Genomic DNA, 57,671 nt, shown 5'->3' with positions numbered 1-57,671 from the left:
TTATCGCCAGCCTGTCCGACTATGTGGAACAGATTAACTTCGGACAGATCACAGCTGCTGATGCCGCTGCCAAATTCCGCGCAGACGCGAACTCGATTCTGTCGAACAATCAGCCATAACGATGGCTGATCACATAGTTAGGTGATCTGTAAGCATGGTCGTTATAAGAAATGCGGAATAGAAAGGAACAAGGGGACGGACGCTGATTTTACAAAGGAATCTACGGAGGGGGAGCGCTAACACGGTAAGTGGTCGTTCCCTGTGTCTCCTTCCCTCCGTTCTATGCTGCTGCCCCACTTATCTGAGTTTGCGTACACGCCCTGGTAACATGACGTGCAGCGAAAAGAAATTTTGCCAGTAACATCTCTTATTTTTCAAGCAACAGGAATCTTTATCGTATATTCATTTTTAAAAGCTGCCCTGATCTACACTACATTCATTCCTTTATTTCGTGCCAACGTGGTGTCTGCTCCAGCACATCAGCTTACGAAGCAACGATAACGACAATACAACAACCATCAACAACCATCTTAACACGTCATCGACGCAGCCTTTTGTGCCAGCCGCCGCATAGTCTCGGATGTTGGAGCAGGCTGCGTTATTTTAAACTAAAACGATCTATTACGGGAGGTGCATGAACGTATGCGAAACCATTCGCTCAAAGCCAATTTGACCGGCTATACGTTTATTAGTCCGTTCATTATCGGATTTCTGGCGTTCACGCTGATTCCGATGTTCATTTCGTTATATTTATCGTTTACGAGCTACAACCTGTTTAGCCCGCCACGCTGGGTCGGCTGGTCGAACTTTGAGAAGATGTTTACGAATGATCCGAAATATTGGAATTCGGTCAAAGTGACGCTTTATTACGTGTTTATCGGTGTCCCATTACGGCTAACTTTTGCGCTATTTGTGGCGATGATTCTGAATACTGCTTCTCGTATGATCGGTACATATCGTACCATTTACTATTTGCCTTCGATCATCGGCGGTAGTGTGGCAGTCTCGATCATGTGGCGTAATATTTTTAGCGAGCAGGGTATCGTGAATGGGATGCTGACTGCACTCGGCGCTGCACCTGTGCAGTGGTTTGGCAATCCGAACGCTGCACTTGGGATGCTGATTACGCTGTCCGTATGGCAGTTTGGTTCATCGATGCTCATTTTCCTCGCAGGTTTGAAAAATATTTCTGGGGAAATGTACGAAGCATCCAGTGTAGACGGTGCGAATCCGATTCGTAAGTTTTTCAGCATTACGTTGCCACTGCTCAGTCCGATCATTTTGTTCAATTTGATCATGCAGACGATTAGTGCTTTTATGACTTTCGTGCCAGCTTACATCATTTCCAAAGGCGAAGGCGGCCCACTCGATGGAACGATGCTGTACTCGTTGTACCTGTTCCGTCAGGCGTTTATGTTCAACAATATGGGTTATGCGTCTGCGATGGCATGGGTGATGCTAATCTTTATCGGCGTACTCACTTTCATTTTGTTCAAATCTTCGAAATTCTGGGTGTTCTACGAATCGGAAGGAGGCCGTTAAGCGATGGATGGACCAAAAGCACAGCAATATAGCACCGTTGCAAGTACGCGTATGCAGCGTGGAGCATTCTGGCGACGCATCAAATGGCCTCTGTATCACATCCTTGTTGGCGCACTTGCGCTACTGATGTTGTACCCGATTATCTGGATGTTTTTCAGTTCATTCAAGGAAAGCCGCACGATCTTTACGACAGCGACCACATTGCTGCCAGCAGAGTGGATCTGGACGAATTATGTGACCGGCTGGAAAGGCATTGGCGGCTATTCGTTTGGACATTATATTTGGAACTCGCTTGTTATCGTTGTGCTGTCCACACTCGGTGTGGTCATCTCATCCGCACTGATTGCTTTTGGCTTTGCCCGTCTTAAATTTGTTGGTCGCACGTTCTGGTTTGGCGTGATGATGGTCACATTGATGCTGCCGCACGATGTAGTGCTGGTGCCGCAATATATCATTTTCACTAAGCTCGGCTGGCTGAACACGATCTGGCCGATCGTGGTACCGCAATTTTTCGGCGCACCGTTTTTCATTTTCCTAATGGTGCAATTCATTCGTACTATTCCCAAAGAACTCGACGAAGCTGCCACCATCGACGGCTGCGGCAAATTTAGATTATTCCTGCAAATCATTATGCCACTGATCAAAGCATCGCTCGCCACCGCAGCGATCTTCTCGTTCTATTGGAGATGGGAAGACCTGCTCGGCCCGGTATTGTACCTTAATTCACCGGATAAATATACTGTCTCGATGGGTTTGAAAATGTTCCTCGACAGCGAATCTGCATCCAACTGGGGCGGTATGTTCGCCATGTCGATGGTCAGCCTGCTGCCTGTTATTTTGGTATTCTTCCTGTTCCAAAAGCATATCGTTGAAGGGATTAGTAGCAGTGGGATTAAGGGCTGAACAAGTATAGTATTAAAATTCATTGTTATACTCTTATACTCATCAAGTCGTGTTAGGAATAGGTTTCATCGATGTCCATACCGCATATTTTAACCGTACTCATATCGTATATGGATATAAATGTGGGCTGTAGAGCATGCATCACTTCAGAAAGAAAATACGGGAAAGGAAGACTTATCTTATTCCTTGCCGGAGTAGAGCATGCTCCCCAAAGAAGTTTTGCACAAATTCTCCCAAACTAAGGAGGTTCACCGTCATGCCAGCATTGCATTTCGACGAGCAACATATCAAACAAATCATCGACCGCGTTGTAGAGCGCACATTTAATATGGATTTTAACTGGGATTGGCCCGGCGGTGTGGCTTTTTACGGCGTTTGTGAAGCGTATGAAGCGACAGGCAAGCGCGAATATTTGGACAAATTGCGCGAATGGGTGGATGAAAATATTGCGGATGGACTGCCGCCGTTGTCCGTCAATGGCGTGTCGATCGGACACGGTTTGCTCACGCTGTATGAAGCGACAGGTGAAGAGCAATATTTACAGATCGCTAAAGAGATGGCAGAGTTTCTCGATACGAAAGCAGAGCGCTTTGCCGAAGGCGTGTTCCAGCACACGGTGAACTCGGAGACCGATATTTTCCCAGAGCAGGCGTGGGTCGATACGATGTTTATGGCAGGATATTATTTACTGCGTATCGGGCATTTGCTCGGTAATGAGCGTTATTTTGAAGATGGATTGCGGCAGTATCATGGGCATGAACAGCTACTACAGGATGAGGATACAAATCTGTATTATCACGGCTGGGACAATGTGCAGGGCAATCATATGTCTTCGATCTACTGGGCACGTGGCAATTCGTGGGCAGCATTAACGATGTCGAAGGCATTGCAATATGTACCGGTACAGCATCCCTCTTATATGATGATCGATGGCTCGCTGCGTGATCAGCTGAGTACACTGGTGCGCCTGCAAGCACCGGAAGGGCTATGGCATACGGTGCTGGATGATGAGACGTCCTATCTGGAAACGTCTGGTTCAGCGGGTATTGCTACGGCGCTGCTCATGAGAGGACGACTGTACAACAAATATTCGCAAAAGGCGATTGATGGCATACTGGCACGGATCAAGGAAGATGGCACCGTAACCGGCGTATCGGCAGGCACTGCCGTAATGAACGATATTGATGGCTACCGTCAGGTACCGGAAAAACGTATTCAGGGCTGGGGGCAGGGCTTAACGCTCGCGTTTCTAGCGCAAATTCTGCGTACGCGTCAGGATGTATACGGGCAAATGACCAGCAAGACGCCAGAGGATATCGAAGCTTCGTCTCGTACGGAATCAGTTTCAAGTCATACGCCTGAGCGTCATGGCGTGTCGGAGTCTGAAGCCAGCGCTGCGGATGAAGCAGGCGTAGAGACACATTGAGTGTAGTGCTGGAATACGCTACTGAACGCTACTGTACATTCGAAAGACATTCGAAAGATTTGAAAGATTCGAAATAAGCGAAGGTATGTCTTTAACATGTTTTACTAGGAAGTTTGATGCCGTTTGTGTTGATTAGATGATTGCTGTACGTGCACGCTATTCACTTAAAACGGGATTCTTTGCACCGATCAAATGACGAGGTTGATAGTTTGAAGTGGAAGGTTTGAAGATACTGGTTATTGCAGCATCCATCCTGAAAGTATCTTTAGTGATCCTATGTTGTTTTGATAACGATATGGCATCGATCGCTACAGCAAATTTACCACATTCTACTACAAACTCATCGATAACATTCATGCATAAAGTTCATCCACAATGTTCATTCATAAAGCTTATCCGTCAAAGTATATTCATCAAAGTTCATCCATCAAAGCCGATCCGTCCATTATTAGGACGAATCGGCTTTGAGTTTTAATTAGGCAGGTAAGATGATCGACGTAAGCAGGTATAGCTATGACTTAGTATCCGATCATCTCATGGCGTTAGGCAGGAAAATTAGGCTGGGACGATCGTATAGCTATGACTTAGCATCCTATCATCTATATCAAGTTGTGTACCAGTTCGCAGGCGATACGTAACAGATTACATCCAAGCACAATAACAGAAGTTACAAGCTACCAAACACACACAACACACACATATTGCTACATGACATAGCAGTAGAAAAATGAACCAACCTAACAGACTCAGCCGTCAATAATAATGATACAACTACATAAAATGATAAAGCAGGAATAGAGTCCCTTTTTTGATTCCTAAAATAAGGACTTGTCATTTTGTGATATGGATGCTATAACCAATGCGAATGAACAAAATGCTTGTTGATGACAAGTGTTAACGCATTGAAATACGAACTCAGCGAAGGAGTGCAGGTCGTCCATCATGCGCAGTGACAGGGCATGTCGCCATATATACACAAGCCAGGCATTGAATAACCGATGCAGCAACAACAACTGCAACATGCTCATTATTCGCCTAACAAGCGATTTGCAATACGTAACGTTTTGTAATAGAAGGTGGATTTTTGTCCATTCGTAGGTCAAATTTGTACTCCAAAGTATAGCCATACTATTGGCTTCGCTTTTTATCCAACTTACGGGTTTACAGATGAGTTACAGATCATACAAAACATATACCAGTTGAGGAGGCATGACGTGATGGGGAATGATGTATATTTGCGCACGATAGTAAAGAAAGGATTGGCTCTATGCTGTACGTTGTTGTTACTGCTCGTGCAGTTACCGACTTTTGTGTATGCCGCTGATGATGGCACAAAGGATGCCGGATTATCTTTATCTGGCAGCCAGCTACAGGTGAAGATTGGGCAGTATGGAGAAATTTCATCGCTCAAGCTAACGAATGATCTGTTCCCGACCGAATATGTGATGAATAAAACGGTCACTCCCGAACAGGATACATATGATCACCAGTGGATGGGCGAGCTATTGTTCACCTATCGCCTGGACGGGGGGGAATGGCGTAAGGCGTCCACGAATCAATCTGATGATGTGCGCCGAATCGAACAGAGTGGGCAGCAGGTGACGGTCACCTATGAGCATTCGAGTCATGCCGAGGGCATCCGCGATTTTCGCCTGACCGAGACGTATGCGATAAAGCCAGACGGCTCGTTAGGCTGGACGATCGGCATTGATAATACGAGCGGCAAAAAGCTGGAGATCGGTGATTACGGGTTGCCGATGCCATTTAACGAGCAATGGAATTATGGGGATGAAATTTATGAGACACGGGTCGTGACGCATGCCTTTGTGGCGAATCATAGCTCGTATATTACAGCCAGTCGTCCCAGCGGATTAGGACCGTATTTGTTATTTATGCCGGATGCGGATACCGGAGCAGGATTAGAGTATCAGGATCGCTGGCGCATTGAAGAACATCCGGGCAGCAAGTGGGCATGGAATCCAGCTAATGAAGGCAAATGGATCAAAGGGCTGAACGTATTTTATCCGCATTCGGCAGTGATTCGCTCGACGAATCGAGGCTACTTGCCAAATACAAGTCTGACGCTGAATCCGCAGGCAAGCAGCCGGTATGGATTTACCTTTGCAGCGGTGAAGGATGAGCAGCAGATGAAACAGACGCTGTATGAGCACGGATTGATCGATATGACGGTCGTGCCAGGTATGATTGTACCGACGAATCAACCGATTCAGTTTGATCTGCGCACCAGTCAGCCGATTCGTAGCGTTACCGATGACCGTGGTCGACCGATTGCGCTGGATCGAACGAAGACCGGTGACCATCATATGTATCGCTGGTGTCTGGAACGGATTGGACCGCAAAATGTCACGATCCAGTATGGCAATGGCAAGCGAACGGTAATGCAATTTTACGGTATAGAGCCAGTCGATAAGGCGCTGTCCACACATGCGAACTTTATGGTCGATCAGATGCAGTGGAATGCGCCGGGTGATCTGCGTGATAAGGTGTATGACGACTGGATGATGCATACGAAGCAGAAGCGCAATGCCTTTAACGGCAATGTATTTGATACACCGGAGCCGTGGGGCTGGGGTTGGGGAGATGATTGGGGACTGACACATGGGTTATTCCTGGCTGAGCAAAATCGATTGCAGCCGGTAGCGCGTCAGGTGCAATCGCTGGATGATTATTTGGAAACGGTGATCTGGGATAAAGTGATGAAAGATCATCATGATGATGATTTGGTACGTAATTTCCTGACCGCGGATGAAGGGGCGACACTGACCGATCGCGGTTATGCGTATCCGCATGTATACAATACGTATTTTGATATGTATAGGATTGCGCGTGATTATCCGGGTCTGATCGCCTACAAGCATGATCCGAATACGTATCTGCTGCGTGCGTATCATATTTTGAAAACACTTTACGATGGGCCGGTCAATTACAGTCTGGCAACAGGCTTGATGGGTGGACAGACGACACCGGAGTTAATCGCTGCCCTGGATCGTGAAGGCTATGTAAAAGAAGCAGACGATGTACGAGACAAGATGGAGCGTAAATATGCTAATTTTAGAGGCAACAAATATCCGTATGGTTCCGAATATTCCTATGACAATACAGGCGAAGAAGAGGTGTATACACTTGCTCGTTCCAAATGGGAGTCCGGTCAGGATACCGATAAGGCGCTGAGTATGATGAGCGAGATCAATTCCAAGACGAGGGCTAGCCGTGGACAGATGCCAGTCTGGTACTATTACGCCGATCCAGTTACGAATACGGGGGATAACTGGTTTAATTTCCAATACACGACTTCACTGGCAGGCTATACGATGGATGATTGGATTCGTCATCATCTCGTATCTGATCAGCCAGCTGAAGCAGCAGAGCAGCTTCGTCTGGCGTATGCATCCAAGCTGGCGAATGTAGGGGCGATTAATAGTGGACAGATGAGTACCGATCCTGCCAATATCGGTGCTGCTTCATGGACGTATCAAGCGGAAAAGGGCAATCAAGGCACGAACGGTACAGGTGGCGGACGCGACATCCCACTGATGAACGGATGGCGTAGCATGACAGGTGAAGCCGATCTAGGACTATTCGGCGCATTGCGTATACTGAGTGCCGATGTGGCGGATGATCCGATCTTCGGTCTGATCGGTTACGGTGCGAATGTGAAAGATACGGGTACGACATATCAGATTACACCAACCGATGGTGTATACGGGAAGCTGCATATTTTGCCGCTTAACTTTAATATGGAGCTGCAACGTGATCAATATCGACAGGCAGAGATTAGCAAAGATAAGCGTGAAATACATCTGCATATGACGAATACATTCCCATCTCAAGCACATGCGACAGCGATTAATTTCAGTGGATTAGCGCGTTCTGCTTATGGGGTTAAAGTAAACGGTCAGCCTGCTGGAACGCTAAATGCATTTGCGGATCGAGTGACGTTAAATGTCTATGCACCGACACAAGCCGACTATACGATTGAGCTGTCAGCGATTCGCTCTGGTAGCAATGAAGCTCCACAAGTTAATGCTGGAGCGGATCAACGTGGAGTGGCAAGAGAACCCGTATCACTGGTCGGTACCGTAACAGATGATGGACTACCATCTGGCCCACCACGTGCGCATTGGAGCGTCGTGGCTGCACCGGCAGGTGGCAAGGCTGAATTTTACAATGCAGATGCGGCTCGGACCAGTGTGACAGCGAGCACATATGGGGATTATACATTCCGTCTGACGGCAACCGATGGTAGTTTGAGCAGCAGTGATACAGTGACGGTTCATGTGTATGCTGAGCCAACATTACCGAACTTGCTCGCATCGTATCCTTTTGATGAAGATAGCGGAACCGTTGCAAACAGTACGTATGGCAACAAACAGCCTGCCTTACTACAAAATGGAGCTGCATGGGCAACCGGTGTGAACGGCAGGGCTGTATCGCTCAATGGACAGGGCGCTTATGTACAATTACCGAATGATGTACTCGGCGGTAGTCATGATCTGACACTGGCGCTATGGACGAAGGCAGAATCGTTGCAAGATTATAGCTCACTATTCGATATCGGGCCGAATCAGTTCCTCTATCTGTACCTTGCTCCTCAGGTAGAAGGGCATATGCAGTTCGCCATCACGAACAATGGGTCCAATGGCGAGCAGACCGTCGAAGCACCGGTCATGCCAACAGGCGTATGGACTCATGTCGCGGTGACGCTATCGGGTTCCACAGCGATCCTGTACGTAAATGGTGTAGAAGTGGGACGTAATGATCATATTACCGTTGACCCTGCCACATTCGGTCATACGACCAAAGATTATATGGGCAAAACAAGGTACGATGATCCGCCATATCATGGTTTACTAGACGATTTCCGTATCTATAGTCGTGCTCTGAATGCCAGAAAAATCGCAGCTCTGGCTCATTCAGACAGCAAATCGCAGTGATTGTTGATCTACCAGCAAGCCACATGGTATATAGTTTCATGAAATAGATGCAAAAAGCAGCGAATGGATTCCCCTATTGGGGTTGCTTCCCATTCGCTGCCTGTATACGAACCGATTTACATGCGTAATATTACTGAAAATTCAAGGGGTAACTGTATGTGCATCATAGCTAAATGAGCCATAGTGTAGCATCGATATGTTCATTTTCGTTTTAATGTCTCTGTTTCAATGTCTCTAATGTATGCACAGAAGCAGAAATATATTAAATCGCGGTGCATAAAGTGCGAAAGATTCGATGTGAAAATAGAAGGGAAATAGAAGGATGTAGGAACTGAAATGATCAATGGCTACTACAGCTTGTATGTAAACTCGTGTGCTTGCAAGCAGCACAGAACGGAGGGAAGGAAATAAGGGGTAAGGGCGACTTTTGAGCACGGGAATCTACATTTTCTCCTACTCCATAGATTCCTGTGCGAGACGGGAGTCCGTCCCCTTATTCCTTACCGGAGTGGTTGATGCCCCAGCAAAAACAGTGTACCTACACGCCTAAATCAATCGCCCTACCCTACCAGCTAACACATCGATACGCCTGCTAAATTAAAGGCTGCTTAACCAGCTTGAATTGACGATCTTTCGTTTCGATCAGCACATACAGTAACTTGTTTTCATACTTGATCAGTCGCAGTCTGATTTCATCGGATAGTTGTGGCAATTGCCACAGTTCCTTGCCGTGCTTGTCATATAAATACATGCGCTTTTCCTGATCATCCATGAGCAGCAACTGACCGTTGCTGTAATCTGTGGTCCAGAGTGGTTGCTCAGCGGCAAAGACACGCGTTTTCTCGATCAACAGCTTCCCTGTCGCTACATCATAACGTCGATAGATGGGATACGAGGTTGCTCCACGGATACCTAGTGCAAATTCATTATCGTTGTAGCTGTAAATGACCGCCTGACCATTTTCCAGTTGAAAGTCGCTTTGCAGATTCCACGGCATTTCGATGGTCTGACCCTGGTACGTTTTGCTGCTCGTATTCAACAGCTCAAACACCTGATCGGTCTGCATTAGACTACCTGCCGCATATTGGATAACGAGTCGATCGGATTGATATTCCATATGGGTGCTGTGGATATTTTCAGAGGTATTGTTTTGCACGGCTTTGAGCTTGAATGTGCGGAGTGGCTTTTTCCACGGCGCTTCATAGATGCGTACCTCATCCTTTTGCTGAATCGCGACTCGTTCCTTTTCACCTTGTTGTAATGGCGCAGACCAGCTGATTTGGTACGACGATAGTTGTTTATCCGACAACGAGCCAAGTAGCGCCGCAGGATATACAAACGTAGATAGCGTTTCGCCTTTTGAGCCAAGCACTAGCTTTTGCAGCTGCTGTTGGTGCTGAATGATCAGCACCAGCTTACCGCTAGTAGGTAGCATCCGATAGCTGTAGATATGCTCGTATTGATGTGACCACAGATTACGACCGGTGTTGAGATCGTTCATGTACACATCACCGGTGAAGCGATCCACAAACAGTGAACGATCTTGAGACAGATTCACAATATCCTGTGTAATCGTAAAGTCTTTGGGAAAAGAGAGCTGTTGCTGTTCTGGTGTAAGCGGACTTGCATTTATAATCGGCGCAGCAGTCGTTTGCGTAGGTAAATTGCTGGTTGATGCGCCTGTAGTCGTTGCATTCGTTGTGTTAACCGTATTAGCTTTTATAGCCGTAGCCGTAGCCGTAGCCGTAGCCGTAGCTGTAGGCGCAATAGCCGTAGTACCCGTATTGGCAGTAGCTACCATGCTCAAAGCTAATTGCTGTGCATCTACATGCTGAACCGCTGCGAGCTGAGCTGCTGCCGATTGTGGCATATCGGATGCTGTAGCTGTTGCTGCATCTGCATTAACCCCTGCTGGCAACAGAGCACCTGACAGCAATAGTGGCACGATAAGCAGACGCGCAAGTGATAGGCTAGTAGGACCGCCTGAATGAAATGGCTTCATAATTTCTTCCTTTCCGAATCGGGAATCTATCGATTTATTTAGGTATGCAACATAAATCTATCTCTACTATACCTTATTCGGACGAAGGGAGAAAGGAAGGCGATGTCTGAGTCACTTGAGCTGACGACGTTGACGATTCCAATTGGTGCCAAGTACACCGATGATGATCAGAAGCGCACCGATCACATGGTAGTACATGAGCTGTTCATGCAAAATGACCGCTCCAGCAATCATGGACGTGATCGTCGCAAAATTGCTGAACACACTCATCTGTGTCGCTTTGAGCATCGATAGCGCATAGCTGGACAACAATGTGGTGCCCAGTGAAGACATCACACCTAGATAGAGCAGTGATAACCAGTAATCCGGCTGTGCCAGTGGTTTAATATAGCCGCTAATGTCACCCTGCCCGATATGCATGATGCCAGCAGCAATATTGAATAGCACCGCCGCGACAATCATTGTGACCCAGGTAAGTTCCAGCGGATTGTAGACACATGTCAACGGACGTGCAAGCACGCTATACCCTGCAAACGATAGCGCCGAGCCGATAAGCAGCAGCATTCCGCTCAGATGATCCGCCGACCATCCCGCACCACCCTGGAGTACGAAAATGAGGATGACGCCGGATACAGACAACAGCAGGGAAAGCTTCTGCACTAGCCGTGTCCGTTCTTTTAGAAAATAAGCGGCAAGCAGCATCGTGAAGATCGGTACGGTCGCTTGAATGATGCCAGCCTCTGCGGACGAAGCATGCAATAAGCCAAAGATTTGCAAGCTGAAAAACAGCACCGGCGATAACAATGCCAGCGGTAAAATTCGCTTGAGATCAGCGAACCGGATCGAGACGCGAATCCAGCCGAATGCTACCGGAATCGCCATCACCAGTACAGATAGCAGAAATCGATGCGCAAGCACATCCAGTGGTAATGCAACGACAACGGTAATTTTGACGAACAAAAAGGAAAAGCCAATAATTAGCGCGTAAGCTAGTGCAGCAGCGTATGCCCAACCGCGAGAACGACTGGATGATGTATCCGATGCAGGTAGCGTCTGCTTCAACGCAGACCGCCCTGTTGACGATTCGGTTGTCATTATGTGAAATCCCTCCATCATTACGGATGAGCATGGTGATGTGCGATCATCCGTTGTATCTATAATTTAGTTTGTGTAGGCAAAAGAACGACATGTGCACAATGTGATTGGTTTGCCGGATGTTGATTCTTTTTCAATATATGGCGAGATCAAGAGAGCAACAATAGCTTTATTTTGAAACTGTACCGGTACAGATTGTAAACTGTAACTAGCGACTAACGATAAGAAGGAATTATAATAGGCATCAATGGAACCGATTCGACAGCAAACTGTCCTTTCGTATAGACCGGAGGTACTACATGAATGGATAGCTATCCCACCGTAAAAAGCCCATTTCAAGGGAGGAACGAACTATGAGTAAGCATGAACAGCTAGCGGTAGTCTTACAACGCCAGATTGTATCGGGCATTCGCCCAGCAGGAGCACGGTTGCCATCGATTCGTAAAATGGCCGAGCAATATTCCTGTAGTGCAGCAACGGTAATTCGCGCCTATGAACAGCTGATCCGTGAGCATGTTGTGTATGTAGTGGATCGTAGCGGCTATTATGTAGCTGCTCAGCATCAGACATCGCCTGCGATCATCGAAGGCGAGCAGGTTGATATTGCTTCCGCAGCGCCAGCAGCAGAACTGTTCCCATTTGATGATTTTCAGGGCTGTCTGAATCAGGCGATGAAGTTATATCGGGATCAACTGTTCACATATGGTACAGCACAGGGTTTGCCTGCGCTACTGCATGAAGTACGAGAGCAGTTAGAGCGAGTGCAGGTGTTTGCGCGTCCGTCGAATCTGTATATTACTTCCGGTGTCCAACAGGCGTTATCGATTTTGACGATGATGCCTTTTCCGGGTGGACAGCAGCGTATTATGATTGAACAGCCGGGCTATCATTTACTAATTGAACTGTTAGAATCGTTACATGTACCTGTAGTGCAAATAGAACGGACGTCCTGCGGATTGGATATGGAGCAGATTGAGGAATGGTTTCAGACAGGGGAAATTAAGTTTTTCTATATTATGCCACGCTTTCATAATCCGCTTGGACATTCGTTGGCAGCGGTCGATAAGAAGAAGCTGGTCGTGCTGGCAGAACGATATGATGTATATCTGGTGGAAGATGATTATCTGGCAGATCTGGAGCAGCATACCGGCATCGATCCGTTGTACGCGTATGACCGTTCCGATCATGTGATCTATTTGAAAAGCTATTCCAAAATGCTGTTTCCCGGCCTGCGCATCGGTGCAGCCGTATTGCCCGATCGTCTGACTGCAAACTTCTCTCGTTACAAAAAGCTGCTCGATATCGATAGCTCGGTGCTATCTCAAGCCGCCCTGCAAATGTATATTAAAAATGGCATGTACGCGCGGTACCGCAGATTGATGCTGGAAGCCTATCGGAGACGTACCAAACGTCTGCATGCGACGATTTGTGAGCTGGCAGCTAGCGATTCATTGTTTACGCGGGTGTATCATATTGATGCGATGCATGCTGTACTGCCATTGCCGGATAATTTTCCGATGTCGGCACTGCTGCGGCGGTTGCAGGAACTGAATATCGTAGCGGATTCGCTGGATCGTTATTTTATGCAAGATAGTCCGTATCGTTGGAATGGGCTTCGTATTAATGTGTCCAATGTGCAGGAGGAACGTATTGCACCTACTTTACAGATCGTAGCTGCACAGGTAAGACGATTAATTGCAATACCAGCATCGCCACACGTAAGCGATGCGGCAAACACGGCAAATGTAAAGCCGATCAGCGATGCGGCAAATACGGTCAATCAGGGTAATGAATAGAATGCTCAGTGAACGATATGTATAATTTGACATCAACGTGCAAAAGGTGTATTTTAATTACGAAACTATTCGTTTTATAATTGTGAAGGAGACTTGCTATGGAAGGAACAAAGCGCAAACCAGGCAGACCACCAAGTCAAAAAGCCAGATCTGCCATTTTCAAGGCTACGATGGAGCTATTACTGGAACACGGTCTTCGTAAAATGACAATCGATAAAGTTGCCGAGCATGCTGGGGTGAGTAAAGCGACCATTTATCGCTGGTGGAGCGACAAGGTAGAGCTTTCGATGGAAGCTTTTGTCTATCACGTTCAAATTGAAGGCACGATTATGAACACAGGTAATGTGGTGGATGATTACATCGACTGGTTCAACAAGCTGCATCGCTTCTATAGTAGTCCCGAAGGACGTGTACTCGCCCAGATTATGGCGGAGAGTCAAAGTCGGCAGGAGATGCTGCTTCCGTTTCAAGAACGACTGCGCGCCATGTTGTACGACAAATGTATGATCATCTGGAATCGCGCGCTGGAGCGTAATGAGCTGGATGAGACGATTGATGCGCTGATGATGATTGAGCTGCTGCATTCACCGTCCAGCTACCGGATGTTGTCCAATCAGCCGCCGCTGGAAGATGATGCAACTGCGCAAATGATTCGCCTGCTATTTCAAGGTATCAAAAAGCGCTAAGCCCGCTTTTTAGATCATATAGACGATACATCAAAAGGGAACACTCTAGGCTTTGCCCATCAAGGAGGAATACCAGATGAAAATCACAACCATGATGCACAAAACAGGAATCGCCCTTGCACTAACCGGAGTCGCTACCACTGGTGCATTCGTTGCCAGCACGAGCCTGACCGCGCCGTCCGCCTATGCCGCAAGCTCAACTGCCAGCCAGCAGATGACTGGAGCCACGTTGCTCAATACATTTTACAAACCAGCATTAAAAGGCATGCTCCCGTCTGCAAATGGCAATCCAGTCAACACATTCATCGTCGGTAAGACGACTCGTGCGGAAGTGATGTCTATTTACGGCAAACCAACGACGCCGCGTAAAACAGCATCCGGTTATGATCTATATCACGCAGAAATGGGTACACCTGGCTATGCGATGTCCTATAACAGCGCCAATGTGCTGAAGGAGATTCGCTATCTGGGTACACAGGTTGAGCGTAAACAGACGATTGGCAGTATTACGATGAGCGTGCTCAAGCAAACATGGTACGCACCAAGCGCTACCTCTACGATTATGGCAGGTGGTCAAAAACAGACCAAGCTCACTTACAACCGTGGAGACTACAAGCTGGAGTTCATCTACAATAGCCCAACCGATCTGGATCATATTAATTTGCTGAAAAAATAAGAGGTGTGATCATTTCGCCTCTATACAGAGCCGTGCCGTATCTAAATTGATGCGGTGCGGCTTTTTATCGTGATCAGACGACTAATAAAACGGCTGTCCATACGAGCAAAGCCGCCATCGTCCAGTTAAATAACCGCCGGTGCTGTTGAAGCCATGTCTGAAACAAGGCGCCACCGAGACTCCAGCTAAACGAACTGCATATACCAACGATACCGAGCAGAAGGGCAAACCCTATATAGCTAACGAGCGTAGAGTGATACGGTAAAATAAAGGTCGATACCGTCGATAGACTGAACAAGATACCTTTAGGGTTCAAAAATTGAATGAGCATCCCTGTAAAAAATAGCTTCGGTTGCTGATCCGGTTCAGACGGGGAACTGTTACCAGAGTCGGAGATCATTTTGTAAGCGAGGTATAGCATGTAAACAACACCGAGCAGCGTAAGGGGCAAGCGTAGTAGCGGCAGCCATTCAACTAATAGCAAATTAGCAACACTACAGAGGAACAGTAACAGAGCAAAGCCTGCTCCTACACCCAAACAAAAAGGTAATGTCCTGCGTAACCCATAACGATGAGCATAAGCCATCGCCATCATATTGTTAGGTCCGGGTGTAAAGCTGGCAATTAAAATAAATAGCCAAAATGAAAATACAGGCATGATCACGTTCCTCCAATCAGACAACAGAATAATAAAATAATTTTGTTCGCTATAACAGAATTAAATTCAATATAATGTATATGGATCGAATTGTAAAGTTGTTCAATCTAAAGATACAGACGCACCAGCATCGCATCGTCTCCAATGCAAACAACGCTGACACGCGCTACAGTGGGAGTTTACAAGCTCCACACTGCATCACATGCCAGCGTTATCATATCGGATGGATACCGATGATTACATTATTTTCCCTGTGATACTAGCTTCATCGCTTCATCTGCTGCTTCCAGTGTCAGGTCAATATCCCCATCCGTATGGGCAGTCGTTAGAAACCATGCTTCATACTTGGATGCTGCCAGACAGATGCCGCGATCCAGCATATGACGGAAGAAGGCAGCGAATTGCTCGCCATCCGTATCCTGTGCTTCGTTATAATTCGTTACTGGATGATCGCAGAAATGCGTCGAGAACGCACCACGAATACGGTTAATCGTCAGCGGAACGCCATATCGCTCTGCCGAAGACTGGATACCGTCAGTTAAACGAATCGCCAGACGCTCCATCTCTTCATATACCCCCTGACCTTGCAGCACTTCCAGACAGGCGATACCGGATGCGATCGATGCTGGATTGCCTGCCATCGTGCCTGCCTGATACGCAGGGCCGAGTGGAGCGACCTGATCCATAATATGCTTGCGACCACCGTAGGCACCGATCGGCAGACCGCCACCGATAATTTTGCCAAGCGCGGTCAGATCGGGTGTGATTGCGTCATGGTTATCGAGTCCAGCATACGTTTGGGCGGAACCGTAATGGAAACGATACGCGGTAATGACTTCATCGTAGATGACAAGCGCGCCATGTTCATGCGCCATGCGGCACAGTCCTTCGAGGAAGCCCTTCTCTGGCATGACCATACCGAAGTTGCCGACAATCGGCTCCACCATAACGGCTGCCACTTCTTCGCCCCAGCGCTCCAACGCTTCTTTCAATCCATCCAGATTGTTAAAAGGAACCGTGATCACTTCATTGGCGATGCTGGCTGGTACGCCTGCGCTATCCGGTGTACCGAGTGTGGATGGACCAGAACCAGCCGCCACGAGCACCAGATCCGAATGACCGTGATAACAACCGGCAAATTTAATGATTTTCGTGCGTCCGGTATAGGCACGGGCGACGCGGATCGTGGACATGACTGCTTCTGTACCAGAGTTTACGAAGCGTACTTTGTCGAGCGATGGAATGCTGTCTTTCAGCATTTGCGCCATCTGGATTTCCAGCTCGGTCGGTGTACCGTACAAAATACCATTTTCCGCTGCACGTGTAATCGCTGCGGTAATATGCGGATGGGCATGTCCGGTAATGATCGGACCGAAGGCTGCCAGATAGTCGATATATTTATTGCCATCCACATCGAAGAAATGAGCACCACGAGCAGAGGACATAAATACCGGTGCACCGCCGCCAACCGCTTTAAACGAACGCGATGGGCTATTCACCCCACCAACGATATGCTGGAGTGCCTGTTCATATAATTGTTCCGAACGTTTTCGGTTCATGTGTATAATCTCCTTTGTATTGGGAGGGTGTTGGGGTTTATGAGGTTTTGAGGGGGGCCACTCCGGGAAGGAATAAGGGGACGGACTCCGGTCTCGCACAGGAATCTACGGAGTAGGAGTACAATGTAGATTCCCGTGCTCAAAAGTCGTCCTTTCCCCTTATTTCCTTCCCTCCGTTCCGCCATGCTCGCACCTGTATTTAAAATCCAACATCCAAGATTTTGAGGAATGAAAAGCAAAGTGAAAAGTAAAAAGCAGAAGTAAGATTCATAATGTACGTCTAAATTTTAGATACTAGTACGCAGACCCATTCCGATTTTAACTTTGCTTGTGTACAAAAATTCTTATACATGAGAGTTAAAATAAGATATAAAACTCAAATGAATCTCGGTCAAGGTACTGGATATCAAATCCAGAATCGTAGATCATGAAGCCTAAAGCTTAATCTTAAATGTAAATGCTAAATCCCGAATGCTAAATCCGTGCTCCATCGTTGAAAGACCGTATCTATTTTAACATGACCATCCTTATTGGCAAATGACGATGGTATGAACAAATGGATAAAATGATCTCATTTGTAGCGAATCAGGCACGAAAAAGGAAGCTTCGGTGAACGAAGCTTCCTCGATATCGTTTATTTACTGTAAATAAATGAAGTATTTAGTAGCAATAAACGAGTTCGTTACGACTAACGATTTATTTACTGGATGATGTAGAGCTAGACTCGGAGCTGGAAGAACTGCTGTTACTCGTAGCACCAGAAGACGAAGTGCTGGAAGAGGTAGAGCTTTCCGCGGAGCCGCTTGTTTCTGCATTGCTGGTGTTACCGGACGAGCCTTCTGCGGATACCGGAACTGGATCGGTTGCGTTCTTGCTTAATGCATCCTGGACGAACTTTTTCAGTTTGTCTTCGCTGCTAATTCCGATGACCTGTGCACCGCCGACATGTTTTTCCAGCAGCAGATTGTTTGGTGGCAGTTGTTCGCTGCTGCTCATTTTGCTATCGTAGGCAACGCTAGCCAGTTTCCACAGATCGTCGACGCTGAGGTTCGTATCGATATACGGATTCACTTGCTGCAAAATTTGCGGCAGATTCATAATCGAGGTGGTCGATTTCAATTTATCGCCGACCGCAGTCAGAAATGCACGTTGACGCTCGGTACGAGCGAAGTCGGACATCGCATCATGACGGAAACGCACGTATTCCAGTGCCGTCTTCCCATCCAGATGCTGCATGCCTGCTTTCAGATCGATATCGTATTCATGTTTGTCCGCTGCGCTGACGTAATGCATATCTTTTTCTACATTAAAATCAATTCCACCGACGGCATCGACTAGCTTAATGAAGCCCTGGAAGTCAGTGTACACATAGTATTGCACCGGAATACCGAGCAGATTGCTGACGGTTTGCATCGCTGTAGCTGGCCCGTGCGTAATCGCGGAGTTGATCCGGTTTTGATCATGTCCCGGGATGTCGACATACGTATCGCGCAAAATCGAGAACAGATGGATCGTCTTTTTTACCGGATCAAGCGAGGCAACAAGCATGGTGTCTGAACGAGGCACTTCACCGTCGTTAGATTGACGGGAATCGACGCCCATTAGCAAAATATTAACCGGCTCTGTTCCTTCCCAGACCGGAGGAGCGGAAGCGACCGCGGTGTTGGTCGGCAAATTTTTGAACGGTGAGTCACCGCCTGTTTTTTGTAATGCGCCAATCTGGCTATAAATAGCTGTAAAGTAATAAATGGCATAGCCGATGACAGCCACGGCGATGATGCCCAGGCTCCATAGCAGCGTACGCTTTGTTTTTAATTTCATGCACGTTCTTCCTTTCAAGGATGGGGTTTCACGATGTATAAGGGTGTACCTCATATTCGGACAAACAAAAACTGCACAGAAACATGACGTGCCGATGCATCCTGCGATATGCATGGCGGATAAAAGTTAGTACCTATGCATTGTGTTAACAACACCCGTACATTATAATTTCTTTTCGGGCAACAATCAATTTTGACAGGGCGGTAGAACAGGCGAATACGTTGCTGTCAATCCTTCTTTTTCTGTACCTTATCATACGGTGGTTTGGTGACGAAAAAAAGAGAAGAAAAATGACAATTCTGTTGCTATCTGCAACGTGTTGAATGGCCTTGGCTCTGTATCCTAACTATAGTGATACGATATGCCCATTATGTGCTCACCTGTTAGCTACTTATCAGAAGGTCATCATTCATAAACTTCGGCATCACAATGCCGACACAAAGGAGTGCACTATGCAGGCAATCGAAGTTCATCAATTACGTAAAACATTCCGCATCCAGCAAAGTCGTGGTGGACTTAAGGGCGCTCTTCAAGATTTATTCGCTAGACAATACCGCGAAGTCGCAGCGGTCAATGATATTAGCTTTACGATTCCGCAGGGTGAAATTTGCGGGTATATCGGTGAAAATGGTGCCGGTAAATCGACCACGATCAAAATGCTGACCGGCATTCTCGTGCCCACATCGGGCGATATTCGTGTGAACGGCTATGTGCCGTATCAGGAACGTGAGAAATTTGTAAATGGTATCGGTGTTGTATTCGGACAACGCAGTCAGCTCTGGTGGGATATCGGGGTGATCGAATCGTTCCAATTGCTGCGTAAAGTATACGGGGTATCCGAGCCGGATTTTCGCAAACGATTGGATGAGCTGGTTGAGCGTCTGGAGCTACAGGAACTGCTCAGCCGTCCAGTACGTAAACTCAGTCTGGGACAGCGTATGCGCTGTGAACTGGTAGCAGCGCTGCTGCACAATCCATCCATCGTCTTTCTCGATGAGCCGACGATTGGACTGGATATCGTCGTCAAATCGGAAATTCGTGAATTTCTAAAAGAACTGAATCGCACGCAGGGCACGACAATTCTGCTGACGACGCATGATCTGCAAGATATTGAAGCACTTTGCTCGCGTGTCATTATGCTGGATGCAGGCAGCATCATTTACGATGGTGGTCTGGATGATCTCAAGTCACGCTGGGGTAGTGGACGCGAGGTACGATTCCAGTTTGGCACAGCGATAGCAGCGGTACAGCTGAACGCATGGACAGAAGGCTTGCCGGTAACATGGACACAGGAAAGTGAATTGGTCGCCACCGCGCTCATTCCGGCAGATACAGCCGTATCTGATCTGTTCTCACGTGTACTTGGGGCAGCTGAAGTGACCGATGTGCAAATTTCCGAGACGAGTACAGATGAGATTGTGCGCCAGATTTACAGCTCTGGTTCGGCGGAGAAACCGGGAGCAGGAGGCATCCTTCATGTCTAGTCTGTATCTCGATTTTATCCGCATTCGCTTTCTGACGATGCTGGCGTATCGGGTTAATTATTATTCTGGCATTCTCGTCTATACGCTGAATATCGGCGTGTACTATTTTACATGGCAGGCGATTTATGGTGGCAAGGAGCAGCTTGCTGGCTTCACAGCAGCACAGATGACGACCTATGTGGCAGTCTCGTGGATGGCGCGTGCGTTTTATTTTAACAATCTGGATCGGGAGATCGCGACCGAGATTCGGGATGGGACGATTGCGATTCAGTTTATTCGTCCGTATAACTATTTGCTTGTGAAAATGATGCAGGGCTTTGGTGAGGGACTGTTCCGGTTCACGATGTTTATGATTCCGGGCATGATCATTGCGATTATCCTGTTTCCGGTACAGTTGCCGACGAGTCCGGTCTCGTGGATGGGCTTTCTCGTGATGCTGTTCTTTAGCTTTCTGATCAATACACAGCTGAATATACTCGTTGGACTGATGGCCTTTTTTATCGAAAATAATGATGGATTGATGCGTATGAAGCGTGTCGTCGTCGATCTGTTTTCTGGATTGCTTATTCCGATCAGCTTTTTCCCGGGCTGGCTCGTGTCGATTATGAACTTTTTGCCCTTTCAGGCGATTACGTATTTGCCCGGCTCGGTATTTACAGGGCGTGTGCAAGGGACGGGGATTTTGGAAGTGCTCGGTATTCAAGTGCTCTGGTTTGCTATTTTGCTCGTACCGATGATTATCGTATGGCGTGCCGCCCGGGTACGACTGTTCGTACAGGGAGGTTGAGTCGATGCGAATTGCATATTATACAGGTTTGATTTGGGAGTATTTTACGAATTATATGAAAACAAGGCTGATGTATCGTGCTGACTTTTGGGTGGAAGTGATCTCAGATTTGCTGTTTCAGGCGACCAATCTGATTTTTATTTTTGTCGTATTTGCCCACACCGAGACATTAGGCGGTTTTACCGAAGCGGAAGTGGTGTTTGTGTACGGCTATTTTATGGTGCCCTATGGATTGTATAGTTGCTTTATCAACCTGTGGAACTTTGGTGACCGTTATATCGTCAAAGGCGAGATGGATCGTATTTTGACTCGTCCGGCGCATAGCTTATTTCAGATTTTTTTGGAAAACCTTGATCCACCGTCACTGATTGGCTCCGTGATCGGACTGATCATTATGATCTGGAGTGGCGGACAGCTTGGGCTGGACATGGAATGGTGGTTTATCCCTGTTATGATCCTGATGGTCATCGGCTCGACGCTGATCTATGCCGGTATCTACATTATATTAACATCGGTATCGTTCTACTCGGATTCGCCGACCGGTATTATTCCGCTGATGGTCAATATCCAGACGTATGGACGCTATCCGATCACGATTTACAACCGTGTGATCCAGATTGTTTTGACATGGGTATTGCCGTTTGCCTTTGTCGGCATTTATCCAGCGGCATTGTTCCTACACCGTCAGGAGATGCTGTCGATGGCATGGCTGACACCGGTGATGGGACTAGTGTTCTTCATCGCCAGCCTGTTACTGTGGAATACTGGTGTTAAGCGCTATCGCGGGGCAGGGTCGTAGTTTGGTAATAGGAGCAGGAAAAGCTGATTTTGGCATCACCATTCCGGAGCTTCATTGCACGGTCGTAGTTCGATAAGAGGAGAACGACAAGCAATTAGCATAGGGATTATTGCAATAAGCTGTTCGTAATGGAACCATAACAGCAGTAAGCAAGGGTAGGAATGTAATCCATAGAACCCAGTAGTGGATACAAATAAAACCGCCTTATTTCAAAGGCGGTTTTTGTTTTACAATTTATAAGTAATCGATATTCAATGTTATTATGTCAATGGTGCTGATCATAGTGCATTATGTTAAACACTAGTTGAAATGTAATCTATAGAGTATCAGCCATGTCAGGAAGTAAAGAAGCTGATACATAGCTTTGGGTATGGCTAGACCACTCGCTTATTATTCAGTTTTGGCAAATTGGTACAACTATGTGTTATATACTAGCGTAAAAGAAACGCCCTAAAGTAAAAAACGAAATAAAAAGAAGGTGAGTGAAGGGTGAAAAACAAGGTGGTTTGGGTCGTTGTAGGTTTGATGGTGATCATGGTTATTGCCTATTTTATGACGACTAAGTAAATACATATCAGAAGTGTCCCCCAAATAGCCATGTCATCATAATGATAAAGAGCCGTACCAGAATAGTTATTCTGCATACGGCTCTTTACTATTGGAAAGACTAATGGAAAGACTACTTGCTCTGGAAAGCTTGTTTCGTTGCTGTTTTTATTGTATCAACAACTATAGCTGCAAGTTGATGCGTCCCATTAAGGTGCTTCTGTCGCTTCGGGATCGTTCGCAATAACTGGTGACGGTGAATCCGCTTCTTCACTAGGTTGTGCAGGGCGGGAATAATCATAATGCTGATCCGATGGCTCAACTACTGTTGGTTGTGGATCGTTGTTCACAGGCTGAGAAGTCGGTTCATTGCTTGAGACAGGTGTTGTATCTGTGCCTGGCTCCTCTGTAGCTGGAGCTTGTGGATCAGTGGCTGAACCTGAATTTGGCGTTCCTTCATTACTCGAACCTGGCGATTCTTCATGTGTAGAAGATGGATTCGGATCATTTGGTGTAGGTGTCGGGGAATCCGAAATACCACCTGCTTCTGGTGTAGACGTATCTGTGCTTGGCTCTTCCACTGCATCTGGATGTTGTTCAAAGGCTGCCTTTTTATCTACCAGATCGATATACAGATCACGCAGTTCTGGGAACGTGAGACTCGGGTTTGCAGACTGCCCTGCTTCCATTGCATCGACTGCTTTTTGCAGACGTACCGAATACGGATTGGATGGATTGCCATAACGATCTAAACTATAATGCGCACTACTCACCATACTGTAGATCATGTCTGTTGTAATCCAGTCTGTGCTGTATTCTGCCAGTGCCATTTGAAGAATCCCTTCTTGCTCAACGATATTCTGTTGTGTTGCATTTTCGCTCACGATGATGGATTGTGCATAACTGATAGTGCTGCTGAATTTCATATTCTCTTTGTAACTACCTTGACTGTAAAAGTCACGATGGTATTTACCATATTTTTTATATTCTGCGTTTGCCTGGTCAATCAACACTAACAGACGAGCTGGATCTTTCAGGTTAGCATTTTTGATCGCATAGATAATATTCGTCTGAAGGCGACCTACTTTACTAACGCTTGCCGTATTCGTACTTAACATCTGTTCAGCTTCTAATCGCAACGATTTGAGACGTCCAGCGTTATATTCGGATAGGTACGGGCTGTATTTCTCCAGTATGCCATCTAGCTCTACAGCTTGCTGGCTTAAGGAATTACGCATATCTTCAAGCTTCACATTGTAGCTGAATTTGAAAATATTCCAGGACATTTGAAGATTGTTGTAAGCTTCTTCCTGAGTCCACGGACGACCTTCTTCGATAATCGCCTGATTCGCCATATTCAGTGTCTCGCGAATATTCAAAAAATCAGCTTCCATATAACGATCCAATTGATCATTATCACGATACAATAATGTAGATACTTCTTGCGTAAGATTCATTAACTTCGTGTAATAGTCGTTCGTTTCATGCTGTGACTGATTCAGACCTCTTAGGTCTAACGCTTCGTTTAGTTGTGCCAACAAGCTATCGACCTGCTCCTGACTCATAATTCCGTGCATGATGTTACTATATTGCTCGCGCAAGTCAAGCAGCGTTTTGGCATTCTGAACATTAGTTGTCGATCCTGCTGTTTCTCCCATCCAGCGAAGCTTACGGTTAAGCTCGGTAAAGTCGATATGTTGAATCGCCATAAACTGTGTTTTCATATCCATAATATCATTTGTATAGGCATCAAATTGTTCCTGAGTCGTGGTTGGATCATAATAATACAGCGCAAAACTCATAATTCTTTCCTTGAAGTCAAAGCGACCTGCATCTGTATAATCAGGATCTGTATTTTTTACGGTAATTAGCAGATCAATGTAGCTGAACAGCGCATTTTGAGCAGACAGATAGTGCTTCGTTGCTTTGTTCAGTTCATTCACGGCTGCATCAATATCCTGTTGTGTAGCATTAGACTGATTGAGTACCAGCTTGGCATTCGCAGTTGCTGTCTGAAGCATATCATGCCAGATCATTGGCTGATCTTCTGGGTGATCGACACCTCCAGGAAGCTCGCTATAGTGTGACATCAATTCATAAGCATTGTTAATACTGCTGAGCAAGCCAGATACATCCAGCTCGACAATGGCAGGTGCTTTATCTTTGTCTTTATCTTTTTTCTTCGTGTTGATATTGTTGCCGGTTGCAGAAGGATCAGCAGTGATCGAATCTGTATTTTGTGTACCGTTAATGTTAGATACGTTGGACTTCTGGTCGGTATAGTTGCGAATAATATCGGTTGCCTTTTTGTTGTTGGACAGCTTGATATTTCCGATACCAGCAGAAGGTTGCAGCGTCACAAGCGGATTACCATCATATTGCGAAGCATCCAGTTCATCTACACGACCATCCAGTGTCAGTTGCTTCAGATTCGGCTGAACGATGAGCTGCTGAATGGAGGCTGTATCATTCGTTTGAACGGTTGCTGTATTATTCACAGTTAATTTACCGATCTTGGAATCGCCAGACGCTTGAATCATCGATGTTGGCGAAGAGATGACTACATTAGCCCAGCTGCTATTGCTCAGTTGTGTAGTCAGTGTCGAATCATCATTTCCGTTCACTTGCAGATTACCGGTAGACTGAATATTTTTCAGTGTAACCGATCCGTTGACGATCAGATTACCGTTAAAGGAAAGACCTTTTCCGTCAAATACACCACCATTGCTATTTAGCTCAATCGTATTCACATGTGTTACTGTACGCTGACTGCGATCGATATCCAGCTTGGCACCTTTAAGCACGGTACCATTTTCTACACCGAACAATCCTTGCAAATCGCCATTAATTTTATAAGGGATATTACCAACTCGCACGGTATCGCCTTTTGCATCCACCTGACCTACCGGATGATCCAGCAGTTGAATGAACAGATCCGCACTCGTCTGGCGATTAAGCGGAGCATTGGCATCGGTAGCGTTATCCGCGATTGCGAGTCCATACGAACGTGCCACATCCATCGAGCTGAGTGGCGCACCGTTGTTGCTGTCGCTATGCAGATCCATCGCTTTAACAAGCGAAGTGATCAATTCCTGGCGCGTAACCGCTTGATTCGGATGGAACAGTTCGCCTGTACCGTCCATATAGCCAGCTTTTTGTACGGCTTCTATATAAGGTGCGCTCCAGTTTGCAGCGGAGACATCGAGATATAAAGTGTTGGACGCAGGTTGTACATCCAATTCGAAGATATTACATAAAATTTTCGCCATTTCCGCGCGCGTTAATACTTTCTCTGGCATAAAATCGCCTTTTGCATCGCCTGTCATCAATCCGAGTGTACGGACTTCCGTTACGGAAGGTATACCTGTTTCTGCTGCAAAAGCAGTGGAGGATGAAAAGAGAGAAGAAGTAAATGGAGTAGTCGCGATACCTAGAAGGATGGCAGTGGCGATGAATTTCTGACGATTAACTAATTTCAAAATGAACGCTCCTCGTATATAAGTGATGTTTGGACAAAGATGGTGAAGAGTCGTTGTGTGACTCTCCGCTATTATATGTCGGAAGCTTTGCTCAATAATTTAGTATTTTTTGTAAAAAAGTATAGTTTTGAAATGTGTTATAAAATATGGATGTGTATAGACGTTGTTAATTGAAAAATCTTCTAAGTTAATTTTTTGTTGGTATATCAGCTTTTTTTTGCTGAATTGTATGTGAATGACGGACATAATAATTGTGTTAAATTAAATATTATGCAGTTATTTATATACATAAGATACTTAGTGACTATGAAGTCGAATGTATCAATATAGTATTATTTATAGGAAGATGAAATGCTTTTATATATTATGTCAACTGGTTGTCTTATGAATTATAATTAGAATGACACGTATATTCGTATCTTTTATTGATGTCCAATACGGTTGAAGCTACGATCTACACATACATAGGCAAAAGCATCTCTTCCAAACAACGAATCGGCGGCGTGCTTAACCGCTAAAGTTGTATGAAAGAGATGCTTTTTAGAGATCCTTTTTTGGCATAATCATCCTTAATCGTTCGGATTCACAATGCCAAGCGTAACATGATCTTGCCAGACGCCGTTGATTTTCACATTTTTCCGTGCCAGCCCTTCGCGTTCAAAGCCGGACTTCTCCAGCACACGAATCGAGCTTTTATTATGCGGCATCACACCTGCTTCCAGTCGGTGGAAATGTAAATGCTCAAACGCATACTGTACCGTCATTTGCACCGCATCGGTCATAATGCCCTGACCATTATACGAAGCATCGAGAAAATAGCCGATCCAGCAGCTTTGCAAATGATTCCGCACCACTTCGGTTAGCATGATGTAGCCGATGATCTGCTCTGTCTCCAGATGAACAATCACGCACCAGTATCCTTGATCCTGCTCCGCGCGCTCCATCCGCGTCTGGATGATGTGTTCCTGTCCTGCCAGCGTATAATACGATTCATCGCGTGCGCCGGTAAATTGCTGGAAAAATTCACGATTGCGCGTTTCCAATGCGAGTAGCTGCTGAGCATCCATCGTATCGATAAGGCGTACCTGAATGCGGTCATTTTGTAGTGGTGTAACTGGGGTAGTCATCGTATCAAGCTCCTTTGTTCGAGCGTGGCAAACGAATGCACTTGTATGTTTAGGTATCGACTGCGCTAAGATGGGAGTGCTCATTTACATACACGCTGTAAAATGAAATGCGGTTCTGTTCATAACGAATGAGACACGTCTAATCCTGTATCTGATCCTGGGATAGAGGGGCGTACACGATGTAATCGTATAACGAATCCGGCGCTACATAGGACAAGAACCACCCATACTAGGCGTCCAATCGCATTCGCCGTTCACATGAATCTAGCACTACACAGGATAAGAACACGGCGGAGTACATATAAGCTATACAGGATGCCCTATACATCAACAACGCTATAGATGATCTATATAGGATGATCTATACATCAACAACGCTATACATGATCTATATAGGATGATCTATACATCAACAACGCTATACATGAGCTATGCAGGATGATTTATACATCAACAACGCTATACATGATCTATACAGGATGATCTATACATCAATAACGCTATACATGAGCTATGCAGGATGATCTATACATCAACAATGCTATACATGAGCTATGCAGGATGATTTATACATCAACAACGAACGATGCACCATGAAAGTAGAGCGCACCACGCTGTGAGCATTCCAGTGTTTGCTGTGACAATAAACGATGAACCATGAACCATGAACCATGTAAATAAAGCGTATCCATTCTATACTAGCACACTTACAATTACGATCCCAATATCACGCACGTAACAGGATGTAGCTAAATGGGTATATATGATCAAGAGCGTTATATCGCCCCTTTACGACATAACGCCGATAGCTAATAGGCTGAAAAAGGAGTGTTCACGATGTACAAACATATCGTTATTGCCGCTGACGGTTCAGACAATTCGGTGAGAGCAGCAGCTGAAGCAGCTAAGCTGGCACGGATAAGTCCACAAGCGTTAATCGACGTTTTACTGGTGATCGACCCGGATCGCATACGAGATGAAGTGCTACACTCGACGAACCATGAGGAGATTGAGTTTTATCGACAGGAGAGATTGCAGCCGGTACTGGATATTTTACAGCAGGCGGAATTAACGCCCAAGCTGACAACAGTTAAAGGTGAACCCGGCCCAGCGATTGTGAAATATGCTGATGAGAACGCCGTCGATCTGATCGTGATCGGCACTCGCGGTTTAAACGCTTTGCAAGAATTTGTACTCGGTAGCGTCAGCCACAAAGTTGTTAAGCGTGCTCATTGTCCGGTGCTGATTGTAAAATAGCAGTCCTATTAGAAGACATATTAACGCTGTATTCGTCGCTATATTATTTAACTATGGCAAATGCTCGTATGTATGCTCGTAGGTATACATGATGAATGCTGGAGAACAGATATGGCGTACAGCAGGCGATTCTTTTCATAGCAGACGCTTTTTATTATGATAGAGGAGAGCCTGGCAAGCAGGGCAGGCGGCAGACGAACCATTAGGATAGAGGATTATTTATGTATGCTATTGTTCATTTATTATCTATTCATCTATCTATTCATCGACATGCCCATTACGGCTAATATCGTCAAATGTCTGTGGAACAGGCAGATATGAACGATTTGTCGCATTATGATAGGATCCAGCGACAGAGCATCGCATGGTTGTCTGTGCCTGAGCATGAATGAATAAATGAACGACGAAGTCGTTCTGCCATTTTGCCACAACAGTATAGACGCAAAGGAGTTATGACCATGAGTGAATTACAAATTGGACAACCCGCACCTGACTTCACACTTGAAGCATCCGGCGGCAAAGAAATTTCGTTGAGCGACTATCGCGGACGCAAAGTCGTGCTGTATTTCTACCCGAAGGACAATACGTCAAGCTGTACCCAGGAAGCCTGCGACTTCCGCGACAGTACCGCAGGCTACGAACAACACGGCGCTGTCGTACTCGGTGTTAGCCCGGACAGTGTGAAGTCGCATGACAAATTTACAGCCAAGCATGAGCTACCCTTCCCCCTACTCGCTGATCCTGACCATGCTGTCGCTGAAGCATACGGTGTATGGCAGCTCAAAAAAATGTACGGCAAGGAATACGAGGGGATTGTACGCTCGACGTTTTTGATTGATGAAGACGGCAATCTACAGCAGGAATGGCGTAATGTGAAAGTGAAAGGGCATGTGGATGCTGTGCTTGAAGCGATCAAGGCGTAGGATGCATGAGCAATAGATAGCATGAGTAATAGAGATAGTACGCATGAGCAATAGATAGCACGCACGGCCAATAGACGGTACACTCACGTAACGTGAAATCGGATGATGCAACATAATAACGAAACGATAGCGCGAAATACCGATGCGAGACGTAAAGAAGGTACTAACCAAGTCTACAAAACAGAAGTGCACAAACAATAATCATTCAGCAACAAGGGTAAGTACTGAATACAAACACATTAAGAGCTGACTACAAATGATGTCACAAACACCCAAGCCAACAAGTACGATGGTTCGGGTGTTTGTTTTGCGTATTTATGCAAAATAAGCTATGCTGATTAAAATATAAATGTTAATTTATACATATTAAATTTATGCGTATGATATAGTTTTGATTATGATACCTAATCATAAAGTTTGGAATATTTCATCCGACATACGTTTGCTGAGAACGACCTATAACGATTCCCTAAGCATGGATATCACCCCAAATCATTATGAATTCTACCCATAAGAACGATGAACCTGTAGCATTCATTCCTAACAATCATCTAGCATCATTAAGGAGGTAGCCTATGAATTATTGTATTGCCGCCATCGTTTTGTACGTCCTTGTCGTTCTTGCTTATCGAGCCTTTCGTCGTCCAGGGATGTATCGACTGGAGAACATGGGTATGTCGATGAGTGCGATTGTAATCTCCTTACTGATGCAGTCGAGTTTCCAATCTCTATCATATGCTCGCACTATAGCAGATCTGTTGATCATAGCACTGTTATTATGTAGCATTCGATCTACTGACAGTAAGAGGAAGGTCGTATAAGTGAAGCAGCCCAGCTATATGCTATATGTACACGGATATATAATACATGTACACGGATAAATGAAATAAACTCCATTTCGAGCCATTGTAGAGTACATGTATCGTATCTATATGAACATGGATCACACAAACAGGAGCAAGTCTCTATCGACTGCTCCTGTTTGCATGACGTCAACACTACGATCGATTCGATCATCTATGCGCCAACTCATTCGCCTCAATCCTCTGACGAACCTTCCGACTTCTTCTTCCCAAACCGATCCACTAGAAAAATGCCCAGCTGTCGGCGATACTTCACAATGACTGCCGCCACAATCAGCCCGACAATAATCGTAATCGCTTCACCAGAATACGCATGAATCCAGTGAAAGATCTGATTCCATTGCGGCCCGAAAATTTTACCCAGCAACGTAAACGTCAGCACCCATAAAAAAGACCCGCTATACGCATACGCTGCAAAGCGCCAAAATTTATAATTCATAATCCCGGAAAAGTACCCTGTAAAATGGCGTACCCCCGGAATAAAATATCCGACAAAGACGAGTGTATAGCCATATTTATTAAACCATTTTTGCGCTTTATCAAGCTTATGCTCAGGTAGTAGAATCCATTTGCCGTATTTACGCATAAAGGGCAAGCCTGCTTTTTTACCGATAAAATAGGTGATCGTCATGCCGATGGTCGTGCCTGCAAAAGCACACAGTAGCACAAATCCAAAATGCAAATGTCCCATATACGATAAATAGCCGGCATATGCCATCGTCGTCTCGCCCGGAAAAGGGAGCGCAATGAATTCCAGCAGCAAGCCAAGAAAGAGCACCAGATAGCCATGATGCGTGAATAAAGACTCCAAATATTGCACGATTCCCATGAAATTGCCTCCAAAAGCTAGAATGATCTTTAGTATAGTACAAGGAAGTGGCGTTTCTGTGCCCATGTCTCGATAATATGGGGCAACCGCTTTCTTCTATAATAACGGAAACTTTCAGCCCAATGTGTATAGGATACACGATCCTTGTCAAGCGAGCTGTTTCTGTACGTAATGCTTCTACACAGGATGGAGTGGCTCACCATAAGATACAATATATGTTTATACGGTACAAAGGGGGATTATATATGGAAATTCAAGTGTATACATTGGATGCTTTTTCGTTTCAACAGCAAGGCGGCAATGCAGCAGGTGTTGTACTGGATGCAAGTCACCTATCGGAAGTGCATATGCAGCAAATTGCGCACGAATTGGGATGTTCAGAAACTGCTTTTATTCTACCTTCTACGCTGGCTGATTATCGTATTCGTTATTTTACACCCAACCACGAGGTCGATTTGTGTGGACATGCGACGATTGCTAGCTTTTATTTGATGGCAACCCAGCGTCATATCCATGCAGGGCTTTATCGTATCGAAACAGCAGCAGGTTTATTGGATGTGCATGTTCAGGACGATCACCAGGTATTTTTGACACAGACATTGCCTCAATTCGATCTCGAAGTCGATCGACAGGAAATCGCAGATTCATTAGGTATATCTGTAGATGAATTAGTCACAGAATCACCTGTACAGATCGTATCGACCGGATTACGGGATATTATGATACCGATTCGTTCATTATCTACATTACAACGTATCCAACCCGACTTCGCTGCGATTAAACGTATTTCTCAAACGTACCATGTGATCGGCTATCATCTGTTTACGCTGGATATACAGAGCGATGCGATCGCACAATGTCGTAATTTTGCTCCACTCTATGATATTCCAGAAGAGAGCGCTACAGGAACGTCTACAGGAGCATTGATCTGTTATTTGCATCAGCATAACTTGATTCCGGCAACAGCGACTTCACCGTTTATTTTTGAACAGGGCTATACGATGAACCGACCATCTCAATTGCTAGCTACGATACAGCAGGATGCTGATGGTACAATCACACAAGTACAGGTCGGAGGCGTAGCGACCCATATTCAGCAGCATCGGCTAACTTTAGCTACCTAACATGATGTCGATCGATCCAGTCCTGCACGGCTGCGAATACCTCACGTTTACGGCTTGCATAACAGACCAGATGTCCACTGGCACGTACAATCATCACTTGGGTATGCTCTGTGCCTAGATGTTCTACCAGATACGACGTGCTCTTTAGCTTGACCAGATGATCTCGATCTCCCTGCACAATCAGTACAGGGAGGGTAAGCTGAGGATAGATCGCAAACGATTCGTTAACGATCCGGTAAAATTCCCGTGTGGCTCTGGAAGGCACAACGAAAAAATTACGAATGTACGCCTTCACCATCGGCCACTGGGATAGTGTTCGCATAATCTGCTGCGGATTCAATGGGAACACAGGTGCAGCTAACATCGTTAATGAGCTGATCTGATTCGGATAGTTCACCACCAAATGAGCCGCGATCAATGCTCCTGTTGAAAAGCCGATCAGATGTACCTGAGAGCAGGTAGTGAGCAATTGCTTCAATTCCACCTCAGCGCTATGAATCCAGTCCTGACGGGTAGCTTGTCGAAGCTCCGCTTTGTTGCCACCGTGTCCCTGTAAAGTAAACATGTTGACCCGATACCCTTGTGCTTCTAAATATTCAGCTAATGGAGATACTTCATATTGTCCACCGGTGAACCCGTGGATCAGCAAACATACTTTCACAGGATGCTCCTTTGCTAGAAAAGAATGTAAGATGCTACACAATGCGCCTATCATTTCCAGTATTAGATGTTTATCATACCTGTTTATCGTATAGAATGAAAAGTTTGGCCATAGAGAAGAGATTAGGCAAAAGACCCAAAGTTATTTTACTATGATGAAAGTGATGGCGTTGCTTTATCCACGTCCGCATAAAGTCTATGCTATGTTCGTATAAGGTAAGCTAGCGTTCTTCGAATCTATCTCCTTCTATCATAAGGAAAGCATCTAACCAGATGTATATGCTATATCCGTGCTTCTAGTTTATCGGTTATGAAAAAAACAATGAAATCATTTGAAAAATGCTGAAATCTAGGTACGACAAGCCTTGACGGTCTCTTTTAGGGATAGGTATAATTAGACTCATTGAAAAGTGGGAGGCACATAATGAACAGTCCAAATGAAATTATCGTTGTCCTTGATTTTGGTGGACAATACAATCAGTTAATTGCAAGACGTATCCGTGATCTTGGCGTATACAGTGAGCTTTTGCCTTTTAACACCCCTGTCGAGAAAATTCGTGAACTGGCTCCAAAAGGAATTATTTTCTCCGGTGGCCCATCGAGCGTGTACGCAGAAGATGCTCCGCATGTGGACCCGGCTATTTATGACCTGAATGTGCCAATCTTCGGGATCTGTTACGGTATGCAGCTCATGGCTCAACAATTGTCCGGTAAAGTAGAACGTTCTGCCAAACGCGAGTATGGTAAATCGGATGTCGATTTCATGCCGCATTGCGCGCTGAACAAAGGAATGGAAGCAAGTCACACCGTATGGATGAGCCACGGTGACCATGTGGTAGGTCTGCCAGAAGGCTTTGTCGTGGATGCAAGCACTGAGTCTGCACCGATTGCAGCGATGAGCAATGCAGCACGTCAACTGTACGCGGTACAATTCCACCCGGAAGTACGTCACTCCGTGTTCGGTAACGAAATGATCCGCAACTTCCTGTATGAAGTGTGTAACTGTCATGGCGAGTGGAGCATGAAGACATTCATCGACGATACGATTGCAGATATCCGCAAACAAGTCGGCAATAAGAATGTATTGTGCGCACTGAGCGGCGGCGTCGATTCTTCCGTCGTAGCAATCCTGCTGCACAAAGCGATCGGCGATCAGCTCACCTGTATGTTCATCGACCACGGTTTGCTGCGTAAAGGCGAAGCCGAGAGCGTCATGGAAACGTTTGTCGGTAAATTCGATATGAAAGTCGTGAAAATCGACGCACAGGAGCGTTTCCTGTCCAAGCTCGCTGGCGTAGACGATCCCGAGCAAAAACGTAAAATCATCGGTAACGAGTTTATCTATGTATTTGATGAAGAATCCAAAAAACTGGGCGACTTTGCCTTCCTGGCACAGGGCACCCTGTACACCGATATCGTAGAAAGTGGTACAGCTACCGCGCAAACGATCAAATCTCACCATAACGTGGGCGGTCTGCCAGAAGATATGGAATTTGAACTCGTAGAGCCACTAAAAACATTGTTCAAAGACGAAGTGCGTAAAGTCGGCGAAGAATGCGGCTTGCCACGCGCGATCGTATGGCGTCAACCGTTCCCAGGTCCAGGTCTGGCGATTCGCGTACTGGGCGAAGTGACCGAAGACAAACTGACGATCGTTCGTGATTCCGACTATATCCTGCGCGAAGAGATCGCAAAGGCCGGTCTGGAAAGCGAAATCTGGCAGTACTTTACGGCACTGCCGAATATGAAGAGCGTTGGTGTTATGGGTGATGCACGAACGTACTCGTATACAGTAGGTATCCGTGCGGTAACTTCGATTGACGGGATGACTGCGGACTGGGCACGTATTCCGTGGGGCGTGCTGGAGAAGATTTCGGTGCGTATTGTGAATGAAGTGGATAATGTGAATCGGGTAGTTTATGATATTACTTCGAAACCGCCGGCTACGATTGAGTGGGAGTAGATGAAAAAACAGGCTAGATGCAGTGTATGCATCTAGCCTGTTTTTTTAAGTTATCTCTAAGAATAATGCGAGTATATATTAAATACGTTATAATCATGTAAAGTGTAAATTTTGGAGGAACGTATGCCGATCAAGCCATTTAAATCGATTGATGAGCAGCTGATAATTTTGAGAGCGCGAGGATTGAAAATCCGCGATGAAGCTTTTTTTAAAGAGTACATACTAAAAAATAATTATTTTAATGTAATTAACGGTAATGAAGATTTACTTCTTGTGAATCCTCCAGTAGCAGGACAAAAGTTATATGATACTGCGACTTTTGACGATTTTGTCAGACTACACAAGTTTGATAAAATTTTGACGAATGGTTTAACGAGCATACTACATGATTTCGAAACAAGATTAAAAGCATCAATAGCCAAAAATTTTTGTTATTTTTACTGTAGAACAACGCTGAATACGATGCAGTATACAAATAAAAATAATTTCAATAATTTATCTGTATCTCCGCAACATGCGTATACTTTATATCATGATCAGTATAGAAAAATTGTGGATGATTTTGATGAGTTTTTAATCTTTCAACCCAATTTTCTTTATACGCTGACAAAATACAATGATTTTGTAGATGCTCGAATCTTTTCGACTGAAGGTGCGCATTATTCTCCGCCTGCTGACTGTTGCTCTTATCAGGATGGTTCAAGACAAATTGTCGTTCCTTTGTGGGTAGCAATCGAAACTTTCGATTTTGGAACATTGATTAGATTTGTTCATTATGTGAAAAGTAACGTAATGAATGGGATTTTGAAAGATTTCGGCTTGGAATCGGCTGATAGAGATATGTTTCTCAATTCATTGGATATCATTCGAGAAATCAGAAACAAATGTGCACACTTCTCTCTAATCAATAGATTTTCAACTTCGCTATCTGTTAAAGTTCTTCCGGTATTAGTGAATAGACTACATTTACATCCTATGAAACCCGCAAGAACAGTACGAGGAAATTTAAAACATGCAGCTAAATTAAGCTTATTTGACACTTTACAAGTGTTAGGTATGTACGAAAGTCTTACACGTCTCAAAAAGCCATTAAAAGCTTTAATTTACCAAAATAATCGATCTTTTAAAAAACGTACGTATGATTTAAATGAGCGAATGCTTGAACGAATGGGAAATAAAAATTATAAAGATTGGAAACATGTTTTATATTAGTATTATTGACGTTAGTGAATGTTAGTGTTATTCTAATAATAGAATGTGAGCCAATTAGTGGCAGGGAAAGGTGTACTTCTTACTTCGTGTGGAAGATTATGTTTTTCCCAATAAAAAGAGGATGTGTAGATTGTATACACATCCTCTTTTTATTGGGAAAAGATCATATGTATCATAAGGTTTTTTGTATAATTCATTTTGATTGCTGGTATTAATTAGTAGTCTGGTCATTGATCAGTCTGCTTCTTTATTTTATGCAAAAGGAAGTGGAGCAATGCCGATTATTCGCCATAACATCTATATTGATGCACCGCCTGAACGTTGCTTTAATCTCGCCCGCAATGTGGAGATCCATACCTAGACAACAGCTAAAACGTATGAACAGGTAGTAGGTGGAAAAACAAGCGGCTATCTTGAACAGGGTGATGAAGTTACGTGGGAAGCGGTCCATTTTGGCATTAGACAGCGGTTAACAGCAAAGATTATATATATGGAACAGCCGCTTCTGTTTATTGATGTGATGACGCGCGGGATATTTCATTCATTTATGCATACACACAAGTTTATTCAAGTTGGCACAGGGACGATAATGAAAGATCATTTTGAATATAAAGCTCCATTAGGTATGATCGCAGATGTCTTATTTTTATACAGATATATGACGCAATTTTGTCTTTACGAGCGCAGCAACTAAAAAAGCTTGCTGAATCGGAAACATAATCATTACAGCAGTCATAACCAAAAATCACCCACAAGTACTGTATCTACATAACGATTTAAATTTGATGATATCTATACTACCTCATTTATGTTAAACTAACCCCTACATCAAAAAAGGAAGTGACACCACTTGATTCAAATCACGATCCCTACACCGGACGTATCCATTACAAAACAAAGCAATCCACAACTCAGCCACATCTATGGTTTCACCGATTTCCATCTCATCACCCGCGAACTGGGCGGCATCTATATGTTCTACAACGAGCAAGATGAACTGCTATTCGTCGGTAAAGCTCGCAAACTCAGACCGCGTATCAAAAAGCATTTCGAAGATACCGTGTCGCCGATCAAAAACCATCGCGATGAAGTGACTCGAATCGATGTTTGTGTTGTAGAGGATGCAACCGAGCGTGAGATTTATGAAACGTATATTATCAACAGCTTGCACGCGCGTTACAATGTGGACAAAGTATTTTACAAGTGAAATGCCATCCACATCATATCGCTGAACGATAGAAGAATAAGCTGCTTCCCGATATGAAGGAAGCAGCTTTTCTTGCATTCATTTATGATGTCTATTATATGCATACGAAATACTTACAGGCAGTTATGAAAGGTATAGCTATTGAAGTAGGATACACAGGCCATCAAATGCGATTTCATTTAGAGATCAGTTAAGATTATCTTGTTATCGCCGCTCCTACGCCTTTGCTACCTACTTACACGACTACGTGTTGTTCTGCTAAATTCAACGTACCTCGTGTGTCTTTCCTAACGGCATCGGTACATTGTATTTCTTCATCCCCACATCACAAAACCAACCTACAACGGCCGCGGCGTATAATCCAAATCCCGAAACAACTGCTCCCGTTCCTTCTCCGTCAAATCCCGCCATTTCCCAATCGGCAGATTACCGAGCTGAATATTCATAATTCGCGTACGGCGCAGCCCATGCACCTCATAGCCAAGCGCCGAACACATCCGGCGAATCTGGCGGTTCAATCCTTGCGTCAGGATAATCTTAAATACATATTTCGACTGCTGCGTTACTTTACAAGGCAGCGTCACCGTATCCAGAATCTCCACACCGGATGCCATCTTTTGCAAAAAAGCATGGGTGATCGGGCGATCGACCGTAACGATATATTCCTTCTCATGCTTGTTCTCCGCACGCAAAATCTCGTTGACGATATCGCCATCATTGGTAAGCAGAATCAGCCCATCCGAGTCCTTGTCCAGACGACCAATATGGAAAATCCGTAGTGGATGATTAACAAAATCGACGATATTGCCTTTAATATGTCGCTCGGTCGTACTCGTAATGCCGACCGGCTTGTTGAGCGCGATATACACATGCTCTTTTTTCTGCTCGGCACCGATCTTTTGGCCTTTGTACCGCACATCGTCTCCCGGCTGCACCTGACTGCCCAGCTCAGCGACAACGCCGTTGATCGTTACTTTGCCTTCATTAATCCATTTATCTGCACCGCGACGGGAAGTCGCTCCCGACTCGCTAATATATTTATTGATTCGCACAGTTGACACACCTTTCTGTTGTTCCACAATGGCTTGTATCGTTGCTGCCACATACCGCACAGCTTGATGGTGGAGTCTGATTCACTTCAGTCTATGTCTAGGATACCCTTTTTGGTGGTTTTTTGAAAGGTGGAGTCCTGTGCAATGATAAGGATGGGTTGCAAAAAAATATCTGTAATCCCAGCCAATAAGGGAGGGAACAATCGTTATTTTTGAAAAGGCTAGCCAACCTGGCTACACCATCCACCACACAGACTGATATAATAAAAGGACGAATATCGCTATTGTTCGTCCACGACGGATTGGAATGGATGCTATTCAAAATAGCACTTAGAATTATATCTAAAACGATATTTAAAAACATACGTAAACATGTACTTACAGATTTACTTAAAACCGCACTTAAAACCGCACAAAAAAGACCTCATACAAGAGGTCTAATTCTCAAGCTAGGTTTCTGCCGAAAATGTGTATACTACCTATCATTTCAACTTCTCAGGATTAGTAATCTTAATCGATGCGACCTCGCCACAGTCTTCACATACGGTGTAGATTTTCTCAGAGCCGATCGCCAATTTTTTATCGAGTGGACGAAGGTTTATGTAATCGGTTGCCTGAATAAACGAACTGCCTTCACAAGCTTTGCATATCATCCTATTCACCCCTATTATTTACATTTAATAATATAACAAAATCTGTAATATTAAAAATAGTGAGAATACATCGCTAACCCATCGTACATATGGAAAGGAGACTGCCTCGTGAATACGATCTCATCGTCGCTAATAATTAGTTGTATTGGCTTGCTGGCGCTGTTTGTGCTTGCGCTGGTCATCCTGCCACGCTTGCAGCGGCGCGAGAATCGGGAGCATCATATGGAACGAGTGGTGCAGGATGGCTATGCGGCGCATGGTTATATTTTGGACGTGATCCCAACCGGACAGTATCACTCCGGTCAGCCGGAATTGCGATTACGTTTGCGTATCGAGTCAAGAACTCGTTTGCCGGTAGAACTGACAGCGACCGTGACCGTGTATTCCATTCATCGCAGTCGTTTTCAGGAAGGAATTCGCGTTCCTGTGCGTGTATTGGAAACGCGTAAAGGATTGCAGGTTGCAGTGAAAGGGTCAGTTCATTATCCTTGAAACGAACCAACGAACCAACGAACCAACGAACCAACGAACCAACGAACCAACGAACCAACGAACCAACGAACCAACGAACCAACGAACCAACGAACCAACGAACCAACGAACCAGCGAACTGGCGAACCAACGAACCAGCGAACTGGCGAACCAACGAACTGGCGAACTAGCGAATAAATAAACGAGTAAACTCAGGCAGATAGGCAATTGTATTTTCAAATTTCGATGTATGCTTGTCTGCGTCCAGTCTGGTTGACTATACAATATGGTTTAGAGGTGGATGTAGAAGAGACGCCACATATGGCGTTGGCTATGAGTCGCTCATTCTCTATCCATCGAAAAATCGAAGTCATACATCATAGTCTCGAAGCCATACATCGAAGCCATACTACATACAAAGAACTCCCGTGCGTGACGAGAGTTCTTTGTTCTGTATACAGATAGCCTATTACTATCCATCACGATTCGTTACAATTCCTCCATTGCTTTTGTATTATCAGAGCATTGATTAAGAAGCTCCATCTGCTTCAATTGTAGCTAAAGAAGTCGTAGTCGGCACAGTGGATAGGTCAGAAGGGGTTGCCTGTGGGTTGTGAATTAGGAATGTATACTGGCTACCTTTCTGATCTTCCCAGACGATATAATCATACGTTCCTTTTTCGCTGGATATTTGCAAATATAGCTTTGCTGGCGCCATTGGACTTTCATACAGCTGATCCCCACTATATTCTTTTGGTGTACCGTATCGTTTTAATGCGGCCATGCCTTGCTTACGTAGCTCATCGATGGAAGTTTTTGTATCCAACTTTTGGATATCTACATAATATTCAGGGAATGAGGTCAGCTGTAAGCGGTTTTTCTGCTTATCCAACGTATATCCATCAAATACATAGAGCGAATAGCCGTTGCCCTGCTGAAGCTTGGTAGTGTGTTTAACCAGTTTCCCTTTGTCCATTAGCTCAAATGTTTGTGTAGCTGGACGCGTGCTGGTAGTAGCATTCGTCGCTTCTGTCGTGCTATTAGCGCCAGATGTTGCGCTAGCGTTGTTCGTCGCAGGTTGTTCGCCTGTGGTTGCTTCTGAACCCGTTGTGCCCGTAGCTTCAGTTGGATCAGTCGCTGTTGCTTCGTTTCCAGTGCCTGTTGGTGCAGGGGTAGATTGCTCGGTTGCAGGTGTAGTGGTTTGTCCAGCTGTACCTGTCGCGGCTTCGTTACTGCATGCACCAAGCCATAATACAGCTGCAACAGCTGTACCGAGTGTTGTGATTTTGTAGGTTGATTTCATGTTGAACACTCCTCTGTATTGGAATTGTCAATATGCGACTTATACGTATAGACGGACAGAAGCGCAGAATCGTTACACCTTTTTAAGAAAAAATTGGAAAATAATATAAAAAAGCTCCATATTCCGAAGTTATCCGCTTCTGCTGGATAGCTTTGGAATATGGAGTAAGGCACAACACATCCTATGGGGGAGGATGGGGGTGAAGCGGTATTGCGCTTGATCGCTAAGGCTGTAGTTACCGTTTACGGTAGGGAACACGTGAGCGGAACGATAACCTGTAGCATCAAGGTCGAGCGGTACTTCTATGCTAAAGCAGAGCCGATCCGATGCAGGGAAGCATCGATAGACTCTGTAGCATACGGATAGGAATAGAGGGAGGAGACTGTGGATTTAATAGTAAATGTGCATGAGTGTAAGCAAGCTTACCTTGCAGCTCGTATAGTTTAGTTTGTTACCCGAAACTATACTGGAACTCTACGGTAGCTACAGTATGTTGTAGCTACACTCGAACTTGTTCACATCCAGTCTAACTTTATTATTGTTGCTGGTTATGGTGTGGGAACAGCTAGCATGTGCTTATGATATGTTCCAACGCGCTCGCAGTTCCACTCAAGTTTGGCACAGACGGTGGGGAGTATGCTCAATATATATTCCAGCGCGTTCCATTCCTGTTTGAAGATGCCGGGTTCATCCGCTAGAGTAGATTCCATATTAGGCAGCATCCCACCTCTGTAACACTGCGGTTCACACCTAGTTATTGAACTACATGAACTACAACGCTGCCGGTATAACTCGGACAACCTGTCCAGCTACACATTTATCTCGATGTCAGCTGCGTCTGTCTGGCAAACAGCAATGAGGTTACATACTTGCGCGCATCAGCGGTCAGAATCTGCAACTGCGTGCGCTCCATATTAGGACTAGCTGGCGTAAAATGCAGCAACGCACCATCCAGATTTTCCTCAATGGCTGCGATGATATAGCCCTGGGCAAGGATCTCATCGATCTGTTGCTTTTCCCGTTCGTATTCAGCAAATGCAGACATCAGGACATCCCTCCACTGGATACTTTTTCGGTGACAGGTGGATGATCCAGCGTCGTCGATGTTTCAAAACGCTGGCGATGCAAGTATTGTCCGCTGCCAGGCACACCGACAAACTGTTTATTTTTAATGACAAATTCGCCTCGAACTAACACGGAAACCGGCTCGCCGGTCACTTCCATCCCTTCAAAAGCGCTATAATCGACCCGCATATGATGTGTGCTGGCAGACAGCGTGCGTTTCACGTTGGGATCGAAAATAACGATATCCGCATCACTGCCAATCGACAGCGTGCCTTTCTGCGGAAACATCCCGAACAACTTGGCGCTAGTCGTCGAGATCATCGACACAAATTGCTGGAGTGAGATACGACCTTTCGCCACGCCTTCCGAATATAAAAGGCTAAACCGATCCTCGATCGTCGGACCGCCATTCGGAATTTTGGAAAAGTCACCGCGTCCGAGTTCTTTTTGACCGTTGAAATCGAATGAGCATTGATCCGAGCCAATCGTTTGCAAGCTGCCGCTCCACAGGCAATTCCATAGCACATCCTGATTCCATCGTTCACGCAATGGAGGAGACCATACATATTTGGCACCTTCAAAGTCTGGTTTTTCCAGATCGGATTGATCCAGTACGAGGTATTGCGGACAGGTTTCGCCATAGATCCGCAGTCCTTTTTTTCGACCTTCAGCAATTTTTAGCGCAGCATCGGCACAGGTAACATGCACGACATATAGCTGTGAATCAGCCAGCTCGGTCAAATAGATAGCACGTCCGGTTGCTTCGCCTTCCAGCTCTGGGGGGCGAGTGAGAGCATGATAGATCGGATCGGTCTGTCCGGCAGCTAGCGCTTGCTCGATCAAGTATTCGATCACATCGCCATTTTCGGCATGCACCATCACGAGTGCGCCTTCACGGCGAGCGGTTTGTAATGTTTTGAATAGCGTGCCATCGTCAGCCTGGAACGTATTTTTGTAGGCCATAAATACTTTGAATGACGTAATGCCTTCATTTTCCATAATGAGCGGTAGTTCTGTTAGCACTTCATCATTAATTTCCGAAATCATCAGATGGAAACTGTAATCGATCACCGCCTTATCATGCGACTTGGCGTGCCATGTGTCCACCGCACTTTGCAGAGAAGCTCCTTTATTCGTCAGGCAAAAATCGATAATCGTCGTCGTGCCACCAAATGCAGCCGCGATCGTGCCGGATTCAAAATCATCCCTTGTTACTGTTCCGCCAAACGGCATATCCAGATGTGTATGCGGATCAATGCCACCGGGGAATACATAGCACCCGGCAGCATCGACAATTTCGGCATCAGGCACATCCAACTGTACGGCGATACTCGTAATCATGCCATTTTCGATCAACATATCCCCTGCATACGTTTCAGATGCGGTCACGATGGTGCCGTTTTTAATCAATTTCTTCATTACATCACCTCCACATTGTACGCATCGTTGAGCGAAGCAATGGCACGCTGACGTTCATTCCATGTCATGGGTGGTAGGTCGTTCTCAATCGCGACCATATCGATGGCGCCATCAACTGGACAGACGATCGAGCATAGATTACAGCCTACACAATCTTCTTCACGTACTTGCAGCACGCTTTTGCCATCCGCATTCGTCAGCATATCAATACATTGATGGGATGCATCTTCACAGGCGATATGGCATTTATTGCAGTTAATGCAGTTGTCTTCATTAATGCGAGCGACGACCTGATAATTCAGATTCAGATCGCCCCAGTTCGAATATTTCTGTACAGAACGTCCGATCAGTTCTTCGACCGACGCCAGCCCTTTTTCATCCAAATAATTGCTTAATCCATCGATCATATCTTCAACGATGCGGAAGCCATGATGCATAACGGCTGTGCATACTTGTACGCCGGTCGCACCCATCAGCATAAATTCGACCACATCCTGCCACGTAGAGATACCGCCAATGCCGGAAATGGGTACGCCGATATCGGCATGACGTGCACATTCAGCAACCATATTAAGCGCAATCGGCTTTACCGCTGGGCCGCAATAACCGCCATGCGCCCCCTGTCCGCCCACATGCGGAATCGTATTCCAGGTATGAATATCGACGCCAGCCAGACTATTGATCGTATTGATCATGCTAATTGCATCCGCGCCGCCGCGAACAGCATGACGAGCGACAACGGTAATGTCGGTAATATTAGGTGTTAGTTTGACGATGACTGGTGTCGTGGCAACTTCTTTCGCCCAGTGTGTCTGCGCTTCAACCAAATCAGGTTGCTGACCGGATGCCGCACCCATACCGCGTTCCGCCATCCCGTGTGGGCAGCCGAAGTTCAGCTCCAATCCGTCTACACCGACATCCTCGACACGTTTGACGATCTCATGCCATTTTTCCTGCTTCGGTTCTACCATGAGGGAGGCGATAATGGCATGGTTCGGAAAACGTTTCTTCGTTTCGTAAATTTCCTTGAGGTTCACATCTAATGGACGGTCCGTAATTAGCTCGATATTGTTGAAGCCGGCAACACGTTGCCCATTAAAACTAACCGCCGCAAAACGAGACGATGTATTAATGATCGGATCACCCAGCGTTTTCCACACTGCTCCACCCCAGCCTGCTTCAAAAGCACGTTGTACTTGATAGCCGGTATTCGTCGGTGGTGCTGATGCCAGCCAGAACGGGTTAGGCGAGCGAATCCCTGCAAGATTAATGCTTAAATCTGCCATAGTTGATGACCTCCAGTCATAGGTGAACTTGTTTATACTCCTCGTGGCGTGTGATTTAAAAATCGGGATGAGGCGGATACTAGTGATGCGATTTCTCATGGTGCCATGACCATGTTAAAATTTAATTCTGTGTTCGCACCGCTATCATTTAGGATTGAAAGTGAGTTTAACTTTAAAATTCGCTTCCAATTCTGGTCTACCGATCTACCAGCACACGATCAAAGATCATATTTAACGTGGTCTAGCTGCTCGCTTGATTACAGCTTACCGTGGCTTATTCCGCACTCTATACAGCAGAACCCATCACCTCTGAAGTGTGTGGCAATAACTCACGAATGATCGCATGCGCGGCCAGCTTCCCTTGTTGAGCGGCAGACACGACCATCGCTTCTCCACGCCCTGCACCAAAAATAATATCGCCGGCTGCATACACTTTAGGATGAGATGTACGATACGTTCGTTCATCGACCTCCACAACACCCCATGTATGGCTAAGCCCAAAATGTTCAATCAGTCCATGTTGACGTTCCTGACCGATGGCGAGTACAACGGCATCAACAGGGAGCAAGAACTCGGAACCTACCACAGGTGTCGGAATCAGTCGACCGTCTTTGCCCGTTTCACCGGTCAGCGTCATATCTACACATTCCAGATGAGTAACTTTACCGCTTTCGTCGCCGACGATGCGTTTGGGTAAGGTGAGCCAACGGAACTCTACCCCTTCCTGTTTGGCAAATTCATATTCAAAATCATATGCCGTCATTTCTTCGCGTGTACGGCGATAGATCATTTTTACATTGGCGGCACCGAGTCGAACTGAGCAGGTAGCGGCATCAATCGCCGTATTGCCTGCACCGATCACAGCCACCTTTTGACCGATCATATGGACGGAAGGCATACCTGTTTTCGTTTGTTCGACTAGCTTGATCGCATCATATACCCCTTGCAGTTGCTCACCTTCGATGCCGATCGGTGGTACATAGCCCATTCCGGCTGCCAGTACGATGGCATCATATTGCGCTAACAGCTCATCGGCTGTAATGTCGGTGCCTACACGTACACCCGTTTTGATCTCAACGCCTAGCTTTTGCACCTGCTCCACTTCCCACAGTGAGATCGATTGGGGAAGCCGGAACGATACGATACCATATGTATCCAGACCACCTGCTTGTTCTCGTGCCTCATAGATGGTGACGCTCATGCCCTGACGTGCCAGCTCGCGCGCAGCAGACAGACCGGCTGGTCCACCGCCAATAACAGCGACCTTGTACCCGTTATCGACACCACGCTTAAACAGTGTGGCATCGCTCGCGATTGCCCAATCGGTTGCATAGCGTTGCAGCATACCAATCTGGATCGGAGCCGATGCATCGTTAAGCACGCATGCGCCTTCACACAATTCCTCGGTTGGACAGACGCGAGCACAACTGGCGCCGACTGGATTGGAGTCCATAATCGTCGTGGCAGCACCGCGCAAATTATCGGTCGCAATACGTTTAATAAAGGAGGGGATGTTAATGCTCGTCGGACAGGCTTTAATACAAGGCGCATCATAACAATACAGACAGCGATTCGATTCTTCGATCGCTCCTTTCGATGTGAGTCCTGGCGCTGCTTCGGCAAAATTATGCATGAACATATCCGGCGAAAATGCGGTGATTGCAGAATGCTTCATAGGTCAGCCTCCTTTTAAAATATCCGATATAAAAATGAATAGGACGTGTATCGGTCCATCGTATGCGTGATATGGACGGATAGGGTAGTGAATCATATTGATATCGTTCGGAGTAATAAAATAGCGATCTTCATTCAAATGTAATGTTAGCTACGCGTCCATATTCTTTTTTTGGAAACGATAAAATAATAGTTTTAATAAAATAATTCACTATAATTATCGAAATTGTGTAACTAAAGTTAACAAAATTAAATATAATAATTCATTATCAAACAAATTTCATTCTTTATAAGTTATATATACTAACATTAGTTATACAAACTATAGTGAATTGGAGGTTTTATTACATTAGACAGTCTGTCTAATTTCAAAAGTTTAATTTTTACGGCATCGATGGCAGGAGGACGACAGATTACCATTCAACCAGGTGGGGGGAGAACGAATGAATGGACAACGTATGTTTACGATCAGCGATGCACTGACACGGCCGCTTTTTGCAGAAGTTCAAGTCGTTGGAGGAAAAGAGGGGTTACAACGCACGATCCGGTGGGTGCATGTGCTCGAAAGCGCCAGTATTGACAGTCTGATTCATGGGGAAGAGATGATTTTGACGACAGGTCTCGGTTTTCATACCGATCTGGAATCAGCGTTATCCTTTATGCATGATCTGGCGCAAAAGCGTGCGGCTTGCCTCTGCATTGAGCTGGGTCAATACTTCGACCATATTCCGCAGGAGATGATGGAGCTGGCGGATGAGCATCAGTTTCCATTACTCGTATTTACAAAGACGGTCCGCTTTGTAGATATTACGCTGGATCTGCATTCGCTGCTTATTAATCGGCATCATCGACTGCTGCAAGAATTGGAAAGTATTTCGCGTGAATTTAATCGGTTGACACTCAGTTCGCAAGGAACGAGTAAGGTGTTACAGCTATTGCATCGCAGTACAGGGAACCAGCTGCTCTATGTGCAAATGGGCGGTAAGCCTGTCTTTTATCCGCCGCTTGCTCCAGATAAGCAGCGTGTATTGCTAGAACAGTTTGCGGCGTTTGAAGCGCAGAAAGACGGAGTGGGGCTGGACACTGCGCCTTGTTTTCATGAGCTGGGCAATGAGACGTTAGTATTAAAACCGGTAGGTGCGCTTGATCAGACGTGGGCGTATATGATGATGGTCTGTCCGCACCGTCCGCAGGAGTATGATTGTCTGCTGCTTGACTCGGCGGCATTATCGATTGCACAAGAGCTATTGCGCACACGATATATGGAAGAGCGCCGTCTCTTTTCCGAAAATCTGTGGGTGGAGGAATTGATCAACGGACGTCTGGAAGAAGAGCATCGTCTGAAAAGCCTGATCGGTCCGGATTTTGGCGCGATGAACGATTTGCCGTATCGGGTCTGCCTGATCGAGATCGAGAATCCGCAGGATGTGCGCTGGAGTAGCTCGGAGTACGAATGGGAATCGATCACTTTCCATCTGTCCATCGTATTGCGCTCCATCTTCGAGCAGTGTTTATTTCATCCGCTCATCACACTGAAAAATAATCGCTTAGCCGTTATCGCATTGGACAAACAGGCACGAATGCCAGCCAAGCCCCGTCTGGAGCAGGCGCTGCATGCATTACGCCATATTCGTTCCGACGATAAGCTGAAGGATTTACAGCTAATCATCGGCGTGAGCAAAGCGAACAAACAATTGAAAAACGCCTCCACCAGCTATCAAGAAGCGGTACAGGCGTTATCCGTCTATTCATGTTCTGGCAGTCGAGTGCTCTTTTATGAAGAGCTAGGCGTGTATCAATTATTGCTGAGTTTAAACGATGGCCGCCGCTTGCAAACTTTTGTCCGCAACTATCTCGGCCCACTCATTGATCACGATGAATCCAAAGGCAGCGAGCTACTGCTCACCTTACGCGTCTATCTCGATCACGACGGCTCCAAACAAATCGCCGCCCAGAAACTATTCATCGTCCGCCAATCCCTATACTACCGACTGGACAAAATTACCGAACTACTGGGCGAAGACTTCATGTCACCCGAAAACCGCATCTCCGTTCAGGTTGCACTACGCGCGTACCAGCTACTCTACCCGGAAAAGATGAGCTTGCCCCATGTGCAATCTTCCTTGTAGAGGTGCACAATGATAGGATGATGAGCACATGTAGAAGTGTATATAACGCTAACTGAATGTAGCAGTGCATGTGTTAAATGTAGTCATATCTGCTGGAGCAGAGATTTGTTGCGATAAGCACAGAACGGAGGGAAGGAAATAAGGGGTAAGGACGATTTTGGAGGGGCGGGAATCTTCATTTTACCTCATTCAAAAGATTCCCGCGGCTCCACCTGAGTCCGTCCCCTTATTCCTTCCCGGAGTGGTGTCTCTATTACAGACAAATCAGTGCTCCTCCATCACCCTTAAAAAAGTAGCGATCAAAAACTCCATATCCTCATCCGTGCACACGAGCGGCGGAGCAAACGTCAGCACATTATTGAAGCCTGCAACGGTATCGCCATTTTTACCAATAATCAGTCCATGCTGCTTACAGCCTGCGATAATACTTTTTACAATATCGAGCGAAGCCGGTTGCCGGGTCGTTTTGTCTGCTACCAGCTCCACGCCTGCCAGCAGACCAAAACTGCGAATATCGCCTACGAGCGGATGTTCTGCCAGTGGTTGTAGCGCATCGCGAAGTCGCTGGCCGAGCACACGCGCCCGGTCGATCAACTGCTCATCTTCCATAATTTGCAGATTGCGCAGGGCGAGCGCACAGGCTGACGGATTACCGCCAAATGTATTCACATGCCGAAAATGTGCATATTCATCTTCCGGGTCTTTAAATGCTTCGTAAATGTCTTTGCGTACTGCTGTAGCCGATAATGGTAAATAGCCACTCGTCAATCCTTTGGCCATCGTAACGATATCCGGCTGGATGCCGAAGTTATGATGGCCGAACTTTTGCCCAGAACGCCCGAAGCCGCAAATGACCTCATCGATAATGAGCAGTACCCCATGCCGCTTACAAATCTCCTGTACACGATCCAGGTATATTTGTTCGGGCACGATAATACCACCGCCTGTAATGACCGGCTCCATAATGACCGCGCCAACCGTCTCAGCACCTTCCCAGATAATCGTATCTTCAATAGCCTGTGCACATTGCACATTGAATTCCTCTACCGATTGTCCGGCAGGACGACGATAACTGTCCGGCGGCGCGACATGCAGAAATCCGCCTGTGAGCGGTTCGTATTTATATTTGCGCTGCGCCTGGCCAGTTGCCGATAACGCGCCCAGTGAACTGCCATGATAACCACGATAGCGTGAAATGAATTTATGACGATAATGCTGTCCGGTTTGCTGATGATACTGCCGTACCATTTTAAAAGCAGCTTCATTCGCTTCGGAGCCACTATTGGAGAAGAAGATCACATAGTCATCGCCCAGCCACGTATTGAGCTTTTCGGCAAGCTGGATCGCAGGCAGATGACTCTGGGTTAATGGAAAATAAGGCAGTTTCATCATCTGCTCATAAGCGGCTTCCGCCAGCTCTTTGCGTCCATAGCCGACGTTGACGCACCATAGTCCGGACATGCCGTCCATATAACGTTTTCCATTCATATCAGTAATCCAGGCACCCTGTCCGGATTCCACAATCATCGGCGGAGCGGCTTCGCTATAGGGCGTAATATTGTGCCATAGGTACTGTCGATCCTTTTGCAGAGCGGCTTCATTATCGGTTGCTGACTTGAGCATCATGAATTCCTCCTGAGCATTCGGGGACGGTCTCTTATCATCGATACCGTCCACCGAAGTATAGTGTAATGGTATGAACAGTTTGACTACGCTAGCGTATCGTAACAGTACGGCTTATCGATCGGCTTACTTGGACTGTGTTGCCATATCCATAATTTCATTCGTATATGCTTTTTGTGTATCGGAAGCTTGCTTGATCACACCGAATTGAAGTGCGATATCTGCGGTCTGTTTGAACATCGTGCCATCAGTGTAGCCCATTTTGGCTTTGTCGAAGCCTTCGGGTAGAATCAACTTGGCGACTTCCTGCATCATTTTGAGCTGATGCTCCTTAGTCGTACTACCGGATTCCGCCTGCTTCATAACGATATCGACCGCACCTTCAGGATCATTGATCGCATCCTGCCAGCCTTTTAATGAAGCACGAACGAATTTGGCGGCGGTTTCCTTGTTATTCGCCAGCCATTCACTGTTGGCGAATAGATTATCCTCCAGCATGGCGACGCCTTCCTTATTCATATCGATCACATTCATATCGTCAGCTTTCACACCGGATTCAATCGCCACCTGATATTCGTTATAGGTCATCGCTGAAGCGGCATCCAGCTCACCATTCAAAAACTGATCCATCGTAAAGCCCTGCTTGGTAAAGCTCAGGTCTTTATTCGGATCAAGCTTGTATTTATCGAATAACGCCAGCACCTCAAATTCATTACCGCCCATCCAGTTTCCTACCTTTTTCCCTTTCAGATCGGCAGGGGATTGGATATGAGCTGATTTTTTGGAGATGAGTACCAATCCACTCTTTTGGAAAATTTGAGCGATCTGCACGAGTGGCATTTCCTGCTCCTGACTGGTGAGCAGACTGGCTACCCAGTCCACACCGATATCTGCCGAACCGCCAGCGACCTGCTGTTCAGGCACAATATCCGGACCACCTGGCAAAATCTCCACATTCAATCCTTCATCTTTGTAGTAGCCTTTATCCAGAGCGACATAATAGCCAGCAAATTGAGCCTGTGGTACCCATTTAAGTTGTAGCTTAACGGTTACGGGTTCTGTAGAAGCTTCTGCACTACCCGTTTGTCCGGCGGCACTCGTATTCTCGTTGGAACTACTGCCACAGCCTGCAACGATAACAGCTAGTGATAATACAACCGCCAGTAACATACTCATCCTTCTGTTCCAACGCTTTGTTTTCATTGGTTCATGCCCCCTGTATATTCGAATCTAGCTTATAATGCTACTGCCGCATAGGATGGATATTCCAACCAGCTGCGGTAGTACGGCTATACTATTACAGGTGTTAAATATTGACTCCATTTGCTTCATTCATTGTCTCAACCAGCGCGTATTCATCGGTTATTCGGTTAAACGACATTCCACAATTCAATGTACTACATGCTATCTATTTCATTGCGCTCTGAATACTTCAATAGATAGTGCCCTGCATTTGACGCACTGTATGGCGCTTCCACATACATAGGATACAGATGCTTGTTACTGTATTGTCGGCACTATATTTTCTGCTGATGCATTTATGCCGAATGTACATATAGCTTTAGCCGTTATACCGTCAGATGCGCTGTGATGAATGCCAGCGAATGAATACCTTTTCCAATCGTTCTACAATCAGGTAAAAAATCACTCCGGCAATAGCAGCCAGTACGATACACGACCAGCCGAGCGGCATTTTGGCAACTTTAATGGAGTTGGAGAGCAAATAACCAAGCCCCTGGGAGGAGAAAAAGAACTCCCCGACAATGGCGCCGATCATGCTTGCTGTAGCATTGATTTTTAGCGCGGTGAACACATGTGGTAAGCTGTTCTGAATGCGCAAATAGCGAAAGGTATCGATTCGACTCGCAGCATACGAATGCATCAGATCAAGTGCGAGCGGATGAACCGATGTCATGCCTTTATAAGCATTGATTGCCATCGCAGCCATCGTCGTGACAGTGACGATCGCTACTCTGGAGCCGATCCCGTCACCAAACCATAAGTTCATGACCGGAGCGAGTGCAACGATCGGTACAGCATTCATCGTAGCGACTACAATTAGACTGGCGCCACCCCAGCGTGGCCATGCCGTAGCGATTAACGCGATCACAAAGCCAAGCGCTGATCCGCATAACATGCCGAGCACGGCTTCGGTAAGCGTGTAGCCGGTATAGGATAGCAGCATGCTCCAGTTGTCCAGCATAGCGTTTGCGATAGCGGAAGGAAGAGGGAGTTGATATTTTTTCAGATCAAGTATGTGGTGGAACACTTCGAGCTGCCATAATAACAGGAACAGTACACCAGCTAACAGTGGTAACCAGATGCTGGAACTATTCACAAGCATACGCAGGAAGGGCGAATGCCGTGGATCAGAGCGAGCTTGTGAAGCAGACTGGCTGGATGATCGATAGGCAGAAGGTAAAGCAGGCGGATCGGGAGGAGCAGAATGATTACTGGCCTCGGTGGCGGATGGAGCGTTTGGATATCGATTTTCCATTAACGTTCACCTCCACGTGTACGGAACTCGGGTTGCCACGGCGAGGCGAGGCGCTCGATCAGACTGATCACCCAGTAACTCAAAATTCCAAGCAATGCCCCAACGATAACGGTTGACCAGAACATATATACATGTGAAGGGCCGTAATACAGATTACGCAGCATGATTACACCGATCCCGTGCTGTGCCCCCATCAGTTCCACCAGAATCGCTCCGGTAACGGCGAGTGGTGCAGCGATTTTTAAGCCGCTGAACAAGCTTGGCAAAGCTGCCGGCAAACGAAGTTTCCAGTACACCGACCACGGCTTGGCAGCATAGGAATACATCAATTCCAGTGCGGATGGCTCAACACTACGCAAACCGCGCAACATATTCAGTGCAACCGGAAAAAAGGTAATATATCCTGATATGATAATCCGCGATATGTATTCATCACGCACGATGCCATAGATGATCGGTGCCAATCCTAGAATCGGAATCATTTGCGAAGCAATGGCATAGGGAAAGGTTAGTCGTTCGATCCAGCGTGAGACACTCATCAGTATGGCGAGCAATACGCCAGCCGCCGCGCCGATTATGAATCCGATAGCTGCATTGCCAAAAGTCGCACTGCCTTCTTTTAGTAAAGTTCCGCTATACTGCACACTGGTAGTCACAATCGCATGCACATAAGGAAGCTTGGATTGCGCCAGCGGCACTCCGGCTAGATTCAGCAGCGCCCATGATCCCGCCTCCCATAACACCAAAATCACCGCGACCCATACTAGCACCGGCACCAATCGATGCCGCATGAACAATGTTCCTGCTCTCATGTCATAACTCACACCCCTTCAAAGCTGTCTCGAATCCGTGCGATCAACTCGAAAAATAAAGGGCTGTTACGCATTTCCGGCGTGCGCGGTCGTGGCAGCGGAATATCTACCACAGCAGACAATCGCCCTGGATGAGGAGAGAGGACAAACACCCGATCCGACAAAAAGATCGACTCTGGAATACTATGGGTAACAAACACAATCGTATTTTGTACTTTGCTCCAGATCGATAGCAGTTCCTCATTCAAGCGCTCACGTGAAAATTCATCCAATGCCGAAAAAGGTTCGTCCATCAGCAAAATTTCCGGTTCCATCGCCAGCGCACGTGCAATCGCAGCACGTTGCTGCATCCCGCCGCTTAACTGCCACGGATACTTATCCGCGAACCGTTGTAGACCGACCAGTTCCAGCAGTGCCATCGCGCGTTCCTCGCGTTCCTTTTTTGGTACGTTCATCATTTCAAGCGGAAGCGCCACATTATGTCGGACTTTGCGCCAGTCATAGAGCACCGGACTTTGGAACACGATGCCATACTTGCGTGCAAGTCTTGCTGCACGCGCACTTTCGCCTGCAACCGTTATAGAGCCTGTTGTCGGTTCGAGCAGGTCTGCCATGAGACGCAATAATGTCGTTTTGCCACAGCCAGACGGACCAAGTAAGGATACAAATTCACCTTTAGCAATATCCATGCTCACCTGATGCAAGGCGAGCACTTCAGTATTTCCAGTCGGATAACGCATCTCTACATCCTTTAATTGAATTTCTGGCATGGCCGTCCCGGTAGGCGGTACAGGCATCGTAGACATCCATAATCCCCTCCTGTATCGAAATCTGATTTTGAAGAAATATGACCCGAAGTTTCTACGTTTGCGATAGATAACTAAAGCAGGTGTAATAAAAGTGGAATATTATGTGAAAGGTAATCGAACATAGAGTTAAACCAAAATATATATTTTTGATAATATATTGCGTATGTTCAATCTAATTTCACTTCATCATGTCCAGATTATGTTCTGATGACTAACATCATACTTATAGCTTGATCCCTATGCATTAGACAAAAAGTAATATAGCTCTCATGAAATTGAGTCAGTTTGTCTATTTTGTTCTCGCCTTATACTGATAAAATAGCTATTCGATAGCGTTTACAACAGCACATCTCCAAAATGAGGGTAGTTTGTAAAAGTATTACCGAACAATAAAAGATAGCAACAATATAAACATTCGTATTTTGCGATTGACAAACAAATAAGCAGTGTCCTAAAATGTAACAGGTAAGTCATAGTAATATGGCAAAAACAACATGAACACGGATAAGCTTTACAATTTCGACAGTTATAATGTTTTCGTATAATCCTGTGAATAGGCACAGGAGTCTCTACGTGATCACCGGAATGATCTCTCTACGGAATTCAGAATATGACTTGTTGCTCCTGGGATCGATGCAGAGGTAGTGGATGGAACATTTATTTACTACATACATGATCGCAAACGGGAGTGCAGGTGCAATCTGACCTAGAGACCCCGATGAGTAACCGTACACATCGGGGTCTTTGTCGTTTTCTTATCCATATTCAAAAACGGGAGGGTATGTATTCATTATGGAGCGTTTCTTTAAGCTACGGGAACACGGCACGAATGTAAAAACAGAGATGATCGCAGGTTTGACCACATTCATCACGATGGCGTACATTTTGTTCGTCAACAATCTGTTTTTAGGACCGGACGGTGCAGGTATCCCTGCACATGGCGTATTTTTTGCTACCGCAGTAGGTGCAGGTCTGGTTACAATTTTGATGGGGTTATTTGCGAATATTCCAGTTGCACTTGCTCCGGGAATGGGCTTGAATGCTTACTTTATGACGGTCGTACTCGGTTCAAACGGTATGATTTCCTGGCAGGCGGCACTGGGTGCAGTATTTCTGTCCGGTATTATTTTCATTATCCTGACCATTACCAAAGTTCGTCAGCTATTGCTTGTAGCCGTTCCTCATTCGCTCAAAATGGCGATTACCGTCGGTATCGGTCTGTTCGTAACGATCATCGGTTTAAAGCTGGGTAACGTCATTTCCGTATCGGCGACGATAAAAGGTGTAACCGATGTAAGCCAACTGGCTGGTCCGGTAACGGTAAGTGGCGGTAACTTCCAACTGGCGCTGAGCGATTTTGTTCATAATAAAGATACATTGCTATCTCTCATCGGTCTGTTCCTGATCGGTGTGCTCATGGTTATGCGTATCCGCGGTGCATTGTTGATCGGGATCATCCTGTTAACCCTGCTCGGTATCCCAATGGGTCTGACCGATGTGAGCAGCCTGTCTCATGCACAATGGTTGCCTTCGTTTAATGATCTGGCAGTCGGTCAACTGGATATTAAAGGTGCCATTGGTCTCGGTTTGTTTGAAATTGTATTTATCTTTACCTTTGTCGAGTTGTTTGATACGTTCGGTACACTGGTCGGGACGGCAGAACGTGCCGGTCTGTTCAAAAACCGTAAAGAAGGCGAGAAAAAAGTTAGCAAAGCGATGCTCGTTGATGCTGTCGGTGTAAGTGCAGGTGCGGTACTTGGTACAAGTACAATTACTTCATATGTAGAAAGTACATCCGGTGTGGCGGCAGGTGGACGTACAGGTCTGACGGCTGTAACTACGGGCGTACTGTTTATTCTGGCGCTGTTTATCGCTCCACTGGCATTGATGGTTCCTTCGGCAGCAACAGCTCCAGCACTCGTGATCGTAGGTGTACTGATGATGAGTCAGGTGCGTAACATCGTATGGGATGACTTTATGCAAGCATTCCCAGCCTTCCTGACGATTATCTTCATGCCATTCACAAACGGAATCGCAAACGGTATTTCCGCAGGGATTCTGTCCTACGTCATTTTAGGTTTCTTTGCTAACACATTCACAGGCTATAAAGTGAAAGTTCACTGGCTGATGTGGATTCTGGCAATTATCGTAGTGGCGCGTTACGTATTCCTCGGCTCGGAGTGATCAGCTGTATGTACATTGAGTGTATGTACATTAAGTGTATGTACATGTAGGATGGAATGCATTTCTTCTTAAATGTAGTTGTGATTGCTATGAATAAGTGAGCTTAGCGATTATCGAAACATATAGAATCGAATCATATAGAAGTGATCAAAAAACGGTCATTTGCAGCATGAAAGTATGCTCGCAATTGGCCGTTTTTTTTAATGTTATTTTCGCCTATATACGTTTGGGTAATTGATTTGTGTATAGAAGTAAATGTTTTTCATTCTCTATATACGTACATATACTATTATATTCAAATGCTCTTATGTTGAAGTGAAAGGTAAGAATAGTAGAAGGGTAAGCACAGTAATTTAGAATAAACAGTAAACAGTAAAATGAGAATAAATAGTAAACAGAAGAACTCGATCATTGGTTGATAATATGTTTGGTTGATAGTATGTAATGATAAGGTTCTTCTGTACAATGTTTTATAGGAAAGACCAACAAGCATTCTTTTATAATCCGTCCATTCAAGACACGAGTTGCGACAATAAGGCACCGCGTAAGTTAAATGTTCTAAAGAAAAGCGATCTCGCGATTAACCAACCTCTATTTAAGATACAATTCTTATATCAGGTATACATGAATCTATATGTATATATGACATAAATACGAAGTAGTAAGGAAGATAGATGCTCTTTATTAAGTTATTTAAAGCGGGTACTGGTACTACTACGATCTTCGCTAAAACAATTTGATGGATGAACTAAAGGTATCTGTATCCCTATTAAGTTCCAGTAAAGCATCTATATTCATTACGCTGGAATGCTGGAATACTGGAATGCTGGAATAATAGTAGAGAAGCCTGTTTAACACTATGGTTTAATACTAGATAGTAAAGAAGGATTTTATAGACGAAATAAAAAAATAATAAAAAGGGGTTGCTTTCTTATTTCGATCTATGGTATATTCTAATTCCGGTCGACAAACAAACAAGTTTGCAGGCTGAACAAAATAATCTTTCTTCTCTTGTTAGCTACATAGTAGCCAACACATTCTGCTTCAAATTCACGTCAAACGGAGCTTGAAAACAACTTCAAAAAAAGTTGTTGACAGATAGTTGAAGAGATGATAAGATATAAGAGTTGCTGCGAGAGACACTGAGCGGCAACGAAAGAGTTTGATCTTTGAAAACTGAACAACGAGTGAGTGAAGAACTTAGTTCTTCAAATTATAGAGAACAGCAATGTTCTCGCCAGCAAGAAATGAGCACGTCAAACACTTTATTGGAGAGTTTGATCCTGGCTCAGGACGAACGCTGGCGGCGTGCCTA

Annotated in this window: 41 protein-coding genes and 1 riboswitch (1 of these 42 running past the window's edge); of the genes, 20 read left to right on the top strand and 21 right to left on the bottom strand. The window is 45.6% G+C overall.

What is annotated here, in order from left to right:
• The 5 genes from AAHF22_RS06405 to AAHF22_RS06385 form a co-directional block, all read left to right on the top strand.
• Positions 1 to 119, top strand: partial view of an ABC transporter substrate-binding protein gene (locus AAHF22_RS06405; RefSeq protein ID WP_347324163.1) — the end only. It extends 1,180 nt beyond the left edge of the window; 119 of the gene's 1,299 nt are visible here — the last part of the coding sequence; the start codon falls outside the window, past its left edge; it ends in the stop codon at positions 117 to 119.
• 523 nt (positions 120 to 642) lie between these two features.
• The gene (locus AAHF22_RS06400) at positions 643 to 1,542 is read left to right on the top strand and encodes a carbohydrate ABC transporter permease (protein ID WP_347324162.1); all 900 of its coding nucleotides are present in this window, start codon (positions 643 to 645) and stop codon (positions 1,540 to 1,542) included.
• A 51-nt stretch (positions 1,543 to 1,593) separates the two neighbouring features.
• Positions 1,594 to 2,445: a carbohydrate ABC transporter permease gene (locus AAHF22_RS06395; RefSeq protein ID WP_347324641.1), complete on the top strand. Its 852-nt coding sequence runs from the start codon at positions 1,594 to 1,596 to the stop codon at positions 2,443 to 2,445.
• A 256-nt stretch (positions 2,446 to 2,701) separates the two neighbouring features.
• Positions 2,702 to 3,871 (top strand): glycoside hydrolase family 88/105 protein, encoded by a 1,170-nt coding sequence (locus AAHF22_RS06390; protein ID WP_347324161.1) that lies wholly within the window; start codon positions 2,702 to 2,704, stop codon positions 3,869 to 3,871.
• A gap of 1,217 nt (positions 3,872 to 5,088) precedes the next feature.
• A complete protein-coding gene (locus tag AAHF22_RS06385) occupies positions 5,089 to 8,826 on the top strand; it encodes a DUF5695 domain-containing protein (RefSeq protein WP_347324160.1) in 3,738 nt (1,245 codons plus the stop codon).
• A 592-nt stretch (positions 8,827 to 9,418) separates the two neighbouring features.
• Here the strand turns inward: AAHF22_RS06385 and AAHF22_RS06380 are convergent.
• Together AAHF22_RS06380 and AAHF22_RS06375 are read right to left on the bottom strand one after the other, a co-directional pair.
• Positions 9,419 to 10,828 carry a hypothetical protein gene (locus tag AAHF22_RS06380; protein ID WP_347324159.1) on the bottom strand — a complete coding sequence of 470 codons (1,410 nt, stop codon included), beginning with the start codon at positions 10,826 to 10,828 and terminating at the stop codon, positions 9,419 to 9,421.
• 111 nt (positions 10,829 to 10,939) lie between these two features.
• Positions 10,940 to 11,923 (bottom strand): DMT family transporter, encoded by a 984-nt coding sequence (locus tag AAHF22_RS06375; RefSeq protein WP_347324158.1) that lies wholly within the window; start codon positions 11,921 to 11,923, stop codon positions 10,940 to 10,942.
• 353 nt (positions 11,924 to 12,276) lie between these two features.
• On the opposite strand from AAHF22_RS06375, the gene AAHF22_RS06370 reads away from it, so the two are divergent.
• From AAHF22_RS06370 to AAHF22_RS06360, 3 genes are all read left to right on the top strand, one after another.
• Entirely contained in the window at positions 12,277 to 13,719 is a 1,443-nt protein-coding gene (locus tag AAHF22_RS06370; RefSeq protein WP_347324157.1) for an aminotransferase-like domain-containing protein, read from the top strand.
• A gap of 98 nt (positions 13,720 to 13,817) precedes the next feature.
• Entirely contained in the window at positions 13,818 to 14,405 is a 588-nt protein-coding gene (locus AAHF22_RS06365; RefSeq protein ID WP_347324156.1) for a TetR/AcrR family transcriptional regulator, read from the top strand.
• Positions 14,406 to 14,481: 76 nt separating this feature from the next.
• A complete protein-coding gene (locus AAHF22_RS06360) occupies positions 14,482 to 15,081 on the top strand; it encodes a YjgB family protein (protein WP_347324155.1) in 600 nt (199 codons plus the stop codon).
• 73 nt (positions 15,082 to 15,154) lie between these two features.
• Here AAHF22_RS06360 and AAHF22_RS06355 read toward each other — a convergent pair whose 3' ends face one another.
• The 3 genes from AAHF22_RS06355 to AAHF22_RS06345 all read right to left on the bottom strand — a co-directional run bounded on the left by AAHF22_RS06355 (position 15,155) and on the right by AAHF22_RS06345 (position 19,119).
• Positions 15,155 to 15,739 carry a LysE family translocator gene (locus AAHF22_RS06355; RefSeq protein ID WP_347324154.1) on the bottom strand — a complete coding sequence of 195 codons (585 nt, stop codon included), beginning with the start codon at positions 15,737 to 15,739 and terminating at the stop codon, positions 15,155 to 15,157.
• 242 nt (positions 15,740 to 15,981) lie between these two features.
• Positions 15,982 to 17,298, bottom strand: coding sequence for a glutamate-1-semialdehyde 2,1-aminomutase (locus tag AAHF22_RS06350; protein ID WP_347324153.1), 1,317 nt, complete (start codon positions 17,296 to 17,298; stop codon positions 15,982 to 15,984).
• A gap of 696 nt (positions 17,299 to 17,994) precedes the next feature.
• Positions 17,995 to 19,119, bottom strand: coding sequence for an LCP family protein (locus AAHF22_RS06345; protein ID WP_347324152.1), 1,125 nt, complete (start codon positions 19,117 to 19,119; stop codon positions 17,995 to 17,997).
• Positions 19,120 to 19,571: 452 nt separating this feature from the next.
• On the opposite strand from AAHF22_RS06345, the gene AAHF22_RS06340 reads away from it, so the two are divergent.
• Genes AAHF22_RS06340 through AAHF22_RS06330 form a run of 3 tightly spaced genes read left to right on the top strand, consistent with a single transcriptional unit; the run spans position 19,572 to position 22,189 of the window.
• Positions 19,572 to 20,603, top strand: coding sequence for an ABC transporter ATP-binding protein (locus AAHF22_RS06340; RefSeq protein ID WP_347324150.1), 1,032 nt, complete (start codon positions 19,572 to 19,574; stop codon positions 20,601 to 20,603).
• The gene (locus AAHF22_RS06335; RefSeq protein WP_347324149.1) at positions 20,596 to 21,390 is read left to right on the top strand and encodes an ABC transporter permease; all 795 of its coding nucleotides are present in this window, start codon (positions 20,596 to 20,598) and stop codon (positions 21,388 to 21,390) included. Before AAHF22_RS06340 ends, AAHF22_RS06335 begins: the two co-directional genes overlap by 8 nt.
• A 10-nt stretch (positions 21,391 to 21,400) precedes the next feature.
• Positions 21,401 to 22,189: an ABC transporter permease gene (locus tag AAHF22_RS06330; RefSeq protein WP_347324640.1), complete on the top strand. Its 789-nt coding sequence runs from the start codon at positions 21,401 to 21,403 to the stop codon at positions 22,187 to 22,189.
• A gap of 755 nt (positions 22,190 to 22,944) precedes the next feature.
• Here the strand turns inward: AAHF22_RS06330 and AAHF22_RS06325 are convergent.
• Complete coding sequence (locus AAHF22_RS06325; protein ID WP_347324148.1) at positions 22,945 to 26,214, bottom strand: S-layer homology domain-containing protein; 3,270 nt, start codon at positions 26,212 to 26,214, stop codon at positions 22,945 to 22,947.
• Positions 26,215 to 26,783: 569 nt separating this feature from the next.
• Positions 26,784 to 27,341 (bottom strand): GNAT family N-acetyltransferase, encoded by a 558-nt coding sequence (locus AAHF22_RS06320; RefSeq protein WP_347324147.1) that lies wholly within the window; start codon positions 27,339 to 27,341, stop codon positions 26,784 to 26,786.
• An 837-nt stretch (positions 27,342 to 28,178) separates the two neighbouring features.
• Between AAHF22_RS06320 and AAHF22_RS06315 the strand changes: the two genes are divergently transcribed.
• Both AAHF22_RS06315 and bcp read left to right on the top strand, forming a co-directional pair.
• Positions 28,179 to 28,598 (top strand): universal stress protein, encoded by a 420-nt coding sequence (locus tag AAHF22_RS06315; RefSeq protein WP_347324146.1) that lies wholly within the window; start codon positions 28,179 to 28,181, stop codon positions 28,596 to 28,598.
• Between the two features lie 458 nt (positions 28,599 to 29,056).
• Positions 29,057 to 29,521: a thioredoxin-dependent thiol peroxidase gene (bcp, locus tag AAHF22_RS06310; protein WP_347324145.1), complete on the top strand. Its 465-nt coding sequence runs from the start codon at positions 29,057 to 29,059 to the stop codon at positions 29,519 to 29,521.
• A gap of 1,038 nt (positions 29,522 to 30,559) precedes the next feature.
• On the opposite strand, the gene AAHF22_RS06305 is transcribed toward bcp, so the two are convergent.
• Positions 30,560 to 31,213 carry a DedA family protein gene (locus tag AAHF22_RS06305; protein WP_347324144.1) on the bottom strand — a complete coding sequence of 218 codons (654 nt, stop codon included), beginning with the start codon at positions 31,211 to 31,213 and terminating at the stop codon, positions 30,560 to 30,562.
• A gap of 245 nt (positions 31,214 to 31,458) precedes the next feature.
• Here AAHF22_RS06305 and AAHF22_RS06300 point away from each other — a divergent pair, with 245 nt between their 5' ends.
• On the top strand, positions 31,459 to 32,337 hold the full coding sequence (locus tag AAHF22_RS06300) for a PhzF family phenazine biosynthesis protein (protein ID WP_347324143.1): 879 nt from the start codon (positions 31,459 to 31,461) through the stop codon (positions 32,335 to 32,337).
• On the opposite strand, the gene AAHF22_RS06295 is transcribed toward AAHF22_RS06300, so the two are convergent.
• Positions 32,330 to 32,998 (bottom strand): alpha/beta hydrolase, encoded by a 669-nt coding sequence (locus AAHF22_RS06295; protein WP_347324142.1) that lies wholly within the window; start codon positions 32,996 to 32,998, stop codon positions 32,330 to 32,332. The two genes, AAHF22_RS06300 and AAHF22_RS06295, sit on opposite strands and share 8 nt — an antisense overlap.
• 423 nt (positions 32,999 to 33,421) lie before the next feature.
• Here AAHF22_RS06295 and guaA point away from each other — a divergent pair, with 423 nt between their 5' ends.
• From guaA to AAHF22_RS06280, 3 genes are all read left to right on the top strand, one after another.
• On the top strand, positions 33,422 to 34,960 hold the full coding sequence (guaA, locus tag AAHF22_RS06290) for a glutamine-hydrolyzing GMP synthase (RefSeq protein WP_347324140.1): 1,539 nt from the start codon (positions 33,422 to 33,424) through the stop codon (positions 34,958 to 34,960).
• Positions 34,961 to 35,083: 123 nt separating this feature from the next.
• On the top strand, positions 35,084 to 36,172 hold the full coding sequence (locus AAHF22_RS06285) for an Abi family protein (protein ID WP_347324139.1): 1,089 nt from the start codon (positions 35,084 to 35,086) through the stop codon (positions 36,170 to 36,172).
• Between the two features lie 850 nt (positions 36,173 to 37,022).
• Positions 37,023 to 37,379, top strand: a complete 357-nt coding sequence (locus AAHF22_RS06280; protein WP_347324138.1) for a nucleotide excision repair endonuclease — start codon at positions 37,023 to 37,025, stop codon at positions 37,377 to 37,379.
• A gap of 338 nt (positions 37,380 to 37,717) precedes the next feature.
• On the opposite strand, the gene rluF is transcribed toward AAHF22_RS06280, so the two are convergent.
• Positions 37,718 to 38,431 (bottom strand): 23S rRNA pseudouridine(2604) synthase RluF, encoded by a 714-nt coding sequence (rluF, locus tag AAHF22_RS06275; RefSeq protein WP_347324137.1) that lies wholly within the window; start codon positions 38,429 to 38,431, stop codon positions 37,718 to 37,720.
• A 482-nt stretch (positions 38,432 to 38,913) separates the two neighbouring features.
• Positions 38,914 to 39,084, bottom strand: a complete 171-nt coding sequence (locus AAHF22_RS06270; RefSeq protein ID WP_188775655.1) for a hypothetical protein — start codon at positions 39,082 to 39,084, stop codon at positions 38,914 to 38,916.
• A 108-nt stretch (positions 39,085 to 39,192) separates the two neighbouring features.
• On the opposite strand from AAHF22_RS06270, the gene AAHF22_RS06265 reads away from it, so the two are divergent.
• Positions 39,193 to 39,576, top strand: coding sequence for a hypothetical protein (locus AAHF22_RS06265; RefSeq protein ID WP_347324136.1), 384 nt, complete (start codon positions 39,193 to 39,195; stop codon positions 39,574 to 39,576).
• Between the two features lie 508 nt (positions 39,577 to 40,084).
• Here the strand turns inward: AAHF22_RS06265 and AAHF22_RS06260 are convergent.
• From AAHF22_RS06260 to AAHF22_RS06240, 5 genes are all read right to left on the bottom strand, one after another.
• Positions 40,085 to 40,858, bottom strand: a complete 774-nt coding sequence (locus AAHF22_RS06260) for a DUF8580 domain-containing lipoprotein (RefSeq protein WP_347324135.1) — start codon at positions 40,856 to 40,858, stop codon at positions 40,085 to 40,087.
• Between the two features lie 817 nt (positions 40,859 to 41,675).
• Positions 41,676 to 41,903: a hypothetical protein gene (locus tag AAHF22_RS06255; RefSeq protein WP_347324134.1), complete on the bottom strand. Its 228-nt coding sequence runs from the start codon at positions 41,901 to 41,903 to the stop codon at positions 41,676 to 41,678.
• Positions 41,903 to 43,342 carry a dihydropyrimidinase gene (hydA, locus tag AAHF22_RS06250; RefSeq protein WP_347324133.1) on the bottom strand — a complete coding sequence of 480 codons (1,440 nt, stop codon included), beginning with the start codon at positions 43,340 to 43,342 and terminating at the stop codon, positions 41,903 to 41,905. The genes AAHF22_RS06255 and hydA overlap by 1 nt, the downstream gene beginning before the upstream one ends.
• The gene (gene preA / locus AAHF22_RS06245; RefSeq protein ID WP_347324132.1) at positions 43,342 to 44,628 is read right to left on the bottom strand and encodes an NAD-dependent dihydropyrimidine dehydrogenase subunit PreA; all 1,287 of its coding nucleotides are present in this window, start codon (positions 44,626 to 44,628) and stop codon (positions 43,342 to 43,344) included. Before preA ends, hydA begins: the two co-directional genes overlap by 1 nt.
• A 286-nt stretch (positions 44,629 to 44,914) precedes the next feature.
• Complete coding sequence (locus AAHF22_RS06240) at positions 44,915 to 46,303, bottom strand: NAD(P)-dependent oxidoreductase (RefSeq protein ID WP_371834028.1); 1,389 nt, start codon at positions 46,301 to 46,303, stop codon at positions 44,915 to 44,917.
• 442 nt (positions 46,304 to 46,745) lie between these two features.
• Here AAHF22_RS06240 and AAHF22_RS06235 point away from each other — a divergent pair, with 442 nt between their 5' ends.
• Positions 46,746 to 48,431 (top strand): PucR family transcriptional regulator, encoded by a 1,686-nt coding sequence (locus AAHF22_RS06235; protein WP_347324131.1) that lies wholly within the window; start codon positions 46,746 to 46,748, stop codon positions 48,429 to 48,431.
• A gap of 264 nt (positions 48,432 to 48,695) precedes the next feature.
• Here the strand turns inward: AAHF22_RS06235 and AAHF22_RS06230 are convergent, their stop codons facing one another.
• The 5 genes from AAHF22_RS06230 to AAHF22_RS06210 form a co-directional block, all read right to left on the bottom strand.
• Positions 48,696 to 50,054 carry an aspartate aminotransferase family protein gene (locus AAHF22_RS06230; RefSeq protein ID WP_347324130.1) on the bottom strand — a complete coding sequence of 453 codons (1,359 nt, stop codon included), beginning with the start codon at positions 50,052 to 50,054 and terminating at the stop codon, positions 48,696 to 48,698.
• Positions 50,055 to 50,180: 126 nt separating this feature from the next.
• Positions 50,181 to 51,257, bottom strand: a complete 1,077-nt coding sequence (locus AAHF22_RS06225; protein ID WP_347324129.1) for an ABC transporter substrate-binding protein — start codon at positions 51,255 to 51,257, stop codon at positions 50,181 to 50,183.
• A 373-nt stretch (positions 51,258 to 51,630) separates the two neighbouring features.
• Positions 51,631 to 52,551 (bottom strand): ABC transporter permease, encoded by a 921-nt coding sequence (locus tag AAHF22_RS06220; RefSeq protein WP_347324128.1) that lies wholly within the window; start codon positions 52,549 to 52,551, stop codon positions 51,631 to 51,633.
• Positions 52,551 to 53,363, bottom strand: coding sequence for an ABC transporter permease (locus AAHF22_RS06215; protein ID WP_347324127.1), 813 nt, complete (start codon positions 53,361 to 53,363; stop codon positions 52,551 to 52,553). Before AAHF22_RS06215 ends, AAHF22_RS06220 begins: the two co-directional genes overlap by 1 nt.
• An 8-nt stretch (positions 53,364 to 53,371) precedes the next feature.
• Positions 53,372 to 54,160: an ABC transporter ATP-binding protein gene (locus AAHF22_RS06210; protein ID WP_347324638.1), complete on the bottom strand. Its 789-nt coding sequence runs from the start codon at positions 54,158 to 54,160 to the stop codon at positions 53,372 to 53,374.
• Between the two features lie 529 nt (positions 54,161 to 54,689).
• Positions 54,690 to 54,789: riboswitch (purine riboswitch) on the top strand.
• A gap of 175 nt (positions 54,790 to 54,964) precedes the next feature.
• On the opposite strand from AAHF22_RS06210, the gene AAHF22_RS06205 reads away from it, so the two are divergent.
• The gene (locus tag AAHF22_RS06205; RefSeq protein ID WP_347324126.1) at positions 54,965 to 56,356 is read left to right on the top strand and encodes an NCS2 family permease; all 1,392 of its coding nucleotides are present in this window, start codon (positions 54,965 to 54,967) and stop codon (positions 56,354 to 56,356) included.
• Positions 56,357 to 57,671: the final 1,315 nt, after the last annotated feature.

Source organism: Paenibacillus wenxiniae (genome assembly GCF_039822605.1).
Lineage (GTDB): Bacteria > Bacillota > Bacilli > Paenibacillales > Paenibacillaceae > Saccharibacillus > Saccharibacillus wenxiniae.
Note: the sequence above shows the minus strand (reverse complement) of the source record. Positions and strands in the feature narration are given on the sequence as shown.

What these genes read in the sequence shown, in the direction of transcription:
- AAHF22_RS06235 (WP_347324131.1), top strand. Translation starts at nt 46,746, where the DNA reads ATGAATGGACAACGTATGTTTACGATCAGCGATGCACTGACACGGCCG.
- AAHF22_RS06260 (WP_347324135.1), bottom strand. Translation starts at nt 40,858, where the DNA reads ATGAAATCAACCTACAAAATCACAACACTCGGTACAGCTGTTGCAGCT.
- AAHF22_RS06210 (WP_347324638.1), bottom strand. Translation starts at nt 54,160, where the DNA reads ATGCCTGTACCGCCTACCGGGACGGCCATGCCAGAAATTCAATTAAAG.
- AAHF22_RS06270 (WP_188775655.1), bottom strand. Translation starts at nt 39,084, where the DNA reads ATGATATGCAAAGCTTGTGAAGGCAGTTCGTTTATTCAGGCAACCGAT.
- AAHF22_RS06400 (WP_347324162.1), top strand. Translation starts at nt 643, where the DNA reads ATGCGAAACCATTCGCTCAAAGCCAATTTGACCGGCTATACGTTTATT.
- AAHF22_RS06230 (WP_347324130.1), bottom strand. Translation starts at nt 50,054, where the DNA reads ATGCTCAAGTCAGCAACCGATAATGAAGCCGCTCTGCAAAAGGATCGA.
- AAHF22_RS06385 (WP_347324160.1), top strand. Translation starts at nt 5,089, where the DNA reads ATGGGGAATGATGTATATTTGCGCACGATAGTAAAGAAAGGATTGGCT.
- hydA (WP_347324133.1), bottom strand. Translation starts at nt 43,342, where the DNA reads ATGAAGAAATTGATTAAAAACGGCACCATCGTGACCGCATCTGAAACG.
- AAHF22_RS06380 (WP_347324159.1), bottom strand. Translation starts at nt 10,828, where the DNA reads ATGAAGCCATTTCATTCAGGCGGTCCTACTAGCCTATCACTTGCGCGT.
- AAHF22_RS06205 (WP_347324126.1), top strand. Translation starts at nt 54,965, where the DNA reads ATGGAGCGTTTCTTTAAGCTACGGGAACACGGCACGAATGTAAAAACA.
- AAHF22_RS06355 (WP_347324154.1), bottom strand. Translation starts at nt 15,739, where the DNA reads ATGCCTGTATTTTCATTTTGGCTATTTATTTTAATTGCCAGCTTTACA.
- AAHF22_RS06300 (WP_347324143.1), top strand. Translation starts at nt 31,459, where the DNA reads ATGGAAATTCAAGTGTATACATTGGATGCTTTTTCGTTTCAACAGCAA.
- AAHF22_RS06225 (WP_347324129.1), bottom strand. Translation starts at nt 51,257, where the DNA reads ATGAAAACAAAGCGTTGGAACAGAAGGATGAGTATGTTACTGGCGGTT.
- AAHF22_RS06315 (WP_347324146.1), top strand. Translation starts at nt 28,179, where the DNA reads ATGTACAAACATATCGTTATTGCCGCTGACGGTTCAGACAATTCGGTG.
- AAHF22_RS06335 (WP_347324149.1), top strand. Translation starts at nt 20,596, where the DNA reads ATGTCTAGTCTGTATCTCGATTTTATCCGCATTCGCTTTCTGACGATG.
- AAHF22_RS06395 (WP_347324641.1), top strand. Translation starts at nt 1,594, where the DNA reads ATGCAGCGTGGAGCATTCTGGCGACGCATCAAATGGCCTCTGTATCAC.
- preA (WP_347324132.1), bottom strand. Translation starts at nt 44,628, where the DNA reads ATGGCAGATTTAAGCATTAATCTTGCAGGGATTCGCTCGCCTAACCCG.
- guaA (WP_347324140.1), top strand. Translation starts at nt 33,422, where the DNA reads ATGAACAGTCCAAATGAAATTATCGTTGTCCTTGATTTTGGTGGACAA.
- AAHF22_RS06375 (WP_347324158.1), bottom strand. Translation starts at nt 11,923, where the DNA reads ATGACAACCGAATCGTCAACAGGGCGGTCTGCGTTGAAGCAGACGCTA.
- AAHF22_RS06390 (WP_347324161.1), top strand. Translation starts at nt 2,702, where the DNA reads ATGCCAGCATTGCATTTCGACGAGCAACATATCAAACAAATCATCGAC.
- AAHF22_RS06320 (WP_347324147.1), bottom strand. Translation starts at nt 27,341, where the DNA reads ATGACTACCCCAGTTACACCACTACAAAATGACCGCATTCAGGTACGC.
- AAHF22_RS06285 (WP_347324139.1), top strand. Translation starts at nt 35,084, where the DNA reads ATGCCGATCAAGCCATTTAAATCGATTGATGAGCAGCTGATAATTTTG.
- bcp (WP_347324145.1), top strand. Translation starts at nt 29,057, where the DNA reads ATGAGTGAATTACAAATTGGACAACCCGCACCTGACTTCACACTTGAA.
- AAHF22_RS06305 (WP_347324144.1), bottom strand. Translation starts at nt 31,213, where the DNA reads ATGGGAATCGTGCAATATTTGGAGTCTTTATTCACGCATCATGGCTAT.
- AAHF22_RS06350 (WP_347324153.1), bottom strand. Translation starts at nt 17,298, where the DNA reads ATGAACCGAAAACGTTCGGAACAATTATATGAACAGGCACTCCAGCAT.
- AAHF22_RS06255 (WP_347324134.1), bottom strand. Translation starts at nt 41,903, where the DNA reads ATGTCTGCATTTGCTGAATACGAACGGGAAAAGCAACAGATCGATGAG.
- AAHF22_RS06220 (WP_347324128.1), bottom strand. Translation starts at nt 52,551, where the DNA reads ATGGAAAATCGATATCCAAACGCTCCATCCGCCACCGAGGCCAGTAAT.
- AAHF22_RS06365 (WP_347324156.1), top strand. Translation starts at nt 13,818, where the DNA reads ATGGAAGGAACAAAGCGCAAACCAGGCAGACCACCAAGTCAAAAAGCC.
- AAHF22_RS06215 (WP_347324127.1), bottom strand. Translation starts at nt 53,363, where the DNA reads ATGAGAGCAGGAACATTGTTCATGCGGCATCGATTGGTGCCGGTGCTA.
- AAHF22_RS06340 (WP_347324150.1), top strand. Translation starts at nt 19,572, where the DNA reads ATGCAGGCAATCGAAGTTCATCAATTACGTAAAACATTCCGCATCCAG.
- AAHF22_RS06360 (WP_347324155.1), top strand. Translation starts at nt 14,482, where the DNA reads ATGAAAATCACAACCATGATGCACAAAACAGGAATCGCCCTTGCACTA.
- AAHF22_RS06370 (WP_347324157.1), top strand. Translation starts at nt 12,277, where the DNA reads ATGAGTAAGCATGAACAGCTAGCGGTAGTCTTACAACGCCAGATTGTA.
- AAHF22_RS06345 (WP_347324152.1), bottom strand. Translation starts at nt 19,119, where the DNA reads ATGAAATTAAAAACAAAGCGTACGCTGCTATGGAGCCTGGGCATCATC.
- AAHF22_RS06240 (WP_371834028.1), bottom strand. Translation starts at nt 46,303, where the DNA reads ATGAAGCATTCTGCAATCACCGCATTTTCGCCGGATATGTTCATGCAT.